The organism is Pseudomonas sp. TH37 (assembly GCF_016650735.1).
GTDB lineage: Bacteria > Pseudomonadota > Gammaproteobacteria > Pseudomonadales > Pseudomonadaceae > Aquipseudomonas > Aquipseudomonas farris.
Genome location: NZ_JAEKFD010000006.1, coordinates 1 through 57,671 on the forward strand (window position 1 = coordinate 1; position 57,671 = coordinate 57,671).

40 protein-coding genes (1 of these 40 running past the window's edge) are annotated in these 57,671 nt (G+C 59.2%); 12 read left to right on the forward strand and 28 right to left on the reverse strand.

What is annotated here, in order from left to right; translation table 11 throughout:
- Positions 1-33: 33 nt before the first annotated feature.
- Positions 34-1,311 (reverse strand): lipid IV(A) 3-deoxy-D-manno-octulosonic acid transferase, encoded by a 1,278-nt coding sequence (waaA, locus tag JFU11_RS16550; protein WP_123721517.1) that lies wholly within the window; start codon positions 1,309-1,311, stop codon positions 34-36.
- 22 nt (positions 1,312-1,333) lie between these two features.
- On the reverse strand, positions 1,334-2,224 hold the full coding sequence (locus tag JFU11_RS16555; protein WP_123721518.1) for a LysR family transcriptional regulator: 891 nt from the start codon (positions 2,222-2,224) through the stop codon (positions 1,334-1,336).
- Positions 2,225-2,327: 103 nt separating this feature from the next.
- On the opposite strand from JFU11_RS16555, the gene JFU11_RS16560 reads away from it, so the two are divergent.
- The 4 genes from JFU11_RS16560 to JFU11_RS16575 all read left to right on the forward strand — a co-directional run bounded on the left by JFU11_RS16560 (position 2,328) and on the right by JFU11_RS16575 (position 5,792).
- Positions 2,328-2,660 (forward strand): multidrug efflux SMR transporter, encoded by a 333-nt coding sequence (locus JFU11_RS16560; protein ID WP_052965993.1) that lies wholly within the window; start codon positions 2,328-2,330, stop codon positions 2,658-2,660.
- Between the two features lie 146 nt (positions 2,661-2,806).
- Positions 2,807-3,982 carry an FAD-dependent oxidoreductase gene (locus JFU11_RS16565; protein WP_123721519.1) on the forward strand — a complete coding sequence of 392 codons (1,176 nt, stop codon included), beginning with the start codon at positions 2,807-2,809 and terminating at the stop codon, positions 3,980-3,982.
- On the forward strand, positions 3,979-4,791 hold the full coding sequence (locus JFU11_RS16570) for an aldo/keto reductase (RefSeq protein WP_123721520.1): 813 nt from the start codon (positions 3,979-3,981) through the stop codon (positions 4,789-4,791). Before JFU11_RS16565 ends, JFU11_RS16570 begins: the two co-directional genes overlap by 4 nt.
- 32 nt (positions 4,792-4,823) lie before the next feature.
- Positions 4,824-5,792, forward strand: coding sequence for a hypothetical protein (locus JFU11_RS16575; protein ID WP_201061369.1), 969 nt, complete (start codon positions 4,824-4,826; stop codon positions 5,790-5,792).
- A gap of 133 nt (positions 5,793-5,925) precedes the next feature.
- Here the strand turns inward: JFU11_RS16575 and hldE are convergent, their stop codons facing one another.
- The 6 genes from hldE to JFU11_RS16605 form a co-directional block, all read right to left on the reverse strand.
- On the reverse strand, positions 5,926-7,347 hold the full coding sequence (gene hldE / locus JFU11_RS16580; RefSeq protein WP_052965997.1) for a bifunctional D-glycero-beta-D-manno-heptose-7-phosphate kinase/D-glycero-beta-D-manno-heptose 1-phosphate adenylyltransferase HldE: 1,422 nt from the start codon (positions 7,345-7,347) through the stop codon (positions 5,926-5,928).
- A gap of 76 nt (positions 7,348-7,423) precedes the next feature.
- Positions 7,424-8,845 (reverse strand): PIG-L family deacetylase, encoded by a 1,422-nt coding sequence (locus JFU11_RS16585; RefSeq protein WP_201061371.1) that lies wholly within the window; start codon positions 8,843-8,845, stop codon positions 7,424-7,426.
- 16 nt (positions 8,846-8,861) lie between these two features.
- Complete coding sequence (locus JFU11_RS16590) at positions 8,862-9,758, reverse strand: GNAT family N-acetyltransferase (protein WP_123721728.1); 897 nt, start codon at positions 9,756-9,758, stop codon at positions 8,862-8,864.
- Positions 9,758-11,548, reverse strand: a complete 1,791-nt coding sequence (msbA, locus tag JFU11_RS16595) for a lipid A export permease/ATP-binding protein MsbA (RefSeq protein WP_123721522.1) — start codon at positions 11,546-11,548, stop codon at positions 9,758-9,760. Before msbA ends, JFU11_RS16590 begins: the two co-directional genes overlap by 1 nt.
- Positions 11,549-11,649: 101 nt before the next feature.
- Positions 11,650-12,861 (reverse strand): O-antigen ligase family protein, encoded by a 1,212-nt coding sequence (locus JFU11_RS16600; RefSeq protein WP_201061374.1) that lies wholly within the window; start codon positions 12,859-12,861, stop codon positions 11,650-11,652.
- Between the two features lie 5 nt (positions 12,862-12,866).
- A complete protein-coding gene (locus JFU11_RS16605) occupies positions 12,867-13,979 on the reverse strand; it encodes a hypothetical protein (protein WP_201061376.1) in 1,113 nt (370 codons plus the stop codon).
- A 281-nt stretch (positions 13,980-14,260) separates the two neighbouring features.
- Here JFU11_RS16605 and JFU11_RS16610 point away from each other — a divergent pair, with 281 nt between their 5' ends.
- Positions 14,261-14,893: a hypothetical protein gene (locus JFU11_RS16610; protein ID WP_201061378.1), complete on the forward strand. Its 633-nt coding sequence runs from the start codon at positions 14,261-14,263 to the stop codon at positions 14,891-14,893.
- A gap of 18 nt (positions 14,894-14,911) precedes the next feature.
- Here the strand turns inward: JFU11_RS16610 and JFU11_RS16615 are convergent, their stop codons facing one another.
- From JFU11_RS16615 to glnE, 12 genes are all read right to left on the reverse strand, one after another.
- The gene (locus JFU11_RS16615; RefSeq protein ID WP_201061380.1) at positions 14,912-16,198 is read right to left on the reverse strand and encodes a hypothetical protein; all 1,287 of its coding nucleotides are present in this window, start codon (positions 16,196-16,198) and stop codon (positions 14,912-14,914) included.
- Complete coding sequence (locus JFU11_RS16620) at positions 16,195-17,106, reverse strand: glycosyltransferase family 2 protein (RefSeq protein ID WP_187326447.1); 912 nt, start codon at positions 17,104-17,106, stop codon at positions 16,195-16,197. The genes JFU11_RS16615 and JFU11_RS16620 overlap by 4 nt, the downstream gene beginning before the upstream one ends.
- On the reverse strand, positions 17,093-18,847 hold the full coding sequence (locus tag JFU11_RS16625) for a carbamoyltransferase (RefSeq protein ID WP_123721527.1): 1,755 nt from the start codon (positions 18,845-18,847) through the stop codon (positions 17,093-17,095). Before JFU11_RS16625 ends, JFU11_RS16620 begins: the two co-directional genes overlap by 14 nt.
- 174 nt (positions 18,848-19,021) lie before the next feature.
- Complete coding sequence (locus JFU11_RS16630; RefSeq protein WP_201121337.1) at positions 19,022-19,357, reverse strand: YceK/YidQ family lipoprotein; 336 nt, start codon at positions 19,355-19,357, stop codon at positions 19,022-19,024.
- Between the two features lie 238 nt (positions 19,358-19,595).
- Positions 19,596-21,047 (reverse strand): lipopolysaccharide kinase InaA family protein, encoded by a 1,452-nt coding sequence (locus JFU11_RS16635; RefSeq protein ID WP_201061384.1) that lies wholly within the window; start codon positions 21,045-21,047, stop codon positions 19,596-19,598.
- Complete coding sequence (locus JFU11_RS16640) at positions 21,047-21,799, reverse strand: lipopolysaccharide kinase InaA family protein (protein ID WP_123721529.1); 753 nt, start codon at positions 21,797-21,799, stop codon at positions 21,047-21,049. Before JFU11_RS16640 ends, JFU11_RS16635 begins: the two co-directional genes overlap by 1 nt.
- Positions 21,796-22,530, reverse strand: a complete 735-nt coding sequence (locus JFU11_RS16645; protein ID WP_123721530.1) for a lipopolysaccharide kinase InaA family protein — start codon at positions 22,528-22,530, stop codon at positions 21,796-21,798. The genes JFU11_RS16640 and JFU11_RS16645 overlap by 4 nt, the downstream gene beginning before the upstream one ends.
- Positions 22,530-23,336: a lipopolysaccharide core heptose(I) kinase RfaP gene (gene rfaP / locus JFU11_RS16650; protein ID WP_123721531.1), complete on the reverse strand. Its 807-nt coding sequence runs from the start codon at positions 23,334-23,336 to the stop codon at positions 22,530-22,532. The genes JFU11_RS16645 and rfaP overlap by 1 nt, the downstream gene beginning before the upstream one ends.
- The gene (locus JFU11_RS16655; RefSeq protein WP_123721532.1) at positions 23,336-24,457 is read right to left on the reverse strand and encodes a glycosyltransferase family 4 protein; all 1,122 of its coding nucleotides are present in this window, start codon (positions 24,455-24,457) and stop codon (positions 23,336-23,338) included. Before JFU11_RS16655 ends, rfaP begins: the two co-directional genes overlap by 1 nt.
- Positions 24,457-25,518 carry a lipopolysaccharide heptosyltransferase I gene (gene waaC, locus JFU11_RS16660; RefSeq protein WP_123721533.1) on the reverse strand — a complete coding sequence of 354 codons (1,062 nt, stop codon included), beginning with the start codon at positions 25,516-25,518 and terminating at the stop codon, positions 24,457-24,459. Before waaC ends, JFU11_RS16655 begins: the two co-directional genes overlap by 1 nt.
- 1 nt (position 25,519) lies before the next feature.
- Positions 25,520-26,554 (reverse strand): lipopolysaccharide heptosyltransferase II, encoded by a 1,035-nt coding sequence (gene waaF, locus JFU11_RS16665; protein ID WP_201061386.1) that lies wholly within the window; start codon positions 26,552-26,554, stop codon positions 25,520-25,522.
- A 346-nt stretch (positions 26,555-26,900) separates the two neighbouring features.
- Positions 26,901-29,840: a bifunctional [glutamate--ammonia ligase]-adenylyl-L-tyrosine phosphorylase/[glutamate--ammonia-ligase] adenylyltransferase gene (glnE, locus tag JFU11_RS16670; RefSeq protein ID WP_201061388.1), complete on the reverse strand. Its 2,940-nt coding sequence runs from the start codon at positions 29,838-29,840 to the stop codon at positions 26,901-26,903.
- Between the two features lie 384 nt (positions 29,841-30,224).
- On the opposite strand from glnE, the gene aceE reads away from it, so the two are divergent.
- The 6 genes from aceE (at position 30,225) to msrA (ending at position 41,832) form a co-directional block, all read left to right on the forward strand.
- The gene (aceE, locus tag JFU11_RS16675; RefSeq protein WP_123721536.1) at positions 30,225-32,870 is read left to right on the forward strand and encodes a pyruvate dehydrogenase (acetyl-transferring), homodimeric type; all 2,646 of its coding nucleotides are present in this window, start codon (positions 30,225-30,227) and stop codon (positions 32,868-32,870) included.
- Between the two features lie 11 nt (positions 32,871-32,881).
- Positions 32,882-34,822 carry a dihydrolipoyllysine-residue acetyltransferase gene (aceF, locus tag JFU11_RS16680; protein ID WP_201061389.1) on the forward strand — a complete coding sequence of 647 codons (1,941 nt, stop codon included), beginning with the start codon at positions 32,882-32,884 and terminating at the stop codon, positions 34,820-34,822.
- Between the two features lie 283 nt (positions 34,823-35,105).
- Positions 35,106-36,503 (forward strand): alkaline phosphatase D family protein, encoded by a 1,398-nt coding sequence (locus tag JFU11_RS16685; protein ID WP_201061391.1) that lies wholly within the window; start codon positions 35,106-35,108, stop codon positions 36,501-36,503.
- A gap of 120 nt (positions 36,504-36,623) precedes the next feature.
- On the forward strand, positions 36,624-38,018 hold the full coding sequence (locus tag JFU11_RS16690; protein ID WP_201061393.1) for an alkaline phosphatase D family protein: 1,395 nt from the start codon (positions 36,624-36,626) through the stop codon (positions 38,016-38,018).
- 220 nt (positions 38,019-38,238) lie between these two features.
- Positions 38,239-40,932, forward strand: a complete 2,694-nt coding sequence (locus JFU11_RS16695) for a GGDEF and EAL domain-containing protein (protein ID WP_201061395.1) — start codon at positions 38,239-38,241, stop codon at positions 40,930-40,932.
- 252 nt (positions 40,933-41,184) lie between these two features.
- Positions 41,185-41,832, forward strand: coding sequence for a peptide-methionine (S)-S-oxide reductase MsrA (gene msrA, locus JFU11_RS16700; RefSeq protein WP_030129439.1), 648 nt, complete (start codon positions 41,185-41,187; stop codon positions 41,830-41,832).
- Between the two features lie 140 nt (positions 41,833-41,972).
- Here msrA and rlmJ read toward each other — a convergent pair whose 3' ends face one another.
- From rlmJ to putP, 8 genes are all read right to left on the reverse strand, one after another.
- Positions 41,973-42,812: a 23S rRNA (adenine(2030)-N(6))-methyltransferase RlmJ gene (gene rlmJ, locus JFU11_RS16705; protein WP_201061397.1), complete on the reverse strand. Its 840-nt coding sequence runs from the start codon at positions 42,810-42,812 to the stop codon at positions 41,973-41,975.
- A gap of 382 nt (positions 42,813-43,194) precedes the next feature.
- The gene (locus JFU11_RS16710) at positions 43,195-43,518 is read right to left on the reverse strand and encodes a hypothetical protein (RefSeq protein WP_201061399.1); all 324 of its coding nucleotides are present in this window, start codon (positions 43,516-43,518) and stop codon (positions 43,195-43,197) included.
- Between the two features lie 366 nt (positions 43,519-43,884).
- A complete protein-coding gene (locus JFU11_RS16715; protein WP_201061401.1) occupies positions 43,885-44,475 on the reverse strand; it encodes a hypothetical protein in 591 nt (196 codons plus the stop codon).
- 119 nt (positions 44,476-44,594) lie between these two features.
- Positions 44,595-45,005 carry a hypothetical protein gene (locus JFU11_RS16720; RefSeq protein WP_201061402.1) on the reverse strand — a complete coding sequence of 137 codons (411 nt, stop codon included), beginning with the start codon at positions 45,003-45,005 and terminating at the stop codon, positions 44,595-44,597.
- Positions 45,006-45,013: 8 nt separating this feature from the next.
- Complete coding sequence (locus JFU11_RS28335) at positions 45,014-49,777, reverse strand: RHS repeat-associated core domain-containing protein (RefSeq protein WP_201061404.1); 4,764 nt, start codon at positions 49,775-49,777, stop codon at positions 45,014-45,016.
- Positions 49,777-50,514, reverse strand: coding sequence for a DUF4123 domain-containing protein (locus JFU11_RS16730; protein ID WP_201061406.1), 738 nt, complete (start codon positions 50,512-50,514; stop codon positions 49,777-49,779). Before JFU11_RS16730 ends, JFU11_RS28335 begins: the two co-directional genes overlap by 1 nt.
- Complete coding sequence (locus JFU11_RS16735; protein WP_201061408.1) at positions 50,504-52,522, reverse strand: type VI secretion system tip protein VgrG; 2,019 nt, start codon at positions 52,520-52,522, stop codon at positions 50,504-50,506. The genes JFU11_RS16730 and JFU11_RS16735 overlap by 11 nt, the downstream gene beginning before the upstream one ends.
- A 286-nt stretch (positions 52,523-52,808) precedes the next feature.
- A complete protein-coding gene (gene putP, locus JFU11_RS16740) occupies positions 52,809-54,293 on the reverse strand; it encodes a sodium/proline symporter PutP (protein ID WP_030129880.1) in 1,485 nt (494 codons plus the stop codon).
- Between the two features lie 461 nt (positions 54,294-54,754).
- Between putP and putA the strand changes: the two genes are divergently transcribed.
- Positions 54,755-57,671: the 5' portion of a trifunctional transcriptional regulator/proline dehydrogenase/L-glutamate gamma-semialdehyde dehydrogenase gene (gene putA, locus JFU11_RS16745; protein ID WP_201061410.1), read on the forward strand. It continues 1,037 nt past the right edge of the window; 2,917 of the gene's 3,954 nt are visible here — the first part of the coding sequence; its start codon is at positions 54,755-54,757; its stop codon lies off the right edge, out of view.

Sequence of the window (57,671 nt, forward strand, 5' to 3'; positions counted from 1 at the left end):
AAGGCTGCGATCTTTTTTTTGCTCGGCTCGGTCTTAACGCTCGATCAACCGCCCCAACCCATCCAGCAACCGCTGCAACGCGCCCTGATTGGTACGCATCACCTTCAGCCCCGCCTCGGCCATCCGCTGTGCATCGCGCGGCAATTCGAACAGCCGCTGCACCGCCAGCGCCAGACCTTCGGCATCATCGACCTCGGCCAACGCCCCGGCACTGCGCAACTGCGCGGCGATTTCGAGGAAGTTGAACAGGTGCGGCCCGCTGAGCACCGGTTTGGCCAGGGCCGCCGGCTCCAGCAGGTTATGCCCGCCATTCGGCACCAGACTGCCACCGACGAACGCGCTGTCGGCTAACGCGTAGAGAAACAGCAACTCGCCCATGGTGTCGCCCAGCAGCACCGAAGTGTCTGCGGTAACCGGTTCGCCCGTCGAACGCCGCACCGTGGCGAAACCCTGCTGTCGGCACAACTCGAACACCGGGTTGAAACGCTCCGGATGACGCGGCACCAGAATCAGCAAGGCATCGGGATGATTGACCAGCAGCCGACGATGGGCAGCCAGCACCACATCGTCTTCACCTTCATGGGTACTCGCGGCGATCCATACCGGGCGATCCTGTGCCTGCCACTGCGCACGCAATTCGCCGGCACTCTCCAGCAGTTGCGGGTCGATGGTCAGGTCGAATTTGATCGAACCGGTCACTTCGACGGTTTCCGGGCGTGCGCCCAAATCCCGGAAGCGCTGCGCCTCGGCTTCGGTCTGCACCGCGAACAGGCTCATCTCGGCGAGCATCGGCCGGGTCAATTTATGGAAGCGGCCATAGCCTTTGGCTGAGCGTTCAGACAGTCGCGCATTGGCCAGCGCCACGGGAATCCCGCGTTTGGCGCATTGATGGATATGGTTGGGCCAGAGCTCGGTTTCCATGATCACCGCCAGTTTCGGTCGGGCCCGATCAAGGAATCGCGCCGCGGCGCAGGGCAAGTCATAAGGCAAATAGCAATGCTGGATGCGCGGCTCGTTGGCGAACAACGCCTGGATGCGCTCGGACCCGGTCGGGGTCATGCAGGTGACGGTGATCGGCAGCGTCGGATACCGTTGCAGCATGGCACGAATCATCGGCGCCGCGGCGATGCTTTCGCCCACCGACACCGCATGCACCCAGAGGCCGTCCGGCTTCATCGCCGGCAGCGCGAGGGAGAAACGTTCGCCAATGCGCTTGGCATACGCCGGCGCCTTGCGCGCCCGCAGCCAAAGACGAATCGCTACCAATGGCAGCCCCAGGTAAAACAGCGCGGTGTAGAGAGTTCTATTCATGGCGGCGGAGTTTATCGGTTTTTTAGCTGATCGCCTGCAAGTGCACGGCAAAACGTTCCGCCAGCCAACGGGCTGCCGGGCCGAGGGGCTCATCGCGACGCCAGACCAGTTCGACAATCAATGCCGGCGGAGTCCATTCGCTGGCCAGTTCGACCATCTGATCCTGATACGCGGGGTACTGCACCACATGTCGCGGCAACCAGGCCCAGCCAAGGCCGCGCATCACCCATTCAGCCATCACATAGAAACTGTCGGCGCGCCAGACCTGTGGGCTGGCCGGCTCGCTGCCGGGATAGACGCTGGACTGCGTGGACATCAGTAACTGTCGATGCTGCGCCAATTGCTGACAATCGACCTGCGCCTGCTTCGCCAAGGGATGCCCCGCGCCGCACACCGTGACCATCTCGACGCTGCCCAGCACTCGCCGTTCAAGGGCTTCGGGAATCTGGTCGTGATAAAACAGCAAGCCCAGATCAGCCCGGCGCTCCACCAATTTGCGCGCGACATCACCCTGGGCGGCGCTGGTCAGCTGCACTTCAAGGCTGGGAAATTTTTCTGCCAGGGCCTCGAAGCTTTCGACCACCGCTTGATAGGGCATCGCTTCATCCTGAGCCACACGCAGACTCGCTTCCTGACCACGCATCATCGCCAATGCCCGGCCATTGAGGCGCTCGCATTGGCGCAGCACTTCCCGCGCCTCCTCGAGCAGCGCGGTGCCGGCTTCGGTGAGTTTCGGCTGACGACCACTGCTACGATCGAACAGGCTAACGCCCAGGTCCTCTTCCAGCAGCGCAATCGAACTGCTGACCGCCGACTGTGCCTTGCGCTGATCCCGCGCCACAGCGGAAAACGAACGCTGTTCCGCGACGCTGACAAACAAGCGCAGCTGTTCCAGATTCCATTGCATGTTCATGGCTCAACCCATCTTCAGAACAGATAGGTAATGACTTTACCGCATCTGGCGAATCTCTAGAATGCCGACCTCAGAAAGCAACACTTCACACGAGGATTAACCCATGACCGCTTACTACTATCTGGCCATCGCCATCTGCGCCGAAGTGATCGCCACTGTTTCGATGAAAGCGGTCAAGGGTTTCAGCACGCCACTGCCGCTGCTACTGGTCATCGTCGGTTACGGCATTGCTTTCGGGATGTTGACCCTGGTGGTGCGCAGCGTTCCGGTGGGCGTGGCCTACGCGGTATGGGCCGGCATGGGGATCGTGATGGTCAGCGTCGCGGCGCTGTTTATCTACGGGCAGAAGCTGGATGTGCCGGCAATGCTGGGGATGGCGCTGATTGTGCTGGGCGTTGTGGTTATTCAGCTGTTCTCGAAGACCGCGGGGCATTGAAAGAAAAGATCGCAGCCTTCGGCAGCTCCTACAGATGTACACATAACCCTGTAGGAGCTGCCGAAGGCTGCGATCTTTTTTCACGTCTTAGCTCCGATCCACGAGTCTGTATACTGCGCCCTCGTCTTGAACACTGAGGTCGCTGCATGCCATCCGTTATTTCCACCGACGTTCTGATTGTCGGCGCTGGTGTCGCCGGCCTCTGGCTGAATGCGCGCCTGCGCCGCCAGGGTTTTTCGACCGTGCTGGTGGAAAGCGCCAGCCTCGGTGGCGGGCAGAGCGTGAAGTCCCAGGGCATCATCCACGGCGGCGCCAAGTACGCGCTGCACGGTGCCCTGACCGGCGCCTCGGAAGCCATTGCCGACATGCCGCGTCGCTGGCGTGAAGCGCTGGCCGGCGACGGCGAGCTGGATCTGTCCGGCGTGCGCCTGCTGTCCGAAGCCCATTACCTCTGGTCCCCCGGCACCCTCGCCGGCAATCTCACCAGTTTCTTTGCCAGCAAAGCCGTGCGCGGGCGGGTCGATCAGGTCAAAGGCGAGCAGCTTCCACCAGCCCTGCAAGACAAGCGCTTCAAGGGCAAGGTCTATCGCCTGGCGGAACTGGTGGTCGATGTGCCAAGCCTGATCCAGCGCCTGGCCGATCTGGCTGGCGACGGCTTGCTGGCCGGTCAGCACATCGAACCGCTGCTGGAAAACGGCGAACTGGTCGGCTTGAAAGTCGACGAACGCGAGATCCGCGCCCAGCGCATCGTCCTCAGCGCCGGTGCCGGCACCGCCGACCTGCTCACGGCGCTGGGCCTGAGTCAGCCGGCCATGCAGCGCCGCCCCCTGCACATGATCATCGTCAAAGGCCCGGGCCTCAAACCGCTGTACGCCCATTGCCTGGGCGGCGGGCCGAAGCCACGCATCACCGTGACCACCCACCCGGCCGCCGATGGCCAGTGGGTCTGGTATCTGGGAGGCGACATCGCCGAAGCCGAAGGCGTGGCCCGTGATCCTGCCGCGCAGATCGCCACCGCGCAAAAAGAACTCGGCAATCTGTTGCCATGGATCGACCTGAGCACAGCGCAGTGGGCGACCTTGCGAGTCGAACGCGCCGAGCCGCTGCAATCGGGCCTGACTCGCCCGGACAATGCCTTCCTCGCCGAGCAAGATCGCCTGCTGGTGGGTTGGCCGACCAAACTGGCCCTGGCGCCGGACTTCGCTGATCGCGTCCTCGCCGCACTGCAACGCGACAGCATTCAGCCGAGCCATCCGGCGCCGCTGCCGGAACTGCCGAAACCGCCGATGGGCGTCCCTGCCTGGGAGCAACTGCTGCCATGAGCCAGCCAACCCTGCACGATCTGCATCGCCCTTTGGGCAGCACCGGCCTGCTGGTATCGCCTCTGGGCCTGGGCACGGTGAAACTCGGCCGCGATCAAGGGGTGAAATACCCCAACGGCTTCCAGATCCCCGGCGATGACGAAGCGCGCATGCTGCTCAAACTCGCACGCGACCTGGGCATCAACCTGATAGACACCGCGCCGGCTTATGGCCGCAGCGAAGAGCGCCTTGGCCCGTTGCTGCGGGGGCAGCGCCAGGACTGGGTGATCGTCAGCAAGGTTGGCGAAGAGTTTACCGACGGCCAGTCGAGTCACGACTTCAGCGCCGCCCATACTCGCCTGTCGGTGGAACGCAGCCTGCAACGGCTGGAAACGGATGTTATCGATCTGGTACTGGTGCATTCCGACGGCAACGATCTGGCGATCCTCAATGACAGCGAGGTCTACGCGACCCTCGCCGAGCTCAAGCGCGAAGGCAAGATTCGCGGTTTCGGTTTTTCCGGCAAAACCGTCGAAGGCGGCTTGAAGGCTCTGGAACAAGGTGATTGCGCGATGGTCACCTACAATCTGAACGAACAGAACGAGAAGCCGGTCATTGACTATGCTGCTGCTCACGGCAAAGCGATCCTGGTCAAAAAAGCCCTGGCCAGCGGTCACGTCTGCTTGAGCCCTGGCGTGGACCCGGTGCGCGCCAGCTTCGAGTTGTTGTTTGAACACCCGGGTGTGGCCAGTGCTATTGTCGGGACCATCAATCCGCTGCACCTCGCCCATAACGTCGCGACCGTTGCCCAGGTCCTTCGTAGCCATTGATGCCGCCCACGCGGCCTTAAGCAGGAGCCGACATGCCGCGTACGCTGATCAGAAAGAACCCGAGCAACTTCAAGACCCTGCCGTTATTCGTCGAAGCGACGCCCGAAGGCCTGAGTTACCAAAGCGTCGGGATGCCATTGAATTTTTCCCAGACCCTGCAACGTCGCCGCCCGGTGACGGTGCCCGACAGCGAGCGGTTTGCCCTGGAGCTGGCGAACCTCGGGGTTTCGGTGCGCCTGACCCTGCATTGGCAGAATCGCGATTACTGGGTGTTGGTGCGTCAACGTCGGCAGGATCGCGGCGATGTAGTGCTCAAACTGATCTCGGGTTACGTGCCGGCCCATGAACTGAACCTGCCGCTGCACACGGCGACCCAGGAAATCGCCGAAGAGTGCCTGCTGGAAACCCCGGAAGGCTGGCTCAGCGGGCGTTTCAACGATACCTGGCTGCCCGCGCCCTACTCGTCCGCCCTGCATTACCGCGAAGCCCTGCCGTTTCGCCTGACGCCGCTGTCCGGCTCGGCGCGGCCGGTGCGCTGCGCCAACATGCCGCTGATCGAGCGCCCGCGGGCCTACGTGCATTTGCCGACTGCATCGCTGCAATTGATCTACGACTTGCGCCTGGATGTGCCCAAGGAAGCCAAATCCTTGAGTCTTTTTCATGTCGACGAACGGCTGGAGGGCGATCAACTGGTGGCTCGGCTCGATCGCAAACGTCCCGATTTGTATTTGATGCCACTGCAGGACGGCCAGCCGATGGCCGAGCTCTATACCCTGAAAAAGGATGAGCTGTACCCGGCGAGTACCCGCGGGTTGTATCTGGCGGAGAGTTTTGCCCGGCAGGAAGGGTGGCTGGTGAAGGATGAGCGGATTCGCTGGAAAGACTGGGTGCGGCAACAGGGTTTGAGCCCGCCGGGGAAGGATTCCGGTTTGGCCCGCTTGCACGGAAAAGCAAAGCAACTGCTGAAAAGAATCGTGCCGCGCAAGAAAGTCAGCTCCTAAAGCCAAAGATGATCGTTCCCACGCTCTGCGTGGGAATGCAGCCAGAGACGCTCCGCGTCTCAAAGCGGACGCAGAGCGTCCATAGAGGCATTCCCACGCAGAGCGTGGGAACGATCAAGCACACTCGCCACAATCAGTGATTGCGGATCTTCTCGACAATCGCCGTGGTCGAGCTGTTTTCCACCAGCCCCAGCACTTTCACGGTCCCGCCGTAAGCAGTGACGATGTCCGCACCGACCACTTGGTCGATTCCGTAATCGCCGCCCTTGACCAACACATCCGGCTTGACCTCGCGCAGCAGGTTTTCCGGGGTGCCTTCAGCGAAGCTGATTACCCAGTCCACGGCGCCCAGACCGGCCAGTACGGCCATGCGACGGTCGACGCTGTTGATCGGACGACCTGGCCCCTTCAAGCGGCTCACCGACGCATCGTCGTTGACCGCCACGATCAGACGATCGCCCTGGGCCCGCGCCTGTTCGAGGTAGGTCACATGGCCGGCATGCAGGATGTCGAAGCAGCCATTGGTGAAGACAATCTTCTCTTTGTGCGCACGCGCGTCATCGACCGCCAGCAGCAGCTGCTCCAGCCCCAACACTCCACGCTCGGAACCTTCTTCACGCTGGATAGCACGACGCAACTCCGGAGCACTGATGGCCGCGGTACCGAGCTTGCCGACCACGATGCCTGCCGCCAGGTTGGCCAAGGCCACGGCGTGGGGCAGTTCTTCGCCAGCGGCGATCGCTGCCGCCAGGGTAGAAATCACCGTGTCACCGGCGCCGGTCACGTCGAACACTTCACGGGCACGGGCCGGCAGGTGCAGTGCCGGATGATCCGGGCGCAGCAAAGTCATACCGTGTTCGCCACGGGTCACCAGCAAGGCGCCGAGGTCGAGGTCGTGCATCAGCTGTGCGCCCTTGCTCACCAGCTCGTGCTCATCGGCGCAACCACCGACGATGGTTTCGAATTCGCTGAGGTTTGGGGTGATCAGGCTCGCGCCTCGGTAGATCGAGAAATCTTTGCCTTTGGGATCGGCCAGCACCGGAATGCCACGGGCACGGGCGGCCTGAATCAGCACCTGATGGTTTTTCAGCGCGCCTTTGCCGTAGTCGGACAGCACCAGCACCTTGATGCCTTCGAGCAATTCGTCGACTTGCTCGCCCAACGCCAGGGCGTCGGTGGAGAAAGGTTCTTCGAAGTCGATACGCAGCAATTGCTGGTGACGGCTCATCACCCGCAGCTTGACGATGGTCGGCTGGTGGGCGATGCGCTGGAACAACGCCCGCACGCCGGCGCCCTTGAGGCTATTGACCAGGCTGTCGGCAGCCTCGTCATCGCCGGTCACGCCGACCAGCGAGGCCGGCGCACCGAGCGCGGCAATGTTCAGGGCAACGTTGGCGGCACCGCCCGGGCGGTCCTCGATTTGCTCGACTTTGACTACCGGTACCGGTGCCTCAGGGGAAATCCGTGAGGTACCACCATGCCAGTAACGGTCGAGCATGACATCACCGACCACCAGGACAGGGGCCTGATCGAATCGTGGCATGGATAACTTCATGGAAACTCCAGGGGCAATAAAAGCGTCGCGGATAATAACATAGCGAAAGAATGCGGCCGCACGCGAGCAAACAGGCTCAGCGGCGGTCATCCTGTGGAGGGGCATCCAACGGACGCACCCAGAAAAGTTCGTGTCGGCGCACCGCTTTGCGGAAGAACTCGTCTTCACCTGTGCGGGGCCAGCGACGCCCGGCCAACAACCGCTGAATTACCCGGCGCAGACGTCTTTTGAGCGGTGGACGGCCCTGCAAGTCGTGCTGCATGCCCAAGGCCATGGCTTTGTCCATGCGGGTTGGCGCGTCCAGCAACGGGCTCCATAGCCCATCAGCCGGCAACGGCTCGATGGTCGGTGGCAGGGCAATGCCATAATCCGCCGGGCCCATCGGCCAGCGGTCGTTGTCATGCAGGTGATTGGCATAGAGCAGCAGGGTACGCGGGCGCCAGGTACTGAGTTCAATCGCGTCCATCAAGGCGCGCGTGCTGGCGACATGATCGCTGTGGGGATCCAGTTCGGGATGGGGCGTCAGCACCGCGTCGGGACGGTGATGCTCAAGCAGACGCGCCAGATCAGCCACCAGGTTGCGCCAATGGGGCTGACCATCGACGTCACCCGGCAGGCTAAGGGCATTGTGCCGACGCACGTCGCGTATATCGCTCTCACCCGACTCCCGGGAACCGAAGCTTTGCTCCGGCTGCTGCGCCATCGCATTCAGCTGCAAGCAGTAGTAACCCAATTGCACACATTGCTGTTGCGCCACCCCGCCCCACAGCGGCACTGCCAGGCTGTCCCAACTGCGCAGGCGCCCCTTGAGTCGGGCGGCCTGAGCGGCGTCGAGGCCCATTTTGCGGTAGTTTTCGGCCTCAATCTCGCCTTGGGTCAGTGTGACGATAGCCACCTCGGACGCCCGGCTATAAAGACCAAAAGCCGCCAGTTCAGCATCATCGGCATGGGGGGCGATGATTAGCAGACGCTGCTGAGCAAAATCCGGATTATTCAGGGCGTGCAAAGTTGCCTGTGGCGCCAGGCTGCAAAAGCATCCACGTAAGGTCAGGGTCCCGGCAGCCAACGCCGAACCTTGCCCGGACAGATTGAGAAAACGCTCTCCCGCAACACCGCGCTCCAGATCCTGACGGTCGTCACCGATCCATACCTGAGGGTCAAGAAAGCGACCTAGCCAATGGTTCTTCACCCGCACCTGCAAAACCAGGGTTTGCGCCACGCCAAAGTCCCCCGTCACCTGCAAGACACCATTGACCAGGGTGGTGGGGAATTGCGGCGTACCCGCCGGGAAGTCATAGCGATAATCGTCGCCCGGGGCATAGAACAGATGGTCGGCGAACCAGGCTTCATGGGCGATCCAGCCCAGCAGCAAGAACAGCGGTAACGGCCACCATGTGACAAAAATGCCAAATAGTAATGCAGCCAACAACGCACCGATCAGCACCACACGTTTGCGTTGGCGATGGCGTTTAAGCAATTGTTGCTTGCGTGCGCTCATGACTGCCTGTCCTCGCTTAAACCTGATAGACCGGAACCCGGTGACACCAGCGATCCTTGTATTCGCGATCGGCACGACCGAACGAGTAACGCAGCGGCTTGCCCACGGCACGGGCCTGCTCCCATGCGGCTTGGGTATTGACGAAACTGAGTACACTGCCAGGGCTGAACTCGCGGTTTTGCGGGTCGACACCGCCGTTAATGTATTCCAGGCTGACCCACTTGGGCGCCTCGACCCGGTACAGAATCTGGATCGCCACCGGTTCGTCGTTCAGGTAGATCAAGGACCCGGTCATGAACTCACGCAACAGGCTGAACACTTCAGAAAGACGCGCCTTGCCCGGTGCTTCAAAGTTCCAGCGGCGCTGGAACAGGTCAGCATAGATGGTGGCCTGTTCGCTGGCGCTCAGCTCCAGCATCGGTCGGATGATGCCACCCGCCTCTTCAAGCAAACGCTGGTCACGACGTTGGTTGTAGCGAAACTTCTTGCTGTAGTCCTCTGGTTCACGAGCCAGCGCCAGACCTTCAGGTTGCTCAGAGAGACCGGTGATGTTTGGGGCATTGAGTTCGGACACATAGCGCGCGCGATGCCGCACACGAACCTGGACGTCTTCGGCAACCGGCAGGATGATCTCGGCATTGCCGAGATCGAGCAGGCCACGTTTGCCTTCACGCTTGAGCACTTCCTTGGACAAGGCCACATGACGACCCCAGGTCGGCATCGCAGCGCACAATTCACCGTCGACGAACCAGCCCAGATAACGCACCGGGATGCCTACCAGCCCTGCCAGACGCTCAACCACTTCGGGATGAGTCGCCACGCTGCCGCCAAACTGTTGCCAGGCCTGGGTATAAGCCGTTGCATCGACGGGCGCCCAGCCGCTTTCTCTCCAGGCTCGCCAGTAACTCAAAATCAAACGTGGGACTCCGTCATCGCCTCGTCGGTGCTTTCGACGAAGTCCTTCTCGTGCAGGCGTGCGTAGAGACCGTTCAACGCCAACAACTCGGCGTGGGTGCCGCGTTCGACGATGCGGCCCTGGTCCATCAACAGGATCAGGTCAGCCTTCTCGATGGTCGACAAGCGGTGAGCGATCACCAGCGTGGTACGGCCCTTCATTACTTGTTCCAGAGCCGCCTGAATGTGGCGCTCGGATTCGGTGTCGAGGGCCGAGGTAGCCTCATCGAGGATCAGCAATGGCGCATTCTTGAGCAGCGCCCGGGCAATCGCCAGACGCTGGCGCTGACCGCCGGAAAGCAGCACACCGTTTTCGCCCACAAGGGTGTCGTAGCCTTGAGGCATTTGCTCGATGAACTCGGCGGCGTAGGCATCTTCGGACGCCTTGCGCACGTCTTCGAACGGTGCGCCGGCGAGGTCACCGTAGGCGATGTTGTTGGTGACGCTGTCGTTGAACAGGGTGACCTGCTGGGTCACCAGGGCAATGTGACGACGCAGGTTGGTCAGCTTGTATTCCTCGACATCCACACCGTCGAGCAGGATCTGGCCCTTGTCGTGGTGATAGAAACGCGGAATCAGGTTGGCCAAGGTCGACTTGCCACTGCCTGAACGCCCCACCAAAGCAACCATCTGGCCTTCTTCGGCGGTAAAGGAAATATCGTTGAGCACAAGTTTCTCGGTGCCCGGGTACTGGAAGCTCAAGTTACGCACTTCCAGGCGACCGCTGACGCGCACCATTTCCTTGGTGCCCGTATCGACTTCCGGTTCTTCGTCGAGCTGCTCGAAGATGCTCTCCGCACCGGCCAGCCCTTTCTGGATCGTGGCGCTGACTTCCGACAACTGACGAATCGGCTTGGGTAACAAACCGGCGGCGGTAATGTAAGCAACCAGTTCGCCAGCAGAGGCATCGCCGCGAAGGTAAAGCACCAGATACATCAACACAGCCATGCCGACGTAAATCACCAGTTGCAGCATCGGGGTGTAGATCGACTGGGTGCGGGTCATGCCCAGGCTGCGATTCATGTTGTCGGCGCTGGCCTTGTGGAACCGATCGATTTCGTAAGTCTCACCGCCAAAACTGCGAACCACGCGATAGCCCTGGATCGTCTCCGAAGCCACATGGGTCACATCGCCCATCGCCACCTGGATTTTTTTGCTTTGCTTGCGAAATTTTTTGCTGGCGCTACTTACCAGAATCGCGATGACCGGCAGGATTGCCAGCAATACCAAGGTCATTTTCCAGTTGCTGTACAGCAGGTAACCGAACAGGAACACCACCGTCAGGCCTTCACGGATCACTACTTTGATCGCATCGGTGGCGGCACCGGTGACCATGGTCACGTTATAGGTAATACGGGAAATCAGGTGACCGGAGTTATTGTTGTCAAAGTAGCGGTTAGGCAAGGTCAACAGGTTGTCGAACAAGGCGCAACGCAGGTCGTGGACCACGCCCCGGGCAACCTTGGCCAGGTAATAGTTACCCAGAAATGAGCCGATACCCTGATAGACCGCAATCAGCACAATCAACAACGGTACGCCGAGTACCAGCGAGACGCCCAGAAACTTGGTGTCATTGGGTTTTTGCAAGGCGTCGAGAAAATGCTTGAGCATGTCCGCCAGCATCGGCTGGCTGGATGCGAACAGCACGAAGCCGACAATACTGATGGCAAAAGCGCCCCAGTACGGGAGCACGTATTTCAGCAACCGCAGGTAAATCTTCATGCTTGATTGCTGGTCGGAATTGGCCATTCGGCGCGCCTCGTACGTTTGAAAAAGACAGACAACCTGTGGATTGTAACAGCGAACGAATTACAACATCGGCTCAGCCCGGACAAGGTGCCGAAAACGCTTTAGCACTTCGCTACCGGGCCAGGAGTATCAGTAGCTGAAACACTCCAGACGAAAGTTTTGGTTTCATTGCCAGCACGAGTGGCCAACACGATACTCAAGGCAATCGGTAACCAGGTAATCAACCAGTCCGCGTTGGGCTTGAGCCAGAGGCCGATGCCATCGGTCATCAATGACGCCCCGGAAAACACCCAGAGTGCCAGCAACACCTGCCCCAGTGGCTGTGCGCGCGAAATCCAGCCACGCCAGCCAACCGCCAGCCACAGCCAGCCGAATAGCAGTAGCCCAGGCACACCAAGACGCACACCGATATCCAGGAACAGGTTATGGGGATGTTTGAATACCTGTCCGATTTCAGGGACAGGAATCAGGTACTCATGGAATCCCAATCCCATCCCCCAATGATCCAGCATCAATTGAACGCCGCCGCTCCATAGCTCGGGGCGGAAAGAAACGCCACGCTGCAAGAGGATTTCCGGCTTGAATACAGCAATGGACGCCAACCCCAGGACCACCAGAATGATCAGCCCGCCCGCCATGCGCGACGGGCGCGCCACTCCCATCACGAAGAGACAGGCCAGCAAGCCGATCCACACACCGCGGGTTTGGCTGAAGCCCAGAAATAGCGCATATCCCAGCGCCGGAATCAGCAGCAACACCATCGCCCAGGGATTGAAGCGCTTGGTCTGCAGCGTGAAAACGCCAAGAATCGCCAGAGCCCCCACCCCGTGCGCGGCCATGATCGCGGTGTCCCACAAGCCAATGGCAATCAGCCTGCCGCTAAACGGCTGAGCGGATGTTTCATAAAAGTAGACCCAAGAAGCCGCGGCAAAGAAACCGCCGATAATCGATGCGTACAACAACATGGATTCCAACCGCCACTTGCGGTTCTGGGCAGCCAGTAACACGCCTAACAGGGTAAGGGACACATAGAGCGTCACCTTGCTTTTGCCGACGACGTTAGCGCCCCCCTCAACCATCAGCACCAATAATGTCCAGGCCACGAAAATGGCAAAAAGGATGCACTCCGGTTGCTTGAGCATCAGCCGAAAATCCCGATGGAACAGCGCCAGCATGGCGGGTAACCAGAGCAGGAAAATTATCATTTGATGATAAATTTTATTGTTTGGCAGTACCCATGCCCCACACAGCAGCACGAGAAGACCGATAGACGCCCATGCCGCCAGGGCATTCCTATCGATAAGTTTTTTCATTCCTGTCAGCATTCGACTTTACCCAGCAGTCGATTGGCGACCCGCTGCAACTGGGCCTTGTCGGCGTTCTTCCAGCCACCCTTGATACAGTAGTGTTCAGAGAGGTAATGGAGAAAATTACGCCGCAACCGCTCATCGAGTGGCCATTGCGGGAAGGCGCGCGCCAGTTCCACCACTTGCTCGGCGTTATCGGCATGCATTACCAGCCCCTCGATATTGAAAAACGCCTGACCGAGGGTCAGCACGGGCTTACCCAAGAGGAGGCTTTCCAGGCCAACCGTCGAGTTCAGCGTGACCACAAACTGACTGGACTCGATCAACTGCTGAGTGGCGTTGCCGTTGGCGAACAACAGACGCTCGTGAGTACGCTCATGCAACTCAGGATACGTTTCGCGACTGGATGGATGCTCCTTGAACACCACTGTCAATCCAGTCTCTTTGGCCAAGCGCTCGCCCAAGGCGAACATCTCGCGCATGTTCTTGATCCAGGGAGAAAACAGCCGAACCTGACTATCGCGGTCGTCCTGGAACGGAATAAAGACGAACTGCTCCGGCAGCACAATCGGTGCCGGGCCACTCGTACGAGGCTGGCGTGGAATCAGCACGGGCACTGCCTGATTTTCAGGAACCGGATAAGGATAGTTGAGATAAAAACCGGCCTCGCGCGGAACGGCGTTCAGGTAGTTCACGCCCCGCGGGTCAACGGTTGTGGTATCGGGCAACAAGCCGTTCTCGAAAAAGAACGTCTTACAATCCGCTGGCGCCAAGGCCGTCAGCAATCGGCAGTAACGATGGGAACCATTCCAGAACACCAGCGCGTCGGGGCGCTCACGATCAAGCAAAGCCTGGGCACGCAGCGCCATCCAAATCAGCTCAAGACGTAACAACAGACGATACAAGCGACCATCGTTTTTGTTCTTGACGCGTCGCTCCTCGCATTTTTCTTCGATCAGGCTCAGCCAGTCGATTCGCGAAAGCACTCTGGAAGTCTGCGACAACCTTGGCCAAGGCATCTGTGGTGGGGTAACGACTTTACCTTGTAGCTCGGTCTCATTGAGTAACCGATTGAAATAGAGGCCTTGATGCTTGGCCAGGGAAATGAACAGCATTGTCGTCATAGGGTGTCCAAAAATAGGCCGCATCCACCCGCCAAAGCGCAATATAACCACGTGCGACAAGTCCGCAGACATCAACACCCTGTTATTCGCCCGTCCGCGTATGGAAGTATAAAACCAGGAATCAGGAGCAAGCACTCTGTGGTATTGCGCCAGGCAACCCCGTGAACGGGCAACTGCCGCTTAAAAAGTGCGGCGATTGTACCACAGCGGTTTTTTGCAGCATGCGCACTGCGGTAACATAGCCGGCTGACCATCCCATCAGGCCAAGCCTTGGAGCCTTGATGCAAACGCTCGACCATACCGCTTATCTCAACATGCGCGAGGGCGCCGACGTTCTCGAGGCCGATGGTAAAGGGGATAAAGTTTTGTGCCTGGCCGATGGCTCGATGCTCAAGCTGTTTCGCCGCAAGCGCCTGCTGACATCTGCGCTTTGGGCGCCTTACGCCCGGCGCTTCGCCGACAACTGCCGAGCACTGCACGAACGCAATATCGGATGCCCAACGGTTCGCCAGATTTATCGCATCCCCAGCATCGAGCGCGATGCCGTGCATTACGACCCCCTGCCCGGTCGCACCCTGCGTCAGTTGCTAGGCACCGATAACAACGAATTTCTTCGGGCACAACTGGGTGAGTTCATTGCACACCTGCATGAGGACGGCATCTACTTTCGCTCCGCACACCTGGGCAATGTGGTATTGACGCCTGAAAACACGTTGGGACTGATCGACATCGCCGACCTGCGTGCCTATCGCAAGCCGCTGCGCAAAGGCCTGCGCCTGCGTAATTTCAAGCATATGTTGCGCTATCCCCAGGATCGCGAGTGGCTACTCAAAGACAACCAGTTCCTTGAGCACTACCTGAACCACCAACGCGTGTGCAATGGACGGGAACTGAGCTTGGCGCTCACCCCTTAAGCCCTTAAACCGCCAGTCTCAGCCGGCGGCAGACAACCTGAAGGTCTCGAAGTCACGCGCAGGGTCTGTGCCTCTTAGCAAGTTATCAACCAGTTGAATGGTCTTTGCCAAACCCTGAGAACCGTATACCAAGTGGTAATCGGCAAAACGCCGGGCTTGGGCCACATGCCCCGGATAATCCTGCTCAAGCGTTTGCAACTGGCGGGAAAACTCATGCTCATCGCGCACTTGAGGCCCAAAAAACAGCGAGTGAGAGAAGATATCCACATCGCTGCCCGCATTCACATGGATCACCGGCCGACCCGCCAGCCCTGCCTCAATACCGGCATTGGACATGATATTGACCACAACGCTGGCCTGCGCCAGAGCGTCCGCCAGTGAACACGTGCTATCCAGCAAATCGATGCTGGCTAACTGCGCAGCGGCATCGCTCCAGAATTGCGCCTTGCTGCGCGGATGACGCTTGAACAGCACGCGATAGTGCGGATGCTGCTCGGCCCAGTTGCGCAGTAACTGATAGGTGCGCTGGTAGCCCGGTTCTTTTTCCCGATCAGGGCCAACCCCCAGAATCAACAACGTCCGCAGAGCGGGATCAGCAACGGGCAGATCATAGGTTTCATCGGCGAGGTAAGAACCGATCAGCACCACCGTCGACTCACCGAACCGCAAGGTTCTTTCTTGCAAGGCAACCAGCGAACTATGGCCAAAGACGCCGTAATAATCGTAGTCATTCATCCCCAATCGCCGTGAAGACTCCAGCGTCGTCGCATGGGCCAGTTGCAGCAGGCGGGCACCACGCGCAGCCAATGCCAAGCGCAGGAACGGCGCATGAAGACTACCGTTGCGCTCGTTGATCAGCACCTTGGGTGAATATGTCATCACCAGCCACTGAGCATGAGCGGCGTATACCAGATAACGCAGCGGCACAGACTGCGGCGGCGCCAGGAGCATGCGCTGGGCGCAGGCGTCCGACGGAGAACGTAACGCTGCCTCCGTCAGGTGGTGCTCGCGCTTGCGCAAGCCCTCGATCAGAATATTCTTGCGCTGCAGCGCCATCGACTTTGGTGCCGAATGCAGCAACAGCACCTCGCAGGGCGCAGCGACCACCGAACCACTCAAGCACGCCTTGGCGCGTATCCCGACCGCCACATCCACCAGCACATCGCGAACCAGGCGAAAAAGACTGCCACAGCGACCATGACGCTCGCGCAGCAGCTTCCAGCGATAACGGTCCAGCTCACGCGCTTTTTGTGCCCAGCATCCCTCAGCCTGGAACACAATTGCATCAGACGGCGGCGCGCTCACTTGAACAGCAACCGAATGGCCTTGCGGGTGTAGGACCAGCGCGTGAGTGAGCGCAGATCGGCGCGCACGGCACGGACGTAAAAAGCCTTGGCGTTGACATAATCGCCGGCACTGTAGCAATCGCGGAACAACGACAGGCAGCGCTGAGCCAGGAAAGCCTGGCGCAAGTCCTGCAGTTCCCGAGGCATTCGGGCCGAGGAAAACACCTCGTCAACCATCCCCACGCCCGCCGCCAGGCTTTGCTTGAGGTCATGGCGCATGCTGTCGCCATGCTTGTAGATCAACGCCAGCGGCTGATCGAGCACAGTGCACGGGAAACGCGCCAGCACCTGAGCAAATACCGGAATATCTTCAACGTTGCGCAAATGCTCAGGATAGTTGCCCGGCGCAAACACTTCGCGATGCATTGCGCAGGCGCCGTTAGACAGCGATACCGTCTTGTCCAGCAAGTAGCCCCGCACACGCTGACGCGGGGTGGCTGGCAAGGGTTTTACGGCATGCTGGACGCGACGACCGTCGTCGAACACCGACCAGTGACCGCCAATGATCAAACGGCTGTCCGGATTGCTGGAGATATGCCGGGTCAATGCAGCCAGCGCACCAGGCGCCATCTCATCATCGGCATCGAGGAAGATCAGGTAATGCCCCCGAGCCTCCTCGATCCCGCGATTACGCACTGAAGACAAACCGCCATTGGGTTTGCGCAGAGCTCTAAAGCACCCCGCATGTTCAGTCAGGAGCTGCTCCAGAACTTGCGGCGTCGCGTCAGTGGAACCGTCATCGATTACCAGCAACTCAGCCTGGGCATCACCCAACTGCGCCAACACCGAATTCACCGCACGTGGCAGGGTTTTGGCGTAGTTATAAGCAGGAATAACGATACTAATCAGCACGTCAGTCAACCGCATACTCGTTGGCACCTTCTTTGACCACCAGAATGTCTTCCATGATCAGGTACTGTAGGTCGGAACCGAAGAACATATTCAAGGCGTCGGTCGGCGAGCAGATCATCGGCTCGCCACGACGATTGAGCGAGGTGTTCAGCGACACGCCGTTACCGGTCAGCACTTCCAGCGCCTTCATCATGTCGTAGTAGCGCGGGTTGTATTCGCGCTTCAACACCTGGGCCCGGGATGTGCCGTCTTCGTGGACGACTTCCGGCACGCGGGTCTTCCACTCTTCAGCCACTTCGAAGGTAAAGGTCATGAACGGCGCCGGATGATCGATCTTGATCATCTGTGGCGCAACGGTGTCGAGCATCGACGGGCAGAAAGGCCTCCAGCGCTCGCGGAACTTGATCTGATGGTTGATCCGGTCAGCCACGCCGGTTGCGCTCGGGCAACCGATGATCGAACGACCGCCCAAGGCGCGCGGACCGAATTCCATGCGGCCCTGGAACCAGGCCACCGGGTTGCCGTCGACCATGATTTTGGCGATGCTTTCCGGCATGTTCTCAAGCTTGCGCCACGCCGGCTTGCTCGGGTGACGGGCACAGGCCGCGAGCACGTCTTCGTTACTGTAGGACGGGCCGAGGTAGACGTGTTCCATCTTCTCGACCGGTACACCACGGGCGTGGGACACGTAAGCCGCAGCGCCGACCGCGGTACCGGCATCGCCGGACGCAGGCTGAACGAACAGCTCTTTGATGTCGTCGCGGGCAATGATTTTCTGGTTCAGCTTGACGTTCAACGCACAGCCGCCGGCAAAGGCCAGCTTGCCGGTTTCCTTGAGCACATCGCCCAGGTAGTGGTCGATCATCTGCAATGCCAGCTTCTCGAACAGCGCTTGCATGCTCGCGGCATAATGAATGTACGGCTCGTCGGCGATGTCGCCTTCGCGCTTGGGCCCCAGCCATTCGATCAGCTTCGGCGAGAAGTAGAAACCCTTGCCCTTCTCTTTATAGCGACGCAGGCCGATGACGTTGGCGTAGTCGGTGTTGATCACCAGCTCGCCGTTCTCGAACGAGGCCAGACGCGAGAAATCGTATTTGCTGGCGTCGCCGTACGGCGCCATGCCCATGACCTTGAACTCACCGTCGAGCATCTCGAAACCAAGGAACTCGGTGATTGCGCCGTACAGGCCACCGAGGGAGTCCGGATCGAAGAATTCCTTGATCTTGTGGATCTTGCCGTTTTCGCCGTAGCCGAAAAAGGTCGTGGCGTACTCGCCCTTGCCGTCGATCCCGAGAATCGCGGTTTTCTCTTTGAAACCGGAGCAGTGGTAGGCGCTGGATGCGTGGGCCAGGTGATGCTCGACCGGCTCGATCTTGATTTTCTTCGGATCGAAGCCCAGTTGCTCGAGGCACCAGACAATCTTGTTGCGATAGCGCTTGTAGCGGCGGTTGCCCATCAGGATCGCATCGAGGGCGCGGTCCGGGGCGTACCAATAACGCTTGGCATAGTGCCAGCGAGCCTTGCCGAACAGGCTGATCGGCGCAAACGGAATCGCCACCACGTCAACGTCGGACGGCTTGATGCCCGCCTGCTCGAGACAGAACTTCGCCGATTCATAAGGCATGCGGTTCTTTGCATGTTTATCGCGCACGAAGCGCTCTTCTTCAGCCGCCGCGACCAGCTTGCCGTCGATATACAGGGCTGCGGAAGGATCATGGCTAAGGGCGCCGGACAGGCCAAGAATCGTCAATGCCACAGGGGTCTAGCCTCTTTAGTCTGCATGCAGGCGCAACGCGCCTCAAAAATTAATGTGCCCTCGCAAGGGGCGAGAGACAGCTAAAGGGCGGGATTATAGCGTAAACGTGGCGGGAATGACCCTGCCCTTATCAGCGCCATGAAGATGACGTCGAGCCCACGCGTTCGCCTTCGCTCATCCGCGACCCGGGCGCCAGTAAATCCTGATATTGCCGTCGGTTGCCTGCCGGTAAATTGTGTACGGCAAGGCAACCGAGTCCAGCGCACCAGACAAGGTCAGATCCAGCAGTACGAATGGCACCAGAATACCGGTGGGATCAGGCGGCGCATGCAGGAGGCAGAAGTCGTGGGCCAGACCGCTATAGATGCGAGGGATGGACTGGCAGTAGGTTTTTTGCTTTCTGAGGCCTCGGGCGGCGGTCTCGTCATCCTGCAACACCGTGACAGCGGTCCCGCAGCCAGATAGCGCCAGTGAGAAAGTGCTCAGCAATACAGCCATTTTTATCGTCAAAATCTGCCCTCCGAGAACGTCAGGCAAACTAGCATCGTGGCTATTCAGGGCACAGTTCACGGGGTCTGGAGATCATGTAGGACGATTCATAAGAACTTGTCCTACATGATCTCGGAAGACTGATCTGGCCCCATCGCGGGCAAGCCCGCTCCCACAGTGATCGCACCGCACACAAAGCCTGTGCACACCACTGAACCTGTGGGAGCGGGCTTGCCCGCGATAGGGTCGAAGACCCGATTCAGGCAGTGCTAGAGATATCTTTGGGCAAACGCTGATCGATCACATGATACAGCGCACTGCTCTCAGGCCAATTGCGCATGAATCGCGCCCGATCCCGCGCGTACGCCGGGGCAAAGCTACTGACCGAGCCATGCTGACACATCGAATCCAGATCGATCAGCGCCCAGCGATCCTGCTGCCAGAACAGGTTATGGCCCTTGAAATCGCCATGGCTGATCCGCTCGCGAATCAGCTCGGCGAACAGGTGATCCAGAGCCTGCAACTCGGCTTCCGGCGCTTCGCCGCTTTCCACGTATGGCGCAAACCGCTCGATGATGTCTGGCCCCGGCAAATACTCGGTCACCAGGTACGCCCGGCTGCGCAGCCAGAGAAAACGCTTCTCCAGTAACGCCAACGGCTTGGGGGTGGCGATGTCCAGGAACGCCAGGCGATTGCCTTCTCGCCATGAGTGCCAGGCGCGGCTCGGGCGCCAGAAACGTTTGAGCCAGTGGGCAAAGCCTTTGATGTTGTAGCGTTTGACCACCAATGTGCGCCCAGCCACCTCGACCTTGCCGACGCTCGCCGCGCCGCCGGTCTTGTACAGATGGCCTTGATCGAGCAAGGCGTCGGCCTGCTCCAGCACCGGCAATATCGCCGCCTCTTCCTCACGGCGAATCGCCCGCAAGCCGAACGCTCCGCGCTGGACGCTGAATAGCGTACATTCGCGGCCGACCTTGATCAGGAAATCCTTCAAGCGCCAGCGACGGACCTTGTCGATCTGTTTCTGCAACGCTTCCATGGGCAAGGCATGCTCGCCGTTTCCCAGCAGGTAATACACCAGCAATTCTTCGGTGAAGGGTTCCAGCGATTTTGGCAACTGGGCGAAAAACACCCCGAGGTTTTCCAGGACTTTGTGCTGTGACAGTGGCTTGCCAGCCGTCTCGGCACAGATCCCGGCACCATCGATCAAATACAACTGACCGCCATGGCGCAACAGGTTGTCCAGGTGCAAGTCTTCCTGCCACAGGCCTTTGCTGTGCAATTGCCCAATGGCGCCCAAGGCCTCGGCCAGCACCGCTGATTGCTCATCCGCCAGCACCGGCAAGTGTTCAACCTGTTTCCAGGCGTCTCCCAGGCTCTCGGCGCCTTCAAGGAAATCGAACAACAACCAGCCGCCTTCGCCGTCCTTCAGGCCATCAGCCAATAACAACGGCGTGGTCAGCCCCTGAGCGGCGAGCAAACGCACGCCGTCCAGTTCACGCTTAAAGTGCCGCGCCGCTTTACCGCCGACCAGCAATTTGGCCAACACCGGCCGGCCGCGCCAGACGCCGGCGCCCACATAACGCTGCCCTGGCAACACCCGCAGCAGGCTCAGCAACTGCAGCTCCGCAGGCCCCGCGGCATCGGCCAGTGGAATGCTCAGCGGCAGGTTTGGGCTGCGGCCGGCGTGTTTCAGTTCGGACAAACGCATCAACGCGCCTCCTTGTGACTGCGTCGCGCACTCAGGCGCGATACCCAACTGTCCACCAGCGAACTGTTCAATGGCTGATCCAGATAAATCGCCAACAACTCGCGCAGCTGACTTTCGCTCCATTCCGGTGCCCGACGCAGCAACGGGTCCAGATCCTTGACCCGATCACGCTGACCAAAAAACAGCGGGCGAGTTTTTTCCAGATCGATCAACCGAGCCTGATAACTGTCGCCGGTGGCCTGGAGAAAAATGTGCTTGGGATAGAAGCAACCGTGGAGTTGATGCACCTCGTGCAGGCGTCGCGCCAGCTGCCCACAGGCTTTCAGAATCGCCGAGTGTTGCACAGCGCTCAGGTCGGACCAGCGCTGCAACAGCGAATCCAGGTCATCCCAACCGTCCAGCGCGCGGGTCAGCAGAATCGCCCGGACTTCGCCGTCGACTTTGCGCTCACCGAAAAATGCCGCCTGCAGCGCCGGTATACCCAGCTTCTGATAACGCCTGATGTTGCGAAACTCACGGGCAAAACTCGGCTCGCCAAAGGGCGAATGCAATGTGCGTGTCAGGTAGTTGCTCTGGCGTTTGAGGTAATAGCTATGACCTTCCAGTTCCAGCCGAAACACACTGCTCCAGCCACCCCGACCGGTGTTGGGTTCGTCCACGGCTTCGAGCTGTTTGGCCCAAAGTGCGTCGAAGGTGCCGAGGCCATGACGTTCAAGCAGCGCACGGTCTTCAGCAGCCAGAAAATCAGTCATTCGCGGCCCTCGAAAAATCTCACCACGTGCCGAATCCGTTTCTTGTCGGCGGCATTGAGCCGGGTGCATTGGCGGTATTGCAGGTAAAAGCGCAGACGCTGGGTGGCCGACAGGTGATATTTGGCCACTTTGTCCAGACAAGCCAGGTCTTTGGTGATTCGGTATTTGAGCCAGAAGCCGCGCCAGAAATCACCGTTGGGGCAGTCGATCAAAAATAGCCGGGGCTCATCGTCGATCAGCAGGTTGCGCCACTTCAAATCGTTATGGGTAAAACGGTGGTCGTGCATGGTCCGGGTATAGCCCGCCAGCTGTCGACTGATGTTGTCGACCCAGGCGCGGTCCGCCAGCTTCGGATCATGCCGACCAGCCAAAGCCGACAAGTCTTCGGTATTGGGCAGCTCGCGCGTGATCATCGCCCCGCGATCGTATGCCGCGCCGCGCCGTTCCAGCCCCCAGGCCACTACTTCGGCGGTAGGAATGCCCCACTTGGCGAAACGCTTGAGGTTCTGCCATTCGGCTTTCACCCGCGGCTTGCCCAGGTAACGGCGCAGGCCTTTGCCGGCGCCGACGTAGCGCTTGACGTAATAGTTGACGCCATTGCGCTGGACGCGAATGACCTCGGACAGTGGATCGCGGGTCAGTCGCTCGCCCTCGAGCGCGAACACCGCGTCAAGACTGCCGAAATCTTCTGCCAGATCGCTGTAAGCAGGTTCCAGTGTCCAACCCGACATCAGAGCGCATCCCCGTATCGCTGCTTACGCTCGTAGAGCTTGTTGGCCTTGCCTTCGAGCCATGCCAACAGCCCCGCTTCTTCAGCCAGAATCTGGCGCAGGGGCTGTTGGAAGTACCCCTTGAGGAAACGCAGTTTGTCGCGACGGGTCAGGCCAATGTCGAGCGCCGAAAAATACAGCGCCGCCAGGTCCTTGTTGCGCCAGCGCTGGGTAATCGTCGGACGGGTCTGAGCACGGTGCAGATCGATCACCGACAGCTTGAAGTCGTCGACTGTCACCGGTTTGTCGGTGTGCAGCAGGAAGTGGCAGATGTAACAGTCGCGGTGGTTGACCCCGGCGCGGTGCATCATGCCGGTCATGCGCGCGACTTCGGCGATCAAGGCGCGCTTGAGTTTTGGCTCGGGCGGCTGCTTGACCCAGTCGATGCTGAAATCTTCGAGGCTGACGGTGGGCGCCAGCTCTTCAGTGACGATGAATGAATGCTGATCCGCGGGGTTGCTGCCCTTTTCGCCGTAAGCGACGGCGGTCATGGTCGGCACGCCGACTTCTTGCAGGCGCTGAATGGCCTTCCACTCCTGGCCCGCGCCAAGCACCGGCAGCTTGGCGGTCAGCAGGTTCTTGAAGATCTCGCCCCAGCCGATGCCACGGTGGATTTTCACGAAGAACCCGTGACCATCCACTTCGGTACGCAGTGTCCGGCGCGCTTCAAGCTCGCGGTACACCTCGCCCTCGAGGCCCTCGACTTCGGCGAACGGGTCGCGTCCGGCCCAGAGGCTCTTGAACGGTTCAGCCAGCATCAACTTCATTAAGCGTGCTCCGCCAGAATCACATCGGCCGCGTGCTGCGGCATGCTGTAGAGGTCGGCCGTCTCGGCGAAAGCCAGACCGTTGCGGCTCCAGGCCGCCCGTGCATTTGCGTCGTTCAACATGCCGGTCAGGTACTGCGTCAGTTGCGCCTGATCGAAGGGTTCGTCCAGCACCAGACCGGCGTCGGCCTCGGCGATGTAATGGGCATAGCCGCACACCGCGCTCACCAGCACTGGCAAGCCGGCTACCACGGCTTCAAGCAGCACCGTCCCGGTATTTTCGTTATACGCCGGGTGGATCAACAGATCGGCACCGAGCAGGAAACGCGGGATATCGCTGCGGCCCTTGAGGAACTGCACGTTGTCGCCGAGCCCCAATGTGGCGCTCTGCAACTGGAATACTTTGGGGTCGTCCTGGCCAATTACAAACAGCCGGGTGCGCTTTTTCAGTTCGGCGGGCAAGGCAGCCAGTGCCTTGAGGCTGCGGTCCACGCCCTTGGTCTTGAACCCGGAGCCGATCTGCACCAGCAGCAGTTCATCATCTTTCAGGTTGAATTCGCGACGAAACTCGGCACGGATCTGGGCGGCATTGGCCGGCGCGCGACGGTCCTGAGAGATACCCGGCGGCAGTAAATGGAAGCGCGCAAGCGGCGTGTCGTAATGCTTGATGAACAGCGGCTGCTGCACTTCGGAAATCATCAGCACTTCGGTCTTGGCATCCTTGCCAAACACCGCGCGCTCGTACTCGGCGAAGTGCCGGTAGCGGCCCCAACGACGGTACAGCGAGTTGCGCAGGTTTTGCGCCTTGTCTTCGAAGCAGCCGTCGGCGGCGTAGTAAACGTCCAGGCCCGGCATCTTGTTGAAACCGATCAGGCGATCCACCGGACGCTTGGCCAGATCGGCCTCCATCCACTCGGTGAGCTTCTCGTTGCGCCGATGATTGAAGAACGCCTTGACCGGTGCCACCAGCACTTCGAAACCCGGTGGAACGTCGCCTTCCCAGATCAGTGTGTAGACGCGAATCTGATGGCCGCGCTGCTGACACTCCAGGGCGATGCGCATGAAGTCGCGCTGCAAGCCCCCGAATGGAAAGTACTTGTACAGGACAAATGCCAATTGCATCAGCGCAGCTCCTCAGCCAGTAACAACGTGCTCAGTCGGCTCGCGACACGCTCGGGATTCAGACGCGTGAAGCACAGGGGCCACTCGCGTTTCAGGTCGAACCGACGGGCATCGTCGGCCGTCGGTTGATAAGTGCATTTCTTTTGCAGGCACGGCGCGCAGGGAAAGTCGCTGGCCATGTGAATCTGCGACTTGCCGTACGCACCGGTCAGGCCCGGGTTGGTCGGGCCGAACAGCGACAGGGTCGGCACGTCCAGCGCCGCAGCGAGGTGACCGAGACCGGTGTCCACCGCTACGCAGGCTTGCGCCCCGGCCAGAACTTTACCGACACCTGCCAGGTTCAGCTTGGGCAGCACTTCGACGTGTCGCATGTCTTTGGCGATGCGCTCGGCGCGGGCCTTTTCGATCGGATTACCCCACGGCAGCTTCACCGCCACGCCGAGGTAACCCACCCGCTCGGCCAACTCGCGCCAATAGGCTTCGGGCCAATGCTTGGTGTCCCAGGTGGTGCCATGGAGAAACACCACGTACGGATTCTTGCGCGGCAATTCCACCAGTCGTTCGACGTTCAGGCCATAGTCGCCTAGCCCCTTAGGCAGGTCGTAACCAAGTGCCACTGCGAACAGCTGGCGCACTCGCTCTACCGCGTGCTGCCCACGGGCCACGGCCAGACGTCGGGAATAGAAACGCGCGGCGATCGGTTCGCGGGCCGAGTTCTTGTCCAGCCCGGCCACCGGGGCTTTGGCGTAGCGAGTCAGCAACGCGCTTTTCAGCAGGCCCTGGGCATCGATCACCAAGTCGTATTTTGTCGCGCGAATGCTTTGTTTGAAGCGCTTCCACTCGCCACTCTTGATGGTCTGCCAGATGTTCTTGCGCCAGCGACGGATCGCCACCGGAATCACCTTGCCCACGGCCGGGTGCCAGGTCGGAATCTCGGCGAAGCCTTCTTCCACCACCCAGTCGAACGTGATGCCGGGGATCGCCCGCGCTGCGTCGGTCAACGCTGGCAACGCGTGAATCACGTCGCCCAGCGAAGAAGTCTTGATCAACAGTACCCGCAAACTATTTGACCTCGACCACAGTGCCCAGCAACCGCTGCAAGGCTTCGTTCACTGCCTTCGGCATGAGCTGGCGCAAGCAATTGTAATGACCGAAACGGCAGGTGCGATCGAAGCACGGACTGCATTCGATGCCCAGGCGTACGATTTCGACGTGCTCGGCCAATGGTGGCGTGAAACCCGGCGACGTCGAGCCGTATACCGCCACCAATGGGCGGTTCAGCGCGGCGGCCACGTGCATCAGGCCGGAGTCGTTGGAGACCACCGCATCAGCGCAGGACAGCAGATCGATGGCCTCGGCCAGAGAAGTGTCGCCACTGAGGTTCACCGACTCTTCACGCAGACCGGGAATCAGTCGCGCGCGAATGTCTTCGCCGACCGCATGATCGTTTTTCGAGCCGAACAGCCAGACCTGCCAGCCTTCACGGATCTTCGCTTCGGCGACCTTCGCGTAGTGCTCGGACGGCCAGCGCTTGGACTCGCCGAACTCGGCGCCGGGGCACAGCGCCAACACTGGACGGTCGAGGGCCAGACTGAATTTGGCCAGTGCGCCGTCGCGGGTCACCGGGTCGATCTGCAGGCTCGGCCGCGGATACGGCTTCGGCAACTCGACGCCGGGCTCAAAGGCCAGGGCCATGAAGCGCTCGATCATCAGCGGGTAACGTTCTTTGTCGAGCGTGCGCACGTCATTGAGCAGGCCGTAGCGGAATTCGCCACGCCAGCCGGTGCGTTTCGGGATACCGGCGAAAAACGGTACCAGTGCCGACTTCAGGGAATTGGGCAGCAGGATGGCCTGGTCGTACTGACCGACCAGGGACTTACCGATGCGCCGACGCGTCGCCAGCTCCAGCACGCCGTGGCCGAGCGGGAAGCTCAAGGCTTGGCGCACTTCGGGCATGCGCTCGAGAATCGGCCGGCTCCACTCGGGGGCCAGCACGTCGATTTCGCATTGCGGGTGGCGCTGCTTGAGACACTGAAAAAGTGTCTGCGCCATCACCATGTCACCGACCCAACTGGGCCCAACGATCAGAATTTTCATGTGGTTTCCAAAAACGAGCCGGGGAGGCATACGCCTCCCCGCCTCGAGAATCCAGCACCTTCGGGGTGAACCGTCAGGTCATTTGGACGAGCCGATTGGGGCTCGTCGGATCAATTTTGTGCACATCCATGCGATACAGCTTAGCTGCCTCAATCTACCAAACACCGCAGATCCAGTGTGGGAGCGACCTGTGGCGAGGGGGCTTGCCCCCGTTGGGTTGCGAAGCAGCCCCAAAAATCTCTGATATGCCAAAGATCTTGTGAGTGCTACGCACTCAAACGGGGGCAAGCCCCCTCACCACAGGCCCGCTCCCACATTGGGTACCAGGTGTTGCAAACATCCCGTCTCAGCTTAACCCCAGCTCGCGCCAGATCCGCATTACCTGCCGTCGTTCATCCACAAACTGGTCGCCCGGTATCACGCCGGCGTCCTTCTGCAAGGCCTCCCGGTGAGCGGCGGAGCGATAGGCCTTATAGGCCTCACGCAACAGGCTGGCGTCTTCGGCGGGCATCAGCCCGACCTCCTCCAACCCTTCCAGAATGCGGATATTGTCGGTATAGCGCAGTAACGACGGATGCGCCTCAGACCATGCCAGAGCCGCGTATTGCACCATAAATTCAATATCGACGATACCTCCGGCGTCCTGCTTGAGATCGAACGGCGCCGTGGCCTCGAAGGCATTTGCCGCCGTGCCCGCCGCCGTGCTCTTGCTGCCGAGATTATCGCGCATCTTGGCGCGCATCTCGCTGACCTCCTGGCGCAAGGTCGGCAGGTCCCGCGGCTTGGCCAATACCGCCGCGCGAACCTTCTCGAACGCTTGACCGACATCCTGACTGCCCACCAGCACCCGCGCCCGCACCAGCGCCTGGTGCTCCCAGGTCCAGGCTTCGTTTTCCTGATACCGGGCAAATGCCCCCAGGGAACTCACCAGCAAACCGGAGGCACCGGACGGCCGCAGGCGCATGTCCACTTCATACAGCTGGCCGGAGTTGGTCTGCGCCGTCAGCAAATGAATGATGCGCTGCCCGAGCCGGGTAAAAAACTGTGCGCCATCGATAGGCTTCGGCCCGTCGGTTTCGGCCTGCGGATCGCCGTCGTGGATGAACACCAGATCCAGGTCCGAACTGTGCCCCAACTCCAGACCGCCGACTTTCCCGTAACCGACAATGATGAAACCAGGGTCGCACAAGCTGCCGTCGGTGCGCAGCGGCGTACCGTACTTGGCCACAGTCTGGCGCCAGGCCAGGGCCAGCACTTGCTCGAGGATCGCTTCGGCGAGCCAGGTCAAATAATCACTGACCTTCATCAAGGGCAGGCTGCCGGCGATTTCCGAGGCGGCGACGCGCAAGCGGTGCGCCAGTTTGAAATGCCGCAGGGCTTCCATTTGTTGTTCGAGGTCGTCTTCGGGAATCCGCGTCAAACGCTCGCGCAACTCGGCGGCCAATTCCGGCGCCAGCGGTGGCTTGAACAGCCGGCCTTCGTTGAGCAACTCATCGAGCAGCAGCGGGAAGCGCGTGATCTGTTCGGCAATCCATGGGCTCGCGGCGCACAGCGTCAACAAGCGGCGCAAGGCGCCGGGGTTCTCGGTCAACAACACCAGATAGGCGGAACGACGCGCCACGGCTTCCACCAGTGGCAGTACTCGCTCCAACACCAGATCGGGATTGGCATGCTCCACAGCCTGAGCCAGCAAACGCGGAATAAAAGCATCGAGGCGTTCACGCCCCAGGCGCTGCATGGCGCGCAATTGCGGACTGCCGCGCAGGCTGGCCAAGGCTTTCAGCGCTTTGGAGGCGTCGGCGAAACCACCCTCTTCCAGCTGACGGCAGGCGGCCTCCTCGTCCTGGGCCTCTTCCCACAGCGGCAACCATTCCCCGCCGACCACCACTTCGCTCTCGGCGCCGGCCTCTTCATCGGGATCGGCGATCACCTGAGCAAAGTGCCAGGCCACCCGGCCACGCCAGTACATCAGCTGTTCGTGGAATGCCGTCCAATTGGCAAACCCGAGCATAAAGGCAATGCGTGCCTGATCCTGCTCACCATCCGGCAACATCTGAGTCTGGCGATCGGCAATCGCCTGAATCGCGTGTTCGGTGTAACGCAGAAATTCGTAGGCTTCACGCAATTCGCTGACCACCGCCGCCGGCAGGTAACCCTGACCTTCGAGGGTGCTCAGTACTTTTAATAGAGGACGCTGTTGCAGGCTCAGGTCGCGGCCACCGTGAATCAGCTGGAAGGCCTGCGCGATAAATTCGACTTCACGAATGCCGCCCGAGCCCAACTTGATGTTGTCGGCCATGCCCTTGCGCCGGACTTCCTGCTGGATCAGCTGCTTCATGGTGCGCAGCGCTTCGATGGCCGAGAAGTCCAGGTAACGTCGATAAACGAACGGCCGCAGCATCTCTTGCAGTTGCGCGCCCGCCACTTGATCGCCAGCCACCACGCGCGACTTGATCATCGCGTAGCGTTCCCAGTCGCGGCCCTGATCCTGGTAATACTGTTCCAGCGCATTGAAGCTCAGCACCAGCGCGCCGGACGAACCATACGGCCGCAAGCGCATGTCGACGCGGAACACGAAACCGTCGACGGTCATCGGGTCCAGCGCCTTGATCAGCCGCTGGCCGAGGCGAATGAAAAATTCCTGGTTATCCAGCGACCGCTTCACACCGACGGTTTCGCCGCCCTCGGGGTAGGCGAAGATCAAGTCGATGTCCGACGACAGATTCAGCTCCACGGCGCCGAGCTTGCCCATGCCGAGGATGACCATCTGCTGCGGCTCGCCGATACGTCGCCCGGTGGGCGTGCCGAACTGCTGGCAATGGCGCTGATACAACCACTGATAGGCCTGATCGATGCTGGCATCGGCCATGTCCGAGAGGTCGCGACAGCTCTGGATCAGATCGGCCTGGCGAGTCAGGTCGCGCCAGATAATCCGCACTTGCTGGCGTGCGCGCTGGCGACGCAAGGCGCGACCAAGCTGGTCGTCGGTTTCGGCGGTGCTCACCGCCGTCGCAATCTGTGCGCACAACTCGCCCGGCGCAAAGACGCGATCCAGTTCGCCGGACTGCACCAGCTCCAGCAACATCAAAGGGTCACGCACACTCTGTTCAATGACAAAGTCGCTGGCCGCGGTGACGCGGGCAAATTGCGCCCAGCGCTCAGGCGTCCAGACAGACAGGCCATGATCATCGGCAAGCGCCGCGACAGCCGTACGGAACGACTGCTCGGCACGGGTGACAAATGGCAGGAGTACGCCGGGCAGTTCGGCAAGCGAAGGGAGGCTCATGGTCTATCCTTGATCGGCGTGTGAAGGGCTGCATGTAGTGATTCGTGAAAATTCGCTACCTGACCGACTGTCGAACAAAGGTTAGAAATAGCTGAAATTTGTTTATTTTTGGCAGCGATCATCAAGCCTTCACCTTTTTTGGTTGGCAAAAGACCAACCTTAACGATTATTCTCACAACGCAGCCGGAGGCCACAAGCCAATCTTCTGTAGTTTTACTACTCGTCTATACATTCGAAAGGCTGAAATGCCCGATGATTTGTAGTAAAACTACACGCCGCCGGAACATACCTCTCGGCAATCCAAGAATTTATATCGTCTGCCCACAAGGCCAGTCGCAAACTCAGGCAACCGATTCTGGAAGCCTTTCCGCCCTGGAGCAAGCCATGCAAGACCTCGATCCCGTCGAAACCCAGGAATGGCTGGACGCCCTGGAATCGGTTCTCGACAAAGAAGGCGAAGACCGTGCTCACTATCTGATGACCCGTATGGGCGAACTCGCGACCCGTAGCGGCTCGCAGCTCCCTTACGCCATCACCACGCCTTACCGCAACACGATCCCCGTTACCCACGAAGCACGCATGCCTGGCGACCTGTTCATGGAACGCCGCATTCGCTCGTTGGTACGCTGGAACGCGATGGCCATGGTAATGCGTACGAACCTGAAAGATTCTGACCTGGGTGGTCACATCTCCAGCTTCGCTTCCAGTGCGACCCTGTATGACATCGGCTTCAACTACTTCTTCCAGGCCCCGACCGACGAGCACGGCGGCGACCTGATCTACTTCCAGGGCCACACCTCGCCAGGCGTTTACGCCCGCGCGTTCATGGAAGGCCGCATCACCGAAGACCAGATGAACAACTTCCGCCAGGAAGTGGACGGTCAGGGCCTGTCGTCCTATCCGCACCCATGGCTGATGCCTGACTTCTGGCAGTTCCCGACTGTATCCATGGGTCTGGGCCCGATCCAGGCGATCTACCAGGCACGCTTCATGAAGTACCTGGAAGCCCGTGGTTTCATCCCGGAAGGCAAGCAAAAAGTCTGGTGTTTCCTGGGCGACGGCGAGTGCGACGAACCGGAATCCCTGGGCGCCATCTCGCTGGCTGGCCGCGAGAAGCTCGACAACCTGATCTTCGTCATTAACTGCAACCTGCAGCGCCTTGATGGCCCGGTTCGCGGCAACGGCAAGATCATCCAGGAACTCGAAGGCGTGTTCCGCGGTGCTCAGTGGAACGTGACCAAAGTCATCTGGGGCCGTTTCTGGGACCCACTGCTGGCCAAAGACGTCGACGGTATCCTGCAACGTCGCATGGACGAAGTCATCGACGGCGAGTACCAGAACTACAAAGCCAAAGACGGCGCGTTCGTGCGTGAACACTTCTTCAACTCGCCAGAACTCAAGGCGATGGTTGCAGACTTGTCCGACGACGAGATCTGGAAACTCAACCGTGGCGGCCACGACCCGTACAAGGTCTACGCGGCGTACCACGAAGCGGTCAACCACAAAGAACAACCGACCGTCATCCTGGCCAAAACCATCAAAGGTTATGGCACCGGTGCCGGCGAAGCGAAAAACACTGCGCACAACACCAAGAAAGTCGATGTCGACAGCCTGAAGTTGTTCCGTGATCGCTTCGACATTCCGGTCAAAGACGAAGAGCTGGAAAACCTGCCGTTCTTCAAGCCGGAACCAAACAGCGCTGAAGCCCGCTACCTGAGCGAGCGCCGCACTGCACTGGGCGGTTTCGTGCCACAGCGCCGCGCGCAGAGCTTCAGCGTGCCGACCCCGTCACTCGATACCCTCAAGGCTATCCTGGACGGCTCGGGCGACCGTGAAATTTCCACCACCATGGCGTTCGTGCGGATCCTCGCGCAACTGGTCAAGGACAAGGAAATCGGTCCACGCATCGTCCCGATCATCCCGGACGAAGCCCGTACCTTCGGTATGGAAGGCATGTTCCGTCAGTTGGGCATCTACTCCTCCGTCGGCCAGCTCTACGAGCCAGTCGATAAAGACCAGGTGATGTTCTACAAAGAAGACAAGAAGGGCCAGATCCTCGAAGAAGGCATCAACGAAGCGGGCGCCATGAGCTCCTTCATCGCTGCCGGTACTTCGTACTCCAGCCACAATCAGCCAATGCTGCCGTTCTACATCTTCTACTCGATGTTCGGCTTCCAGCGTATCGGCGACCTGGCCTGGGCCGCTGGCGACAGCCGCACCCGTGGTTTCCTGATCGGCGGCACCGCCGGCCGGACCACGCTGAACGGCGAAGGCCTGCAACACGAAGACGGTCACAGCCACATCCTGGCTGCCACCATCCCGAACTGCCGCACCTTTGATCCAACCTACGGCTACGAGCTGGCGGTGATCATTCAGGACGGCATGAAGAAGATGACCGAAGAGCAGCAGGACGTTTTCTACTACATCACCGTGATGAACGAGTCCTACCAGCAACCAGCCATGCCGGCCGGTGTCGAGGAAGGCATCATCAAGGGCATGTACCTGCTCGAGGAAGACACCCGCGAAGCGGCGCACCACGTTCAGCTGATGGGCTCCGGCACCATCCTGCGTGAAGTCCGTGAAGCGGCGAAGATCCTGCGTGAACAGTTCAACGTCGGCGCTGACGTGTGGAGCGTTACCAGCTTCAACGAACTGCGTCGCGATGGCCTGGCCGTCGAGCGCAGCAACCGTCTGCACCCGGGCCAGAAGCCTAAACTGAGCTACGTCGAAGAGTGCCTGAACGGCCGTAAGGGTCCGGTCATCGCGTCTACCGACTACATGAAGCTGTTCGCTGAGCAAATTCGTCAGTGGGTCCCGTCCAAGGAATTCAAAGTCCTGGGCACCGATGGTTTCGGCCGCAGTGACAGCCGCAAGAAGCTGCGTCACTTCTTCGAAGTCGATCGTCATTTCGTGGTGTTGGCAGCCCTGGAAGCTTTGGCTGACCGTGGCGATATCGAACCTAAAGTGGTGGCTGAAGCCATCGCCAAGTTCGGTATCAACCCGGAAAAACGCAACCCACTGGACTGCTGAGGAGACACTCTGTGAGCGAACTCATTCGCGTACCTGACATCGGCAGCGGTGAAGGTGAAGTAATTGAACTGTTTGTGAAGGTCGGCGACCGTATCGAAGCCGACCAGAGCATCCTGACACTTGAGTCGGACAAGGCGAGCATGGAAGTGCCTGCGCCGAAGGCCGGTATCATCAAGAGCCTGAAAGTGAAGCTGGGCGATCGTCTGAAAGAAGGCGACGAACTGCTGGAGCTGGAAGTCGAAGGTGTCGCTGCGGCTGCCGCTGCGCCGGCTGCCAAGGCTGAAGCTGCGCCTGCTGCCGCGAAAGCGCCGGCTGCTCCAGCTGCCGCGCCTGCTGCTGCCAGCATTCAGCAAGTGCACGTGCCGGACATCGGTTCGTCGGGCAAGGCCCAGATCATCGAGATCCAGGTCAAGGTCGGCGACACCGTCGCGGCTGATCAGTCGCTGATCACCCTGGAATCCGACAAGGCGAGCATGGAAATCCCATCGCCTGCCGCTGGCGTGGTCAAGGCCATCAGCGTCAAGCTCAATGACGAAGTCGGCACCGGCGACCTGATTCTGGACCTGGAAGTGGCGGGTGCTGCTGCACCGGCCGCGGCCGCGCCAGCCCAGGCTGCTGCGCCTGCTGCCGCTGCTCCAGCGCCAGCCGCTGCGGCTCCGGCGGCTCCGGTTGCCGACACCGTTCAGGACATTCACGTCCCGGACATCGGTTCTGCGGGCAAGGCCAAGATCATCGAAGTGCTGGTCAAGGCTGGCGATACCGTCACCGCCGACCAGTCGCTGATCACCCTGGAATCCGACAAGGCGAGCATGGAAATTCCATCGCCTGCCGCTGGCGTGGTGGAAAGCGTTTCCATCAAGCTGGATGACGAAGTCGGTACCGGCGACCTGATCCTGAAGCTGAAAGTCAAAGGCGCGGCACCTGCTGCAGCTCCGGCGCCAGCCGCTGCTGCACCTAGCGCTCCTGCTCCAGCCGCCGCAGCACCTGCTGCTCCGGCACCTGCCGCACCTGCTGCTGCACCGGCCAAACCGGGCGCCAAGGTTCACGCAGGTCCGGCGGTGCGCCAACTGGCCCGCGAATTCGGCGTCGAGCTGAGCGCGGTCAGCCCAAGCGGCCCACACGGTCGCGTGCTGAAAGAAGACGTGCAGGTTTACGTCAAAGCCATGATGCAGAAGGCCAAGGAAGCACCGGCCGCTGGCGGCGCAACCGGCGGCGCGGGCATCCCGCCGATTCCGGTCGTGGACTTCAGCCGCTTCGGTGAAACCGAAGAAGTGCCGATGACTCGCCTGATGCAAATCGGCGCGTCGAGCCTGCATCGCAGCTGGCTGAACATTCCTCACGTGACTCAGTTCGATTCGGCTGATATCACCGAGCTGGAAGCGTTCCGTATTGCTCAGAAAGCCGTTGCAGAGAAGGCCGGCGTCAAGCTGACCATCCTGCCGCTGCTGCTCAAATCCTGCGCGCACCTGCTCAAGGAACTGCCGGACTTCAACAGTTCGCTGGCGCCAAGCGGCAAGGCGATTATCCGCAAGAAGTACGTGAACATCGGCTTCGCGGTCGACACCCCTGAAGGCCTGCTGGTACCGGTCATCAAGAACGTCGACCAGAAGAGCCTGTTGCAACTGGCAGCCGAAGCCGCTGCGCTGGCTGCCAAAGCCCGCGACAAAAAGCTCACCGCTGACGACATGCAAGGCGCCTGCTTCACCATTTCCAGCCTCGGCCACATTGGCGGCACCGGCTTCACGCCGATCGTCAACGCGCCGGAAGTGGCGATCCTCGGTGTTTCCAAGGCAACCATCCAGCCAGTCTGGGACGGCAAAGCCTTCCAGCCGAAACTGATGCTGCCGCTGTCGCTGTCCTACGATCACCGTGTGATCAACGGCGCCGCTGCTGCACGCTTCACCAAGCGTCTGAGCGACCTGCTGGCGGACATCCGCACCATCCTGCTGTAACACCGGCCGGCCCTCCTTCACCGGAGGGCCAGTCGCGGTCCATGTTTTCCGAGCGCCACGCTCGTACCTCAACCCCGCCAATTTGGCGGGGCTTTTTTTGCCCTGAAGAAAGCCCTCCTCTGCACCTTATTCCTACATTCATGGCTTACGCCGCCTACAACTCGAGTCCACTTCCTCCCGATATTTTTTGCGAGCCAATAACTAGTCTTAGTTAGGAGAATTTCTAATAGAAACTTCGACAACTTAATCTGCTTAGTTAGCATTACTTCGAATGGATTCGAACATGTTCAAACCGACTGTCGGCCCGATTATTGGCCACACTACAACTAACCATGCCCGCATTTTCTTGCGCGGCGAATTACAAAATAATGCCTTGGTATTTGCAGGCATCCGTTATCGACGCGCCGGTGAAGAACACTGGTCCAAAGGCGTATTTACAGAACTGACCATCTTGCGCGACATGTCCGATGTGATTGCACTCACCGATCTCGCCATTGATACCGACTATGAATATCAGGCGGGATGGTTCAGCCCCATGAGCCCGGTGCATACCGTGGAGACGATCCAGGAACTGCCGCTGCAATGGCCGCGGGAGATCTACCGCTTTCGCACACAGTCCAGCAAAACCACCACGCCACGGGCCTATATCGTAGGCTCATGTCGTTACCTGCGAATGACCGCCGGCATTGCCTCGGCACCGCATTTGGGCGATCGGATCTTTGCCTCGATCAAAAACCTGGCGGAACGCGCCGAGCCGCCTATCAGCGCCATGCTGATGACTGGCGACCAAATCTACGTCGATGACCTGAACCTCGTGGCCCCCGACCGGGAATACAAAGACATCCTCAGCAAATACCGCACGGCTTTTTCTCAGCCGCATATCTCGACGTTAATGTCCGGCGTGCCGACTTACATGATCCTCGATGACCATGAAATTGAAGACAACTGGCCCGCCAATGCAAGTAAGAGCGATGTTCACTTATACCGAAACGCCATGGCCGCGTATGAGCTCTATCAAGTCAGCCACAGCCCCGTACATGAACTGCTTGCCAACGGGCAAGTCAACAGAGCGCTGTTGCCGCACTATTGGTATCAATTCACCGAGGGCGATATCGAATGGTTTATTACCGATAGCCGAACCCAACGCAATCTGTCGGCCAGCGACCGGCGCATCCTTGATGAAGAGCAGGAGCAGGCGCTGCTCAAATGGCTGATCAACAGCACGGCCCGGGTCAAATTCGTGGTCACCAGCGTCATGTTCTACCCCGACCGAAAACTTAACGGCGATGACGCCTGGAAAGCTTTCCCGGAACAACGACTACGGCTGCTGGAGACGATTCGTACGCACGGCATCAAGAACGTCTTGTTCATTTCTGGCGATGTCCACGGCTCCTTGACCAGCCGCCTGACCCACAGCGAAGACCCGGACTTCGAGGTGCACACCATTGTCTCCTCACCCCTGTGCAACAGCAAACTGCTGCCGTATGCCAAGGCCTCCACGTTCATCCTCGATCAACCGCTGGCCCAGACGACCGCCGGCAACTATCGACACGAACTGACCAGTCAGGTGATCAGTGAAGACAACTTTGCCCATGTGGTTGTCGATTTGGAAAAGATTCGAATCAGCTATCACACCAAGGATGGCAAAGCGCTGCAAACCACTGAAATTTCATTGCGCTGACACTGGAAAGTAAACATCCAGAAAAACAATTGAGTACAACAACGATAAATATCTATCGCACAGCCTCGCTGTGCTTCCCCTAATTTGCCTACGGAAATCAGGTTATAAATGGAGAACACCGTGCAACTACAAAATACTACCGTAGGCCCTATTCTCGGGCACATAACGACGACAACAGCGAGAATCTTTCTGCGTGGCGGAGATCAACTCAAAAAAGACAACAGCGTCAGGATAGCTGCAGTTCGCTATCGAGACTCCAGGAACACACTGTGGAAAGTACACACGAAAACGATACAAAGAGAGAATGACAACACTGTCGTCATCCAGTTATCAGGGCTTAGCTCAAACAAGAACTATACGTTCCAGATTGGCTGGTGCAATGCAAGCAATGAGTTCCTGGCGGATCCAGACGCTACAGAATCATTCATTTGGCCCCAAAAAAAATTCAAATTCCGAACACAGAGCGACACAAGCAACTTGAAGCGCAGCTACCTCATCGGCTCATGCAGATATTTAAACATTACCGCTGGAATCCCCATCAGCGCAGGGCAAAGCTCGTCTATTTTCAGGGCAATGGCTAGACAAAAAATCAAAACCGACGCGCTTGTCATGGTAGGCGACCAAATCTATGCCGACGATATGAACGCGTTAGGCCAAGACACGTCACTGAATGATTTCCTTCTTAAATATAGAGCGGCATTTTCTGAAAAGAACATTCGAAAACTCATGGCAAAGACACCCACCTACATGATCCTGGATGATCACGAAATAGAGGATAACTGGCCTGCCAACAAATCTGATGAAGACACAGACTTATTTAACAACGCAATACGTGCCTATGAGATCTACCAGTCCAGCCACGGTCCCGCTCACTCACTTTTACCCGATGGATCACTGAGCAATCGACCGACTCATTACTGGTACCAATTTTCACATGGCAGCGTCGAATGGTTTGTTCTGGATACTCGCACGCAACGAAACCTCTCGTCCGAGGATCGACGGATACTCGATATTGAACAAGAAAAGGCATTGCTCGACTGGTTAGCCTGCAGTACCGCCAAAGTGAAATTCGTCGTTACCAGCGTCATGTTTTACCCGGACTTGAAGGAGGACGGAGAAGACTCGTGGAAATCCTTTGCCGAGCAACGCAATCGAATTCTTGAAAGCATCCGCTTGAACAAAGTCAAAAATGTATTTTTTATTGCCGGAGACGTTCATGCCTCGATGACAAGCAAGCTCACGCACTCGGAGGACAAAGACTTCGTTGTCCACACCATCGTCTGCTCGCCATTGAACTGTATTCCCTTGTTCGGCCCCCCGACCGCAGACGCATTTATGCTCGATCAGGTGCTGAGCACAGTCAACGGGGCGACCTATGCGCACACCCTTACCTGCGCAAAAGTAATCAGTACTGATAATTTTTCACGCGTCACTGTCGAAGGCGATATCGTTTCGGTGAGCTTCCACAACAAGAGAGGCACGCTCCTGGAAACGGTCAACATTGCCCTGCGCTAACCCCGTCCAATCCGCCGGCGGAGCTGACTTTTCACCGGCGGAACTATAAAACCATACGGCGGCCTGCAGAAATCGTCCTCTCTGCCGACATATTCTTATAGCACTTGGCCTTCATGTCTCTTGTCAGTCGGTGTCGCAATGATGCAACCTTGCCGCAGACAACAGTAAAGAGGGCGAGAGCCCGGCGCGATCAGCATATTCGAAGCGAGTTTCCCTCCATATGAAGAGCCAACCCGATGCCGCCAGCCGTATGGTGGCCGAGGTAGTGACGCAGTTGCCTGTGCCCTCGCGGCTCGGCATGCTGCGTTTCGAACGGCTGAATGAACCGAGCTGGGCGCTGCTGTTTCTCGACCCCAATTGCGAACGACAGTTTGGCCTGCCGGCAGTGGAGCTCTGTGCCCTGGTCGGCTCGCCCTATGCCAGCCTGATGGAGCCGGAAGCGCGCTATCAACTGCACGACACGATCCAGCAGCAACTCGCCGATAGCCCGCATTACCTGATCCGCTACACCTTGCACACTGCCGCAGGCGTACTGAGCCTGCTGGAACTGGGCGAAGCTTACAAACAACACAATCGACACCTGCTGCGCGGCTACCTTATGGTGGTGGACGGTCTGTTCGGCGGCGAACCGCTAACGCCGGCGCTGGATCTGGAAACCCAGAACTCACGCCTGCAAATTGCCCTGGAACTCAATCAGCGCGCCCAGCAGGAACAACTGCAGCACCTGGACCGGGTGCGCGCCCAGCAAGATCTGATTCTGCTGCTGACCCGCCAGCGCTACAGCACCAACAATTCCCTGCAAGAAGCCGCCGAGCTGATCACCCGCAGTGCCTGCGACATCTATGAAGTCGACTGCGCCAGCCTGTGGAACCTCGACGGCTCGCTACTGACGCCGATCTCCGCCTATCACCGCGTTACCCGGGGTCACCGACTGCCGGAGCCGATCGATGTCAGTGGTTTCCCCGATTACCTCGACGCCTTGCACACCGGGCGCGCTATCGATGCCCACAACGCCATGCGCGACCCGCGCACCCGGGAAATAGCCGAGAGCCTGCGCCCGCGCGACGTCAACGCCATGCTCGACGCCAGCATCCGCGTCGATGGCCAAGTGGTCGGCGTGCTCTGCCTGGAACAGATCGGTGCGACCCGCGCCTGGCAGTCGGACGAAATCGCCTTTGCCGGCGAGCTGGCGGATCAGTTCGCCCAAGTCATCAACAACCACAACCGCCGCACCGCCACCAGCGCCCTGCACCTGTTCCAGCGTGCGGTGGAGCAAAGCGCCAACGCCTTTCTGCTGGTCAATTGCGATGGCGTGGTGGAGTACGTCAACCCAAGTTTCACGGCGATCACCCAGTACACCACCGAGGAAGTCCACGGCCAGCGGCTATCGGAACTGCCTGCGTTGGAGAACCTCAGCGAACTGCTGTTCGACGCACCGTCGGCGCTGGCCAAGAGCAACAGCTGGCAGGGCGAGTTCAAGAGCCGGCGCAAAAACCTCGAACCCTACTGGGGCCAGTTGTCGATTTCCAAGGTCTATGGCGACAACCGAGAGCTGACGCACTACATCGGCATCTACGAAGACATCACCCAGACCAAGCTCGCCCAGCAGCGCATCGAGCGCCTGGCCTACACCGACAATCTGACCAACCTCGGCAACCGCCCGGCGTTCATCCGCAACCTTGATGAACGCTTCGCCCGAGACAGCGACACGCCGATCAGCCTGCTGCTGGTGGACATCGACAACTTCAAACGCATCAACGACAGCCTCGGCCACCAGACCGGCGACAAGCTCCTGATCAGCCTGGCCCGGCGCTTGCGCAACAGCCTGAGCCCGAGCGGCAGTCTGGCGCGCTTCGCCAGTAACGAGTTCGCGGTGCTGCTGGACGACACTGACCTCTCGACTGGCCAGCAGGTCGCCAACCAATTGCTGGCAACCCTCGACAAACCGATGTTCGTCGACAACCAGTTGATCAGCGTCACCGGCTCCGTGGGCCTGGCCTGCGCGCCGCTGCATGGTCGCGACCCGCAGACGCTGATGCGCAACGCCGGCCTGGCGTTGCACAAGGCCAAGGCCAACGGCAAACATCAGGTGCAGGTGTTCACCGAAGCGCTGAATGCCGAGGCCAGCTACAAACTGTTCGTCGAAAACAACCTGCGCCGCGCCCTGACCCAGAACGAGCTGGATGTGTTCTACCAGCCCAAGCTGTGCCTGCGCAGCGGTCGCCTGCTGGGCATGGAAGCGCTGCTGCGCTGGAACCATCCGGAAAAAGGCATGATCCGCCCGGACCAGTTCATCAGCGTCGCCGAAGAAACCGGGCTGATCATCCCGATCGGCAAATGGATCGCCCGCCAGGCCTGCCGCATGAGCAAAGAACTGACCGCCGCCGGCCTCGGCGATCTGCAAGTGGCGATCAACCTGTCCCCCAAACAGTTCTCCGACCCGGACCTGGTGGCGTCCATCGCCAACATCCTCAAGGAAGAAGAGCTGCCGGCGAACCTGCTGGAGCTGGAACTGACCGAAGGCCTGCTGCTGGAAGCCACCGAAGACACCCACTTGCAGCTCGACCAGCTCAAGCGTCTGGGCCTGACCCTGGCGATGGACGACTTCGGCACCGGTTACTCGTCGCTCAGTTACTTGAAAAAATTCCCGATCGACATCATCAAGATCGATCGAAGCTTCATCCACGAAATCCCCGACAACCAGGACGACATGGAAATCACCTCCGCGGTGATCGCCATGGCCCACAACCTGAAACTCAAGGTTGTGGCTGAAGGCATCGAGACGGCCGAGCAGTTGGCCTTCCTGCGCCGCCACCGCTGCGACGTCGGCCAGGGCTACCTGTTCGACCGACCGATCCCGGGTTCCGAGCTGATCGAAAAGCTCAAACGCTACCCGCGCGGCCCAATCGCCTGAGCACACCGCAATCCCTGTGGGAGCGAGCCTGTGTGGCGAGGGGGCTTGCCCCCGTTGGGCTGCAAAGCAGCCCCAAAATCTCTGATGTTCAAAAATCTTGTGAGTGCTACGCACTCAAACGGGGCGATGCGGCGTTCCGACAAGCCCCCTCGCCACAGGCCCCACTCCCACAGGGGTAGTGCGTAACTGACCGGCATTAGGCACACTGGCAGTCTGTTTATTTACATCTCAACCTGACTGAGAGGACTGATCATGGTCTTGCGCTCGGAAATCCTGGTGAACAAAAACGTGCTCCCGACTAAAGAACAAGCTCTGCCTGGCCGCGAAACCCCAATGACCGTGCCGGAAAAACACTTCGTCCACGACGCCCCGCTGCTGGGCCCGTTCGTCACCGACGTGGATTTCGCGATCTTCGGCCTCGGCTGCTTCTGGGGCGCGGAGCGCAAGTTCTGGCAGCGCGAAGGCGTGGTCAGTACGGCGGTGGGTTACGCCGGCGGCTTTACGCCAAACCCGACGTATGAAGAAGTCTGCTCGGGCCTGACTGGCCACAGCGAAGTGGTACTGGTGGTCTACGAGCCGGCAAAAGTCAGCTACGAAGAGCTGCTGAAAATGTTCTGGGAACTGCACAACCCAACCCAGGGCATGCGCCAGGGCAATGACATTGGCACCCAGTACCGCTCGGTGATCTACGCCACCAACCCGACTCAGTTGGCAGCCGCCAAGCACAGCGAGCAAGTATTCCAGGCCGAGTTGACCAAGGCTGGCAAAGGCACCATCACCACCGAAATCGAAGAAGCCCCGACGTTCTACTTCGCTGAGGCGTATCACCAGCAATACCTGGCCAAGAATCCCGAAGGCTACTGTGGGATTGGCGGTACAGGCGTGACTTGCCCGATCTGATTTTCGGGCCCTGAAAGCATCGCGGGCAAGCCCGCTCCCACAAGGTGATGTGTCTGACCACTATGTTGTGATCGACATAACACCTGTGGGAGCGGGCTTGCCCGCGATGGCGTCGGATCAGACGCCACTAACGCAATGTATCAACTCTCAGCAATCAACCAATCCATCTGCCACCCACCCTGAGTCTGCCCAAGCTTCTTGGACAACCACGGCAACAACTCACGCAATTCCTCTTCCAGCCCCCATGGCGGATTAGCAATCGCCAACCCCGAGCCATTCAGGCTATTGGGCGTATCCAACGGATGCACCAGCAACTCCACCCGCAACAACTTCGGCGCGCCCGTGCCGGTCAGATCCTGATAAAAACGACGCAACATGCGCTGGTCCTTCACCGGGTACCAGATCGCCGCCACTGTCTGACGCATCCGGCCAATCGCCTCTTTCAACGACGCCGCACAACGCTGCATCTCATCAAGCTGCTCGAACGGCGGATCAATCAACATCACCGCCCGCTTCTCCTGCACCGGCAACATCGCACGCGGCACATGCCAGCCCTCGCCCAAGTGAACCTTCACCCGACGATCACCGGCCATGTTGTCCTTGAGCAGCAAGCCGTCTTCGGGGTGCTTCTCGTTGAGCATCAGCCGATCCTGCGGCCGCGTCAGACGCCGCGCCAACTCCGGCGACCCCGGGTAATAGCGCAACTGGCCATCCGGGTTCATGTCGTGCAGCACCTTCATGTAATCCGCAGTCAGCGCCGGCAAATCCGGCTGATCCCACAACCGCGCGATGCCTTCCAGGTACTCACCGGTACGACTGGCCTGATCGCCCTGCAGGTCATACAGACCAATACCGGCGTGAGTGTCGAGATAGGCAAACGGCTGCTCCTTGCGCGACATCAGGGCGATGAGGCGGGTCAAAGTCAGGTGTTTGAACACATCGGCGTGATTGCCGGCATGGAAGGCGTGACGATAATTCATGATTGCTCCTGCGAAGGCCGGGAAGTTTACCTTGTACCGAGGCGAACGTCAGGGGTTCGCGGCTGAGCGGACAATCTGCCCGGCAATCACCCCAACGCAGAAGCAAGGGGGTGATCCCAACCCTGTAGGAGCTGCCAAAGGCTGCGATCCTTTGATCTTTGCCCTTGTGGCGAGGGAGCTTGCTCCCGCTGGGCTGCGCAGCAGCCCCACAATATCCCGGTCAACTACAAAACCCCGTGGCGAGGGGGCTCGCCCCCGTTCGACTGCGCAGCAGTCGCCAAACCAAACACCGCGGTCTGCCTAAAAAAACCGGATTGCTGATTTTGGGGCCGCTGCGCAGCCCAACGGGAGCAAGCTCCCTCGCCACAAAAGCTGCTCGGCGCTAGTCCGAAGGCCGAGCCCGCAACCGCCGCCCAATCACATCCAGCACATCACACCCATCCCGCAACGGAATGGCACACAACAACGCAAAATCACTAAGAATGAACGATTCACACTCAACCGAACCGCGCATCGACATGTTCTCAAGCACCTGCGTGACGGCGCGAATTCGATAGTTGGCAGCGTCGTATAAAACATCGAGCGGCGCGTGGGTATCGACGAACAGCGTGGGCATGTCGGTGCAGTTGCTGGTGAGGGCCATGAAGCGATTTTTGGGGTGGGGGAATGGTTTTTCGTAGGGTGGATCTGGCGTTAGCGTCGTCATTTGTAAATTTCATGAGTATGAAAATGAGCTGCCAAACGCCCCCTCCTACAGGTTTGGGTGGCAGCCATGCGCAGGAGTAGGAGTACCGAGCACTCATGAACCTCGGTCACGCCGAAGCGTGTCCCACGCACAGCCGCCGCGAACGATCATATGGACACGAGTTAAGTGCCGCAATCAAACGACAGAGCTGTTGCATCATGAGAGAGGGCTCCTACACCCTGCCACCACTTGCGCGGTGACAGCCAAAGACTATCCCTGCAACCCATCGCCCACCAGTTCATGGAAGCCGCCACAACTTGAAGGAAACTTCCGACGACCTTGCCCGGAAAATTCGTTACCACCACGAAAATATTAAACAGATCTTAATTAGTCTGTTGTGCTGGCAATGAGTGCGCTGAGAGTTCGACGCTTGGGATTCCAGATCGTCAGACACCACACCCCCCACCACTCCAAACCCGCATCAAAGTAATTGCTCCATGGTTCTACATCTGGCGTTTTATCGTCATCGACATCCATACCCGTACGAAACCCCTCGACCCAATTGATTACTGATACATCATCTGCTCCATTTAAGCCAAGGAGTTCGCACCATTCTTTAAAGACAGATTGAGCCTCCGCCTGACCTTTTTTAAATTTCGCACGATAGGGTGGATTCAAAAAACAGGCATATAGTGCCAACCGCTCAAAAATATCGGCTCTATCCGTTAAGGTCAGATTTCGAATCTCATCCTTACTTAATGGAGTAGCTATGGCACCTTCTAAATCCCAACTAATCAGCGGCTCTGGAAAATCCTCATACTTTGGATCCTTTGTGAGATTTTGGTGCCAATGTAGCGCTTCCTTCGTCAGCGCGTCATGAAGTGCAGTCAACGCTTGCCGATGTGTAGATTCATCTACTTCAATAGCAGATTCGGACGCAAGAACAACAAACTGGAAAACGCATCCGGCGTCATACATTCGTTTATACAATGATGCAGTTTATTCTTCTTCAATAACGTTCAACACAAACAAAGCCACCTTTATCTAAAATGCAAATACGCGACACAAGCAATCAAACTAAAAATCACTAAAACTCTTTACCAACTCGCTGGATCTTCAAGACTGGCTTTTTGAAGGTCGTCTTTCCACTCCACAGTTGCCAATCGATAAATATCTTCAAAAAAAACTCTTGTATTTTCCATTTCATCCCACCCACAGGGGAATGAGGAATACGCCTCTGGGTCATATTCCAGCAGCGACTGGAAATCATAGCTTTTGTCCTGAAGCGCCTCTTCTAAGCATTTATAAAGTAAAAAACGGTGTCGATATGTGCGATTTCTAACCAGGCAATACTTGAGTATTAACTCTTCTCTGTCCGCTGGATCATTTGGATTGAATTTTTCCAGTTCCTCTCCAAGAGTATGCTCACGATCATAAATATCGAAACAACCCAAAAAATATGAAGGTGTCGGCATATAAGGCTGCTGAGTATCAGGATCAATAAACATAATCTTCCTCACTTGATCGGATATAACGTAAATGGAACGCCAGCATCATTAAACTTCATTTCAAAGCCGTCCAATTTAATAAGCCTTGGATTTTCCTTCGACCTAGTGTTTGGCACATATCCCTCCCCGGCACCCGGAAGCCTCATTCTAACGATGTTATTTCCCTCCCCGTCCGTCCCCGTAAATCGAGATAGCCCTCGCTCAGTCCTCGTTATTGCAAGAGTGTAAGCCTCGAGCATCAACTCCCAACTACTAAATCTGGAGCTTGGATTACCACGTTGGTGCCAGGGTCTTCTACCAGTCATCGGATCCGTACCATCAATAGCTCGCTGCTTCCATTTGCCATCTGGTACCGCTGGGCTATGTTTCCCCACCATATGCATGCCCTGGCTTTTATCCAACCGTCTAACTTCTTTCTCGGCAAGCTCCCGAGCACTTAACTTAGGCTTTGGTAACGCTGGCTCACCCTCATCAACCTTAGCCCCGGCCGTATCATCGGGCGCCGAACATCCCGGCTTATTCGGGGGCGGACAATTTCCGCTCAACCCCAACGGATCAACCCACCCTGTCGGATTCGGCGTGTACTGATACTGGTTCAGCCCACCCGCCAACTTGATCGGATCCGGCGTCAGGTAGCGGCCAATCTCCGGATCATAGTACCGATGCCGGTTGTAATGCAGGCCGCTCTCGGCATCAAAGTACTGCCCCTGAAACCGTAACGGTTGCTCAAGTTGCTCGCCCCCGCCGAACGCCAGGTGCGTGACTTTTCCGTAGGCGTTGTACTTCGCCGACCAGACAATCTCGCCACCAAAATCGGTCAGTTCCTGCGGCGTGCCGAGGTGGTCGAGTTGGTAGTAGAACGGGCAGGTTTTTCGTGGGCCTTTGCCGTCGAGCATGGCCAGCGGGCGAAAGCTACCGGGTTCATAGACGTAACTGCGGTAATGCTCGCAGCTGCTTTCAGCGACAAGGTTGTCGCCCTGCCAGAAAAACTCGGTGGTTTTGCCGTCGACGGTTTTGGCGATGCGGCGGCCGAAGGCGTCGTAGCGGTAGCTTGAGCAACGACCGTCCGGGGTGGTGACGCCGACCAGCCGGTGTTGGCAGTCGTAGCGGTATTCGGTGACGAGTTTTTGCGCGGTGCCGCGGCGTTCGCGGATCAGGTTGCCGAAGGCGTCGTAGTCGTAGTGGCGGTCGCCCTGCATCAATAGACGATTGCCTTTGACGGTCGCGGCGCCGGGGCGATCCTGCATCAGCAGGTTGCCAGCCGGGTCGTGGGCGAAGGTTTCTGGTGGGTCGTCGCGGGTGTGCCGGACGCGGGTCAGGCGGTTGAGCGGGTCGTACTGGTAGCTGCGCTGGCCGTGCCGGGTGTCGGCGATGTGGTCGAGATTGCCGTTGAGGCTGTAGGCATAGTCGCGGCGGTACAGGTTTTTTTGCTGTTGATTGACAGCGTGGGCCTTCAAACGGCCCTGGTCGTCGTAGGCATATTCGCTGAGCAGCAGGCCTTGCTGGCGCTGCTGTTCGCGGCCGGATTTGTACGTGTGACTTGTAAGCCGCGCGCCATTAAGGTCAATCGCCGTCAGCGCGCCGCCCTTGGCATGGTGATAGTCGAGTTTGCTGCCGTCTGGCAGGCGCAGGCGATTGAGCTGGCCACAGGCGTCGTAGCCATAACGTAGCGTGCCCCAACCCTGATGCTCGGTGATCAGGCGGTCCTGCTGGTCATATTCGAATTCCAGCGGATGATCGTGGCCGTCGTCGACACTGGTCAGTCGGCCCAACGAGTCGTAGCGGTATTCGACGTTGATGCCGTCGGGCAGGGTCTTGGTCAGCAACCGTCCGGCCGAGTCCCGCTCATAAGCCGTGATCAGTTGCGAGCCGTCGTCGCCGAACTCGGTTTTCTCCAGCAGGTGCCCATTGAGATCGTGGGCGTACGCGGTACGGCGGCCGTCGAATCCGGTTTCCTGTCGGATCAATCCATTGGGCGTGTAATCCAGCCGATATGTTTCGCCGGATTCGTTTTCGATTTCCGTCAGCAGCAGCTGCGCGTTGTCGTAGCGGTACTGGAGGTGGGTGCCGTCGGGGTTGATCCGGCGGCTGACCAGGTGCAGATCGTCGGCGTATTCGTAACGGGTGACGCGGCCCAGCTCGTCGCGTTCGGCAGTGATCTTGCCGTAGGCGTTGTAGGAGAAGGCGCGGCTGGCACCCGTCGGCAATGTCGTCTGGATCAGTCGGCCAACGGCGTCCCATTGGTACTGGGTGAGCGCACCGTGTTCGTCCTGACGGGTAATCTGCCGCCCCAATGCGTCGTAGGAAAACTTTCGCTGCCCACCGTCCGGCAGTGTTTCCTCAAGCAACTGCCCCAAGGCATTCCAGACGAACACATGGCGGCTGGTGTCCGGGTAGCGGATCGACAGCAGTCGGCCTTGTTCGTCGTAGTGGTAGTGAGTGACCTGGCCGTCGGGATCGGTGACTTCGGTGACATCCCCCTGAGCATTGCGCTGATATTTCCACACCGCTTTGCCGCGATAGCGCGCATGCAGGAAACCGTTGCGATACTCGTAGGCCGTTGGCTCGTCTTCGGGTGGAATCAGCGCCACTAACCGTCCGACTTCGTCGTAACGGTATTCGGTGACGGCCCCGAGCGGATCCTGCTCGGCAATCAGCCGACCTTGGTCGTCATAGGCCTTGAGCTGTTCGCCGCCGTCCAGCTCGACCTTGCGTACCAGCCGCGCCCGGTCGTCATGAAGGTAAACCTCTTGGCTGCCATCGACGTTATGAACCGTGACGCTGCCCTGATCGTCCCAGACATAGCACGCATCCATCTGCGCAAACGACGCCCAGTGCCGGATGCAGCGTGCCGCCTTGCCGGACCGTTCCCACGCCCAGAAGAAACTCGCCCCACCGACCAGTTGCCGCTGCAGAATCACGTGCCGGTCGTCGTAGTCGTAACGCTCGCTTTCCCCGGCGGCATTGCTCGCTTCGATCAGCTGAGCGCATTCGTCGTAGCGGTAACTGACCAGCGTCTGCTCGGTGTGCCAGGCCTCGTCGACATTTGGAGCAGGGACAAACACCTGATAGTCGACGGCGATCAGATGGGCGCGGTCATAGCGCAACAGCAAAGCGCGGCCGACGCCGTTGTCGAGGCGCTGGATGCGCTGCTGGCGGTCGCGGGTGACGCGCAATCGATTGTCGTAAGCGTCGCTGATCGCCGTCAGCCGACCGTTGTGGAAGTGGTAGAACCGCGCGTCGTCGCCGGCCTGGGCGAGGATCAGTTCTTCGGGTTCAGCGCCGAGATAAATCGCCGCGCGCGACAGGCTGTTGTGGATCGCCGGACGTTCGGCAGACGGTAGCGGGAACGTGGTGCGACGGTTTTCGTGGTCGATCCAGAGGACCTGATCGCCCTCGATCTCCAGCCGATGGGCGAGCGAATGACTCCAGCCAAAACCCAGCCCGCAGTCGATCTCGGCGGCGCTGGTGCGGTAGAGCCGGGTGAAGTCGAACGGCAGGATGCCGTCCAACGATCCGTCGGTGAGGGTCAGCAGTTCTTCGCCGGTGACCATCGACACCGGGCATTTGTTGGTGACGGTTTTATCGGCAGAGTCGGCACTGTCGCCGTTGGGGTTTTTCGCCTGATCCGGGACGTCGTCGTGGTGTTCGTTTTGCTTGAGCGTGGTGTTGCGTTTGGCATCCCAGCGCAGTTGCATCCGACCTTTTTTCAGACCCGCTGCAACACCGCGTGCAGCGACTGTTTTGTACTGGTCGACGTACTTCATGAAGGTGGTGAGGATGCTGAATGTCGCATCGACGAAACGCATCGCAAGACCAGCCAGCAACGCCCCGTACTTAATCCCGCGAAATGTGAGATAGGCTTTGGCGACGGGTATACCTACACCCGTCCAGGCCAGCGCCAAAGCAATCAGAATATCGATCAGTACCGAGACAATGACATGGCTGGCTACCTCTGCCGAGTTACCAGCCATTTCGCTAGGCGGTAACGCCGAAAGCCAAAGACTCGCGGCACGAAACAGCAGACAAAGCGCCGCTTCATCGCTTGCCAGCAGCATGGCTTTTTCCATCGTTGCTGGTGATTGCTTCGCCAGATCGATGAGTTGCTGTGCACTGCTGCCAAGTTGTTCAAGGTGAGCGGCAGGATTCTTAAGGATGTCAAAGACAAGGCTCAGGCCATCCCAAACACCCATGACTGCTGCCCAACTTCCCGCCAGCATTCCGTTACCAGCGGCCACAAAAGTCGACTGCGACCATTGCGGTTTGAACCCCTCCCACTCCTTGCGTAGCCAGCCCTCCAGCTCTGTGGTCAGGCCGTCGTATGAGGAGAAAAGATCATTGATTTGAGTCGGGGTAACTTCACTTTGAACATGAACGCGATAGAACTTGCCGGGTAAGCCTTCGAACTGTCCTTTACCGTTTTCATCGAGCGTCACAGGCGTCGACTTACCGCCATCCATTGCAATCACATCGATCTGAATATTCCCCAACGGAATGTCATAAACCGATTCGAACTTGCTCTCGATCTCCAGAATTCCGCTGTCCGGACACTGCGCAACGCTGGAATAAAAATCGTCATCGCGACTACTTACAGACTTGCTGGTATTGCCCAGCTTGATCTTCCGCTCCATGTCCATCAGCGATGGCATATCCGTAGCCCGGCTGACCCTGTCCGCATTCCGGCTCAAGAAGCTGCCAAGTTGCTGGCGATACAAACTCAAGGTGTCTTTAAAACCGTCGAGCTCCTGCTCGATCCGTACGATCTGATCCATCAGTTCAGCTCCGTCATCAGATAATCCACCAAAGCTGATTTCGGGGCTTGAGGCAGGTCTGGCATCTCAAGAAAGCTCGCGACTTTGTGCCGCAACACACGTTCGGAAAACGCTTCATAAAGGTCTGGGCGGTCCTCACTCAACCACTTCATCAAGTTGTTGATGCGGGTTGTGGCGGACTCGGCGGCGAGGTGTTTGAGCAGCGATTCAGAAACTTCCCACCACGGAAAATCCCTAGCGGTTTTCAATGCACTGCCACCGATATCGAGCGGTTGCCCATTGATCAAACAACGGTCGATGACAGGCATTAACTGCGTGGCGTTAACGTCGGCAGACTGAAGAATCGACAGCAAATAACGCCCATCCCAAAAACGGAAAAACACCACGTTGCCGTTTGGCAAAAGAACTTGAGTGAGGCTGCGCAAATGCTCGACCAGCGCTTCTTGAGAAGCAGAAGAAACCGCCAACCACCCCCAATCGCGGGACCCGGTCGTAGCAACCCACTCCATAAACTCACTACCAGCAGCGACGATTCCGACATAGGGCATCACCGCTTCCCACTCGGCATACGCGGTGTCAGCCCAGATAGGGCTCGGCGCTAGAGCGGTGATTGAGCGTTGCCAAGTTTTAAAGGGTTCAGCAGCACTGGCACTGCTGAAAATCGCGAACAGTTGCTCTGACGGTTTCAGCGGCTGGCGCTCCAGCCAGGCCTGAGGTGACAAGGCATCAGGCGGCACAAACACCGTCCTTGCAGCGCTCGCATTCCTCGCAGAATGGTGCGTCGCTTTGCAGGCTGAGTATTTGTGCGGCACTGAGCGCCGCCGCCGGGGCGGCGGCGAGTTTCAACGGAACATCCGGCAGGCTCGGCGCCGCAGCCATGGCCGCCATCGGTGCGCCACCGACCTGGATCGGCACGCTACTGAAAATCCCGCCAGGGCCGATGTTGATCCACTGCCCGCCCGCTTGAATGGTCGCGCTGGCGCCGCCGTCGATGACCACTTGCTGGCCGGCGCTGACGTGGAATTGCTGACTGGCGTTGAGGGCCTGACTGGTCACGCGAATGTGCCGGTCGCCGACCACCACCAGGTGATCGTCCAGCCGCACTTCGGTCTGGCGCTGACCGTGGGTGATGCGTTTTTCGTCGGCCTTCAGTTCATGGCGGGCGCTGCCGGTGACGACGATGCTGCGCTGGTTGTCGACCTGCACCTGTTGATCGTTCAGTACATGCTGAGTCCAGTTCCGCTGGGCGCGCAGGTAGATTTCCTCTGCGCCTTTGCGATCCTCGATGCGCAATTCGTTGTAACCGCCGCCACCGGGACTACTTTGGCTGCGGAAAATGCTGCGGGTCTTGTCCGTCGGTAGATCGAGCGGCACCGGGGTCGCCGCGCTGGGCAGGCAACCCATGACCAGCGGTTTATCGGCGTCGGCGTCGACGAACCCCACCAGCACCTCCATGCCGACGCGCGGAATCACCACGCTGCCGTAGCGGTCGTGCGCCCAGCCAGTGGCAACACGCAACCAGCAACTGGAATGCTCGTTGAGCTGGCCGTCACGGTCCCAGGCGAGCTGAACCTTGACCCGACCGTACTCGTCGCAATGGATTTCGCTGTCAGTCGGGCCGGTGACCACGGCAGGTTGATAGCCGAGCATCCGCGGCTTTTCTGGCCCCAGCGGCGGGCGAAAGGAAACGTCCCACGGCGTCGCCATAAAGGTATTGCGATAGCCCTGGAAATCATCCGGGCTGTCGCCGGTGGCCGACTCTTCCAGCACCTGCGGCTGCCGACCACGGTGTTCGATTTCGGTGATCAACCACAGGTCATTCCACGCCTGACGCGGGTGGTCGGCGAGGTGTAGGAAATGCCCACTGACCAAAGCAGATTCGTCGCCGCGACCTTCGGCCTGGCGGTAATCTGCACTGTGGCGCTCCAAGGTCCGTTGAGCCAGATGTTTGCCGTGTTCGCGATCGGTGAATTGGCCGGGAAAGTGATAGTCCTCGAGCACCGGGCGCTGCTCGCTGTCGAGGCGGCTTTCGAGTTGCAAACGCGGTTTCTGGAAGTCGTAGTCCCGGCGAGTGACAGCTGTGGTCCGGGTTTCCAGCCGCACGTTGAAACGTTTGACCGCCGGCGCATCCGCCGCCATCCCACTGCCCGGCAGGTACAGCGTCGGCTCGGGCAGCCGGGGGAAAACCGTCTGGTCATCGCCGAACACCAACAGATGCCCGTCGGGGCTGTGCTGGAAGTGGTAATGAATGCCGACTTCTGCACACAACCGCTGGATGAACGCCAGATCGCTTTCGGCGTATTGCACGCAGTACTCGCGCTCGGGGTAATCGCTGCCGAGTCGGAACTCGAAGGCATCGCGCTGGATGCCGTGGTCTTTGAGGATTTGCGTGACGATCGCCGGCACGCTTTTGTGCTGGAAGATTCGCTGATTGATGCGCCGAGCGAGGTACGCCAGACGCGGCACGATACTGATTTGGTAGCCCGTCAGACGTTGGCCGGAATCGCCCTGGCCGACGCGAAAAATCTGACCGTGAATACCGGAACCTTGTGCATCGAAACTCAGAAACGCCTGACGGTGCAGCAGGCTTTCGAGGTCAATGTCGGGCCGTTCGCTGACCAGTTCCAGGTCAAAGCGGTAGGGTTGGCTGATGGCTTCCTTGCCCGTGAACTCAAGTACCTTGAGCTCATTCTGGACGCCGTCGAGGGTCAACGTGAAACGCGGTTGATTGGCAGGCGCGAACATCCGATGTGTCTCTGCAGAATGAAGGCGGGCGATTCTGCATGAGCGACAAGGGGTGTTGACGGAGGGACAAGGAAATCAGATTTTCCCTACTTTTTTAGGGATTTTTCCTTCACAAGTTGAGATATAGAACTACAGACATTCCTGTCAGAAGCACCACCGAACAAATGTGGGAGCGGGCTTCACGCCCTGCGCCAGACGTAAAAGCGCAAAAAAAAACGGCCCGCCTCCAAAAGGAAGCGGGCCGTTTTCATGTTCAGCGGAAGATCAGAGCATCAGCTCATCCCCATCACTGGTTCAGGCGGAAATCCTTCTCGGCCGCGGCAAAGCGCTGAAGCATGCCGGCGGTCGGTGCGCCCATTTTGCTGACGAAGTAGATCGCCAGGCTGGCGAAGATGAAACCAGGGATGATTTCGTACAGGCCCAGCAGTTCGAAGTGTTTCCAGACGATCACGGTGATCGCGCCAACCAGGATGCCGGCCAGTGCGCCGTTGCGGGTCATGTCTTTCCAGATCACGGAGATCAGGACGACTGGACCGAAAGCGGCACCGAAACCAGCCCAAGCGTAGCTGACCAGACCCAACACACGGTTTTCCGGGTTAGCCGCCAGAGCGATGGCGATCAAGGCAACCAGCAGCACCATGGCACGGCCGACCCAGACCAGTTCCATCTGGGAAGCGGTTTTACGCAGGAAGGTTTTATAGAAGTCTTCGGTCAGGGCGCTCGAGCACACCAGCAGTTGGCAGCTCAGCGTACTCATAACGGCAGCCAGGATGGCCGACAGCAGCACACCAGCAACCCATGGGTTGAACAGGATCTTCGCCAGTTCGATAAACACACGTTCGTGGTTTTCGGTCACAGGACCGGCCAGTTCAGGGTGCGCCGAGAAGTAAGCGATACCGAAGAAACCTACAGCGACGGTGCCGCCCAGGCACAGGATCATCCAGGCCATGGAGATGCGACGCGCTTTGGCAATCGACTTGACCGAATCCGCCGCCATGAAACGCGCCAGGATGTGCGGCTGGCCGAAGTAGCCCAGGCCCCAGCCCATCAGCGAGATGATGCCGATGAAGGTGGTGTTTTTCAGCATATCGAAGTTGCTGGCATCTTGCGCTTCGATGGCCAGGAACGTGGTGTCGACGCCGCCGGTGGCCAGCAGCACGATGATCGGCGTCAGCAACAGGGCGAAGATCATCAGCGTGGCTTGTACGGTGTCAGTCCAGCTCACTGCCAGGAAACCACCGACGAAGGTGTAGGCAATCGTCGCCGCAGCACCGGCCCACAGCGCTGTCTCGTAGGACATGCCGAAGGTGCTTTCGAACAGACGGGCGCCGGCCACGATGCCGGAAGCGCAGTAGATGGTGAAGAACACCAGGATCACGACCGCGGAGATAATCCGCAGCAGGCCGCTTTTGTCTTCAAAACGGCTGGAGAAGTAATCCGGCAGGGTCAGTGCATCGCCGTTGTGCTCGGTCTGCACGCGCAGACGGCCGGCGACGAACAGCCAGTTCAGGTAAGCACCGATGATCAGGCCGATGGCGATCCAGCTTTCGGAAAGACCGGACATGTAGATAGCGCCTGGCAGGCCCATCAACAACCAGCCGCTCATGTCGGAAGCACCAGCGGAGAGTGCAGTCACGACGCTGCCCAGGCTACGACCGCCCAGAATGTAGTCAGAAAGGTTGTTGGTGGAGCGATAGGCCATGAAGCCGATCAGCACCATTGCTGCGATGTAGATCACGAACGTGATCAGGGTTGGATTGCTTACGCTCATTGAGTTACGCCCTGGCATTGTTTTTATGTAACGGCGGCTGGTGAACCGCTCGCAAACGACGACGTTTGACAGACGATTCCGGATCCCGCGCATTTATGACTGATGTTTCCCCAGGAAAGCCATCAGCCGGCACACCGATCTTTTTGACCGGTTGCACCTTGGCCGCGAATGCTATTCAACAAAGCAAATAAGGTGCAACCAGTTTCGTACGAATAAGTTGCACCTAGTCGGATTTTCCTGAAAAGGGTCGGTTTTTGCTCCTTTTTAGGGCGTTTTCCAGGTTGCGCTAGAAGTAAAAGCACCAAGCAGGCGCGGGAGAGATGTACCAGAATCAGTTTCCTGACGAGCTGCTTATTATTCCGACAAAAAAAGGGTTGCACCCGGTTGCACCTCGACCGACGCACAGCTAATCTTGCCGCCAGCTGATGCCACGCGGTCGTGGCAAACATGAGGATAAAAATATGGCTACCACCACTCTTGGGGTCAAACTTGACGACCCGACCCGCGAACGCCTCAAGGCCGCCGCGACCTCGATTGATCGCACGCCGCACTGGTTGATCAAGCAGGCAATTTTCAATTACCTGGAAAAACTCGAGGGTGGTGCAACCCTGTCCGAGCTGAACGGTTTGAACGGCAAGGAAGTTGACGAAGCGGGCGAGATCCACGTTGATCACGCGCATCAGTGCTTCCTGGAATTCGCTGAAAGCATCCTGCCGCAATCGGTGCTGCGCGCTTCTATCACTGCCGCCTACCGTCGCCCGGAACCTGAAGTGGTGCCGATGCTGATCGAGCAGGCGCGCCTGCCGGCCGCGATGGCCGAAGCCACCAACAAGCTCGCTGCCTCGATTGCCGAGAAACTGCGCAATCAGAAAAGCGCCGGCGGCCGTGCCGGGATTGTTCAGGGCCTGTTGCAGGAATTTTCCCTGTCGTCCCAGGAAGGCGTAGCGCTGATGTGCCTGGCCGAAGCGCTGCTGCGCATCCCGGACAAAGGCACCCGTGACGCCCTGATCCGCGACAAGATCAGCACCGGCAACTGGCATCCGCACCTGGGCAACAGCCCGTCGCTGTTCGTCAACGCCGCCACGTGGGGCTTGCTGCTGACCGGCAAACTGGTCGCCACCCACAACGAAGCTGGCCTGACATCGTCCCTGAGCCGCATCATCGGCAAGAGCGGCGAGCCGATGATCCGCAAGGGCGTCGACATGGCCATGCGCCTGATGGGCGAGCAGTTCGTCACCGGCGAAACCATCGCCGAAGCCCTGGCCAACGCCAGCAAGTTCGAAGCCAAAGGCTTCCGCTATTCCTACGACATGCTGGGTGAAGCTGCACTCACCGAGCACGACGCCCAGAAGTACCTGGCCTCGTACGAACAAGCCATCCACTCGATCGGCAAAGCCTCTCACGGTCGTGGGATTTATGAAGGCCCGGGCATTTCGATCAAGCTGTCCGCATTGCACCCGCGTTACAGCCGCGCCCAGTACGAGCGCGTGATGGAAGAGCTGTACCCGCGCCTGCTGTCGCTGACCCTGTTGGCCAAGCAATACGACATCGGCCTGAATATCGACGCCGAAGAAGCCGATCGCCTCGAGCTGTCGCTGGATCTGCTGGAGCGCCTGTGCTTCGAGCCGCAACTGACCGGCTGGAACGGCATCGGTTTCGTGATCCAGGCGTACCAGAAGCGTTGCCCGTATGTGATCGACTACGTGATCGACCTGGCTCGCCGCAGCCGTCATCGCCTGATGATTCGCCTGGTGAAAGGCGCGTACTGGGACAGCGAAATCAAGCGCGCCCAGGTCGAAGGCCTGGAAGGCTATCCGGTCTACACCCGCAAGGTGTACACCGACGTGTCCTACATCGCCTGCGCACGCAAACTGCTGTCGGTGCCGGAAGTCATTTATCCGCAGTTCGCCACGCACAACGCCCACACCCTGTCGGCCATCTACCACATCGCCGGTCAGAACTATTACCCCGGTCAGTACGAGTTCCAGTGCCTGCACGGCATGGGTGAACCGCTGTACGAACAGGTTGTAGGTAAAGTTTCCGAAGGCAAGCTGAACCGTCCGTGCCGCGTGTACGCACCGGTTGGCACGCACGAAACATTGTTGGCGTACCTGGTGCGTCGTCTGCTGGAAAACGGCGCGAACACTTCGTTCGTCAACCGCATCGCCGACCAGTCTATTTCGATTCAGGAACTGGTGGCCGATCCAGTGGCCAGCATCGAGCAGATGGCTACGCTGGAAGGCGGCTTCGGCCTGCCGCACCCGCGTATCCCGTTGCCGCGTGATCTTTATGGTGCCGAGCGCGCCAACTCCAGCGGCATCGACATGGCCAACGAACATCGTCTGGCTTCCCTGTCGTGCGCCCTGCTGGCCACTGCTCACAACAACTGGAAAGCGGCGCCGATGCTCGGTTGCGCGTCCAGCACTGAAACCCCTGCGCCAGTCCTGAACCCGTCCGATCTGCGTGACGTGGTTGGCCATGTGCAGGAAGCCACCGTCGAAGACGTCGATAACGCGATCCAGTGCGCCCTGAAAGCTGCACCGATCTGGCAGGCCACTCCGCCGGCCGAACGCGCCGCGATTCTGGAACGTGCCGCCGATTTGATGGAAGGCGAGATCCAGCCGCTGATGGGCCTGCTGGCTCGCGAAGCCGGCAAGACCTTCGCCAACGCCATCGCCGAAGTGCGTGAAGCCGTGGACTTCCTGCGTTATTACGCGGTGCAGGCTCGCAACGATTTCACCAACGATGCCCACCGCCCGTTGGGTCCGGTGGTCTGCATCAGTCCGTGGAACTTCCCGCTGGCCATCTTCAGTGGTCAGGTCGCTGCTGCTCTGGCCGCCGGTAACCCGGTACTGGCCAAACCTGCGGAACAAACCCCGCTGGTGGCCGCTCAAGCCGTGCGTTTGCTGCTCGAAGCCGGGATTCCGGAAGGCGTGCTGCAACTGCTGCCGGGCCGTGGCGAAACTGTCGGCGCCCGTCTGGTCGGCGACGATCGCGTCAAAGGCGTGATGTTCACCGGCTCCACCGAAGTCGCTCGTTTGCTGCAACGCAACGTCGCCGGTCGTCTGGATGCTCAGGGCCGTCCGATTCCGCTGATCGCTGAAACTGGCGGCCAGAACGCGATGATCGTCGACTCCTCGGCGCTGACCGAACAGGTTGTGATCGACGTGGTGTCGTCGGCATTTGACAGTGCTGGCCAGCGTTGCTCGGCGCTGCGGGTACTGTGCCTGCAGGAAGATTCCGCTGACCGTGTCATCGAAATGCTCAAGGGCGCCATGGCTGAATGCCGTCTCGGTAATCCAGAGCGCCTGTCCGTGGACATCGGCCCGGTGATCGACGCCGAAGCCAAGGCGGGGATCGAGAAGCACATCCAGGCCA

What these genes read in the sequence shown, in the direction of transcription:
- waaA (WP_123721517.1), bottom strand. Translation starts at nt 1,311, where the DNA reads ATGAATAGAACTCTCTACACCGCGCTGTTTTACCTGGGGCTGCCATTG.
- JFU11_RS16555 (WP_123721518.1), bottom strand. Translation starts at nt 2,224, where the DNA reads ATGAACATGCAATGGAATCTGGAACAGCTGCGCTTGTTTGTCAGCGTC.
- JFU11_RS16560 (WP_052965993.1), top strand. Translation starts at nt 2,328, where the DNA reads ATGACCGCTTACTACTATCTGGCCATCGCCATCTGCGCCGAAGTGATC.
- JFU11_RS16565 (WP_123721519.1), top strand. Translation starts at nt 2,807, where the DNA reads ATGCCATCCGTTATTTCCACCGACGTTCTGATTGTCGGCGCTGGTGTC.
- JFU11_RS16570 (WP_123721520.1), top strand. Translation starts at nt 3,979, where the DNA reads ATGAGCCAGCCAACCCTGCACGATCTGCATCGCCCTTTGGGCAGCACC.
- JFU11_RS16575 (WP_201061369.1), top strand. Translation starts at nt 4,824, where the DNA reads ATGCCGCGTACGCTGATCAGAAAGAACCCGAGCAACTTCAAGACCCTG.
- hldE (WP_052965997.1), bottom strand. Translation starts at nt 7,347, where the DNA reads ATGAAGTTATCCATGCCACGATTCGATCAGGCCCCTGTCCTGGTGGTC.
- JFU11_RS16585 (WP_201061371.1), bottom strand. Translation starts at nt 8,845, where the DNA reads ATGAGCGCACGCAAGCAACAATTGCTTAAACGCCATCGCCAACGCAAA.
- msbA (WP_123721522.1), bottom strand. Translation starts at nt 11,548, where the DNA reads ATGGCCAATTCCGACCAGCAATCAAGCATGAAGATTTACCTGCGGTTG.
- JFU11_RS16600 (WP_201061374.1), bottom strand. Translation starts at nt 12,861, where the DNA reads ATGAAAAAACTTATCGATAGGAATGCCCTGGCGGCATGGGCGTCTATC.
- JFU11_RS16605 (WP_201061376.1), bottom strand. Translation starts at nt 13,979, where the DNA reads ATGACGACAATGCTGTTCATTTCCCTGGCCAAGCATCAAGGCCTCTAT.
- JFU11_RS16610 (WP_201061378.1), top strand. Translation starts at nt 14,261, where the DNA reads ATGCAAACGCTCGACCATACCGCTTATCTCAACATGCGCGAGGGCGCC.
- JFU11_RS16620 (WP_187326447.1), bottom strand. Translation starts at nt 17,106, where the DNA reads ATGCGGTTGACTGACGTGCTGATTAGTATCGTTATTCCTGCTTATAAC.
- JFU11_RS16635 (WP_201061384.1), bottom strand. Translation starts at nt 21,047, where the DNA reads ATGCGTTTGTCCGAACTGAAACACGCCGGCCGCAGCCCAAACCTGCCG.
- JFU11_RS16640 (WP_123721529.1), bottom strand. Translation starts at nt 21,799, where the DNA reads ATGACTGATTTTCTGGCTGCTGAAGACCGTGCGCTGCTTGAACGTCAT.
- JFU11_RS16645 (WP_123721530.1), bottom strand. Translation starts at nt 22,530, where the DNA reads ATGTCGGGTTGGACACTGGAACCTGCTTACAGCGATCTGGCAGAAGAT.
- rfaP (WP_123721531.1), bottom strand. Translation starts at nt 23,336, where the DNA reads ATGAAGTTGATGCTGGCTGAACCGTTCAAGAGCCTCTGGGCCGGACGC.
- JFU11_RS16655 (WP_123721532.1), bottom strand. Translation starts at nt 24,457, where the DNA reads ATGCAATTGGCATTTGTCCTGTACAAGTACTTTCCATTCGGGGGCTTG.
- waaF (WP_201061386.1), bottom strand. Translation starts at nt 26,554, where the DNA reads ATGAAAATTCTGATCGTTGGGCCCAGTTGGGTCGGTGACATGGTGATG.
- glnE (WP_201061388.1), bottom strand. Translation starts at nt 29,840, where the DNA reads ATGAGCCTCCCTTCGCTTGCCGAACTGCCCGGCGTACTCCTGCCATTT.
- aceE (WP_123721536.1), top strand. Translation starts at nt 30,225, where the DNA reads ATGCAAGACCTCGATCCCGTCGAAACCCAGGAATGGCTGGACGCCCTG.
- JFU11_RS16685 (WP_201061391.1), top strand. Translation starts at nt 35,106, where the DNA reads ATGTTCAAACCGACTGTCGGCCCGATTATTGGCCACACTACAACTAAC.
- JFU11_RS16695 (WP_201061395.1), top strand. Translation starts at nt 38,239, where the DNA reads ATGAAGAGCCAACCCGATGCCGCCAGCCGTATGGTGGCCGAGGTAGTG.
- msrA (WP_030129439.1), top strand. Translation starts at nt 41,185, where the DNA reads ATGGTCTTGCGCTCGGAAATCCTGGTGAACAAAAACGTGCTCCCGACT.
- rlmJ (WP_201061397.1), bottom strand. Translation starts at nt 42,812, where the DNA reads ATGAATTATCGTCACGCCTTCCATGCCGGCAATCACGCCGATGTGTTC.
- JFU11_RS16710 (WP_201061399.1), bottom strand. Translation starts at nt 43,518, where the DNA reads ATGACGACGCTAACGCCAGATCCACCCTACGAAAAACCATTCCCCCAC.
- JFU11_RS16715 (WP_201061401.1), bottom strand. Translation starts at nt 44,475, where the DNA reads ATGTATGACGCCGGATGCGTTTTCCAGTTTGTTGTTCTTGCGTCCGAA.
- JFU11_RS16720 (WP_201061402.1), bottom strand. Translation starts at nt 45,005, where the DNA reads ATGTTTATTGATCCTGATACTCAGCAGCCTTATATGCCGACACCTTCA.
- JFU11_RS28335 (WP_201061404.1), bottom strand. Translation starts at nt 49,777, where the DNA reads ATGGATCAGATCGTACGGATCGAGCAGGAGCTCGACGGTTTTAAAGAC.
- JFU11_RS16735 (WP_201061408.1), bottom strand. Translation starts at nt 52,522, where the DNA reads ATGTTCGCGCCTGCCAATCAACCGCGTTTCACGTTGACCCTCGACGGC.
- putP (WP_030129880.1), bottom strand. Translation starts at nt 54,293, where the DNA reads ATGAGCGTAAGCAATCCAACCCTGATCACGTTCGTGATCTACATCGCA.